The following is a 56,512-nucleotide window of genomic DNA, read 5'->3' as shown; positions in this document are numbered from 1 at the left end:
AGGGCGACAGCATCGACCCGTCTGGCCTCCCGGCAATTTCCCCGGCTTCGCCCGATAATTGCCCCGCATAGGGCGCAACATGCCGGAACAATTTTAAGGTTCGAGCAGTATCCAGCCCAGGGGTGCGGACAGGGACGACAAATGCGACGGGTGGTCTTGGCGTTGGCACTGCTCTTCGCGACTGGAGTCCGCGCGGAGGAAAAGGCGTTTTACGTCCTGGGCGCGGGCGCCGATTCCTGCGAGCGCTTCATCGCTGCTGCCGAGGAGCAGCCACCCGGCACCTACAAGGCGATCAGCAATGGCGACGAACCCTACGTCAACGCCATATCAAAATATCAGCAATGGATGATGGGCTACGTCTCAGCCATCAATGCGGACCGCGGCGACGAGGGCCGGCAGATCAAGCTCGATCTGACCGAGGTCGACAGCTGGATGCGCAACTGGTGCAGCCGCAACCCGCGGCGCACGGTCTTCCATGCGCTGCAGGCGTTCGTGAAGTCGCACTGACGCCGGAGCGAGCAAACGCTCGCTTACTTCGGCCTTACTTCGGCGCGCGCTTGGCGAGGATGCGCTGCAGGGTGCGGCGGTGCATGTTGAGGCGGCGCGCCGTTTCCGAGACGTTGCGATTGCACATCTCGTAGATGCGCTGGATGTGCTCCCAGCGCACGCGGTCGGCCGACATCGGATTCTGCGGCAGCTCGGACTTTTCGCTGGTGGTCGACAGCAGCGCGGCGACCACGTCGTCCGCATCCGCCGGCTTGGCGAGATAGTCGACCGCGCCCATCTTCACGGCCGTCACCGCGGTCGCGATGTTACCGTAGCCGGTCAGCACGATGGCGCGCGCCTCGGGGCGCTTGCGCTTCAGCGCCGACACCACGTCGAGGCCGTTGCCGTCGCCGAGCCGGAGGTCGACCACGGCAAAGGCCGGCGCCGCCTTGCCGATCTGTGAAATACCTTCGGCGACGCTTTCGCAGGAGGTGACGGTGAAGCCGCGAGTCTCCATGGCGCGCGACAGGCGCTCCAGGAACGGCTTGTCGTCCTCCACGATGAGGAGAGAGCGGTCCGGGTGGTTCGTCAGTTCGGCGATGGCGCCCACGGTCATATATCCTTGAGAAGATGGCTCGATGGTTGCGAGACGATCTGGTCCATCCTCATATGGTCTGCCGAGTCGCCGCTGCCAAGATCGCGGGTTGCCGCAGTCTGCGGCGTGACGCCGCGCGGGGCCGGTGTGCCGTATGCCAGGACCGCGCCAGCGGCGGCTGCCCCGCAGGTTTCATTCCGGCTCCGCCTCGCCATCGTCATCCTCGCTGGCCTCGAAGCGCCGCCGCGGCCAGACGATCTGGACCACGGCGCCATGGTCGGGGAAGGTGCGATTGCTGAACGAGACCTTGGCCCCGGTCCGCTCCAGCAGGGTGCGGGCGATGAACACGCCGAGCCCGAGTCCGCCGCCCTGGTTACCTCCCGGGCCGTCCTCGGCGCTGGGCCGTCGCGACAGATAGGGCTCGCCGATCCGCTTCAGGATATCAGGCGCGAAGCCGGGGCCGTCGTCGGACACCACGATCTCGACCGTCTCGTTGTTCCACCAGGCGTTCACCTCGACGGCGTTGCGCGCGAAATCGACGGCATTCTCCAGGATGTTGCCGACGCCATAGAGGATCGCAGGATTCCGTGAGCCGACCGGTTCCTTGGCTGCGGCCACCGCGACGCGCACCTTGATGTCGACGCCGAAGTCGCGATGCGGTGCGACCGTCTCCTCGATCAAGGTCGACAGTTTCATCCGGTCGTACATCGACCCGATCGAGGACAGCTGGGTGATCTTGCCGAGAATGTCGCGGCAGCGCTGCGCCTGCTCGCGCAGGGTCTTGATGTCGGACGTGACCTGGCTGTTGTCCTGCAGGGCGCGCTCCAACTCGCGCGAGATCAGCACGATGGTCGCGAGCGGGGTGCCGAGCTCGTGCGCGGCGGCCGCCGCGAGACCGTCGAGCTGGGTGAGGTGCTGCTCGCGCGCCAGCACCAGCTCGGTGGCCGCCAGCGCGTCCGACAGCTTCCGCGCCTCCTCGGTCACCTGGAACGCATAGAGGCTGGTGACGCCGATCGCGAGCGCGATCGAGAGCCAGACGCCGAACAGGTAGATCGGCGGGAAGATCAGCGGCTCCTCGCCTTCCCACGGCAGCGGCAGGTGCATGAAGAACAAGGCGGTGGCGCAGGCGACGGCGAGCAGGCCGAGCATGATCGTCAGGCGGACCGGCAGCGCGGTCGCCGAGATCAGCACCGGCGCGAGGAACATGTAGGAAAACGGATTCTCCAGCCCTCCCGTGAGATAGAGCAGCACCGTCAGCTCGATGATGTTGAGCGCGAGCAGGCCACCGGCGTGGGCCGGCTCCAGCAACTGCATCGGGTTGAAGGCGATCTGCAGGCCGAGATTGAGCAGCGCCGAGATGCTGATCACCGCCAGACAGGGCACCACCGGCAGGTCGAACTCCAGCCCCTGCACCACGATGAAGATCGCGCTCAACTGACCGAGCGCCGCCAGCCAGCGCAGTCGCAGGATGGTGTCGAGCCGGACGCGCTGGCGCGGATGGCGATAGTCGGTGTCGGGCGTGTCGATGATCAGGGCGTCGTCGGTCATGACGGGAACCTAATGCCGCGCAGGCGCGGCGACAAATCTGGGCGGCCGTTGGTGGCCTGTTGCGGTTTGCGGCACAATGCCTCAATGAACCCCTCCCATGACGCAAGATGACGCAGTGCCGACCCTCTCATCCGATTCCGGCTCGGTTTCGCCCGCGATTGCCGTGTCGCGGCTGACCAAGGTCTACAAGACGACGACGGCCGTCGACGGCATCTCCTTTGCGATCCGCCGGGGCAGCATCACCGGGCTGCTCGGCGGCAACGGCGCCGGCAAGACCACGACGATCGCGATGATCATGGGGCTGGTGCAGCCGACCTCGGGCGAGGTCGCCGTGCTCGGCCACAGCATGCCGGACGAGGCTGCGGCCGTGCTGGGGCGGATGAACTTCGAGAGCCCCTATGTCGACATGCCGATGCGTCTCACGGTGCGGCAGAACCTCACCATCTTCGGCCGGCTTTATGCGGTGGACCACCTCAAGGAGCGGATCGCCGAACTCGCCGCGCAGCTCGATTTGACCGACTTCATCGATCGCGCCAATGGCAAGCTCTCGGCCGGGCAGAAGACGCGCGTCGCGCTGGCGAAGGCGCTGATCAACGATCCCGAGCTGCTGCTGCTGGACGAGCCCACCGCCTCGCTCGATCCCGACACGGCCGACTGGGTGCGCGGCCACCTCGACCGCTATCGCAAGCGCCGCGGGGCCACGATCCTGCTCGCGTCGCACAACATGCTGGAAGTGGAGCGCCTGTGCGACCGCGTCATCATCATGAAGCGCGGGCGGATCGAGGACGATGACAGCCCCGCCCAGATCATGGCGCGCTACAACCGCACCACGCTCGAGGACGTCTTTCTCGACGTCGCCCGCGGCCGCGACCGGGAGGCCGCACAATGAACGATCTCTCCTTGACGATCGCCCCGCACCGCATCGGCGCGATGGTCCTGCGCTACTGGTATCTCCTGCTGTCGTCCTGGCCTCGGCTCCTGGAGCTGATGTATTGGCCGACCCTGCAGATCATCACCTGGGGCTTCCTGCAGACCTACATCGCTTCGAATGCCGGGTTCTTCGCCCGTGCCGGCGGCACGCTGATCGGCGCGGTCATCCTGTGGGACATCCTGTTCCGCGGGCAGCTCGGCTTCTCGATCTCCTTCCTGGAGGAGATGTGGGCGCGCAACATCGGCAACCTGATGATGAGCCCGCTGACGCCGATCGAATTCCTGCTGGCGCTGATGACGATGAGCCTGGTCCGGCTGGCCATCGGCATCATCCCGATGACCCTGATCGCGGTCTGGTTCTTCGACTTCAACTTCTACAGCCTCGGGCTGCCGCTGATCGCGTTCTTCTGCAACCTGATCTTCACCTCCTGGGCGGTCGGAATCTTCGTGTCGGGTCTGGTGCTGCGCAACGGGCTCGGCGCCGAGAGCATCGTCTGGACGCTGATGTTCGCGCTGATGCCGCTGGCCTGCGTGTACTATCCCGTCCAGGTGCTGCCGCATTGGCTGCAGCTCGTCGCCTGGTCGCTGCCGCCGACCTACGTGTTCGAAGGCATGCGCGCGCTGCTGGCCGATCACGTCTTCCGGTCCGACCTGATGCTGACCGCGCTCGGGCTCAATGCCGCCCTGCTGCTGGCGTCGTTTGCGGCATTCATTGCTCTTTTGCGCAGCGCGCGCCGCGCCGGCTCGCTGCTGGCGGCAGGGGAATAATTGCGCTTTTCCCGTGGATTTCCGGGCTCATTTCGTCGCTTTGCGGCGTTGACACGTACAACACCGCATTGACGCTTAATTACGCATTCGGCAGTATGCTGCGTTGCAGAGAGGTTGAACGAGAATGCCGATAGGTGAGTTTGGCGGTGCACCGCCCCTGGCGTCGGAAGGCAGTCCGGTCCTGACGACGCCGATGTACTGGATGTACGAAATGGCGCATGCCTCGCTCAATCCGGCGCGCGCTGTCACCGATGCCACCAAGATCCTGTTTCAGAACCCGCTTAATCCCTGGGCGCATACCGAGATGGGCAAGTCGGTCGCAGCGGCCTGCGAGCTGTTCGAGCGCACCACGCGCCGCTACGGCAAGCCCGAATGGGGTCTCGACGAGACCGAGGTCAACGGCATCCGGACCCCGGTCGAGGTCCGTGCGATCTGGGAAAAGCCGTTCTGCCGGCTGCTCTATTTCGACCGCAAGCTCACCCGCCCTCTGCGCGCGCCCCAGCCCCGGCTCTTGATCGTGGCGCCGATGTCCGGCCATTACGCGACGCTGTTGCGCGGTACCGTCGAGGCGTTCCTGCCGACCCACGAGGTCTACATCACCGACTGGTCCGACGCGCGGATGGTTCCGCTGGCCGAGGGCCGTTTCGACCTCGACGACTACATCGACTACGTCATCGAGATGCTGCGCTTCCTCGGCACCAACATGCACGTCATGGCGGTGTGCCAGCCGGCGGTGCCGGTGCTGGCCGCGGTGTCGGTCATGGAGGCCGAGCGCGATCCGTTCGCACCGATCTCGATGACCCTGATGGGCGGTCCGATCGACACCAGGCGCAATCCGACCGGCGTGAACAATCTCGCCCAGGAGCGCGGCATCGACTGGTTCCGCAACCACGTCATCACCAAGGTGCCGTTCCCGCATCCCGGCGTGATGCGCGACGTCTATCCGGGCTTCCTGCAGCTGAACGGCTTCATCAGCATGAACCTCGACCGCCATGTCGACGCCCACAAGGCGCTGTTCGCCAACCTCGTGAAGGGTGACGGCGACCAGGTCGACAAGCACCGCGACTTCTACGACGAGTATCTCGCCGTCATGGACCTGGCTGCGGAATATTATTTGCAGACGGTTGAGACGGTGTTCATCCGACACGCGCTGCCGAAGGGCGAGATGACCCACCGCGGCACGCTGGTCGACCCGTCGAAGGTCACGCGTGTGGCGTTGATGACCGTCGAAGGCGAGAAGGACGACATCTCCGGTCTCGGTCAGACCGAAGCGACGCATGGACTCTGCTCGTCGATCCCGGATCATCGCCGGGTTCACTACGTGCAACCAGGTGTCGGTCATTACGGCGTGTTCAACGGCTCGCGATTCAAGTCGGAGATCGTGCCGCGCATCAACGATTTCATGTTGTCGGCGGCCGATCCCAAGTCGCTGCTCGCCATTGCGGCTGAATGAGCGACAATCACATTCACCGCGCATCCGAATCCGGCTGCGCGGTAACTCTTTGAAGGGACGGTAGAAACCGGAATTCAGGAGTGACTCAAGCAGTGAATGTGGCGTCGCTCCTTGAGCGATGCTTTTGAATCTGAATTCATATCTTCGGGAGCCTGAGAGGCCCAACTGCTGGGGTGCGGAACCTTCGGAACCCCTGTATGTTGGGCAAATGATTTGTTTTTGCGCCGAGCGCTTTCCCTGGCGGTGGATATGGCAAAATCCGGGCGAGTTCTTACCCCCCGGACTGACAGAAATGGCCACTCGCGCGCTACTTTATCGGCGGCCCGCCGAACCCTCGCGTCTTCTCGTCAAGCACGGCTCGCAAATCTACTCGATTAGATTGCGGCGTCACCGTCGTGCGCGACGTTATACCCTGAGAATTCATCCGTCGGATCGCGAAGCGATCCTGACGATGCCTCCGCGCGGCACCATCATCGAAGCGAAAGACTTCGCGCAGCGTCACGGCGCGTGGATCGCGGCGCGTCTCGGCCGGCTGCCGAAGGCGGCGCCATTCCTGCCGGGCACGTTGGTGCCGCTGCGCGGCGTGCCGCACAAGATCGTGCATCGCGCCGGCGAGCGCGGCACGGTGTGGACCGAGACGCGCGACAGCGGCGAGAAGATCCTGTGCGTGGCCGGCGGGATCGAGCACACCGAACGCCGCGTGCTCGACTTCCTCAAGCGCGAGGCGCGCCGTGACCTGCAGAAGGCCGCCGACGGCTATGCCGAGCAGCTCGGCGTCAAGGTCAAGCGGCTGTCGATCCGCGACCAGTCGAGCCGCTGGGGCTCGTGCACCTCGGCCGGCTCGCTGTCGTTCTCGTGGCGTCTCATCCTGGCGCCGCCCTTCGTGCTCGACTATCTCGCCGCGCACGAGGTCGCGCATCTGATCGAGATGAACCACTCGCCGCGGTTCTGGAAGGTGTGCGGCAGAATCTGCGCCTCGGTCGAGCGCGCCAAGAAGTGGCTCGACACCTGCGGCAACGATCTGCATCGCTATGGCATCGACGACTGAGGTCTCGACGACAGACCTCTCGACGATGTGAGTCCCAATGGCCCGGCCTTCTGGTCCGGGGCCATTTCTTCGTCGGGTTCCAATCTGCATCGATGAACTCAGAACCCGCCTGCGGACTATCGAATTCTTAAGCCTTCTCGCCTGCAGTCGCAGGATATTGCCCAAATCGGCGGCGCCTTAACGTGGCTGTAACGCTGCGCTCGCCAGATTTACCGCAATCAACCCAAGGTGACGTCCCAGCGAGCTGCCGGGCCGTTCGCTGCAACCAAAGCGCCGATCGTTTCTCTCGAAACGTGCAGCGCGCCTCGAATCGAACGATGTTTGCAAGCGAGTTTCAACCGGCCGCATCCACACAATTGCTCTCTGCCGCGCTCGACGGTGCCTCCGAGGCGATTCTCTTTCTCGACGCGCAGGGCCACGTCCAGCACGCCAATCAGGCGGCGTCGGTGCTGCTGCGGCGTGAGCCGGCCGCTCTGGTCGGCGCCGACCTCGAAAGCCTGGGTCTCCCCGCGGATCTGATCGCGGCGACCCCGTGCGCCGAGGCGACCGACGCGCAGCAGGAGCCGGATCAGTCCGACGCCCGCGAAATGACGATGCGTCATGCCGACGGCGGGCGGACCCGCCTCCGCCTGTCGTTGTGCGCGCTCCCGCCGGGCCGGGAGGATGAGCCGGTCCGTTCGTTGCTGTTCATTCGTGACGTGACCACCGAAGTCGACATGCGCGAGCGCAATGCGCTGCTGACATCGGTCGCCGATCGGACCAACCGGGCCGTCATCGTCACCGATCGCCATCTCAACGTCCTGTACACCAACGCCGCCTTTGCCAGCCTGTTCGGCTACACGCCTGAACAGGCGATCGGGCGCCGCGCCGAGGAACTGCTGACCGGCCCCTGCACCGATCCCGCCATCGTCAACCGGCTGAGGCAATGCCTCGAGGACGACCGCGGCATCGAGGAGGACGTGCTGGTCTACGACAAGGACGGCCACGAGATCTGGACGACCGCCTATGTCAAGGCGCACCGGACCAGGCGGGGCAAGGTCAGATATCTGTTCGGGCTGCTCACGGACATCCGGGAGACCAAGCAGCTGCGCTCGCTGCAGCAGCTGATCATGGCGTCGCTGGCGTCCGACGTTTCGATCACGACCATCGCCGATCAACTGTGCCGCCGGGTCGAAGAGCTCGCCCCTGACGTCGTCTGCTCGATCCTGCACGTCGATTCCGATGGGCACGTGCATCCGCTCGGCGGCCCGAGCCTGCCGGCCGATTTTTCCGCCAGCCTCGACGGGATCCCGATCGGGCCGGACGTCGGCTCCTGCGGCACCGCCGCCTATCTCTGCGAGCCGGTGCTGTCGCGCGACATCGACAATGATCCGCGCTGGCAGCCCTACAAGGCCGGCCCGCTCGCCGCCGGCCTGCGCGCCTGCTGGTCGTCGCCCATCAAGGGCAAGGACGGCCGCGTCATCGGCACCTTTGCCTTCTACTTCCGTGAATGCCGCGGCCCCAGCCCCTGGCACGAGCAGATCGTCGCCGCCTGCGTCCAGCTCGGTGCGCTCGCCATCGAGCGCCAGGAGGTCCGCTCGACGATCTCGCAGGTCGCCTATCACGACATGCTGACGGGCCTGCCCAACCGTGCCCGCATCCCGTCGCTGATCGCCGAAGCCATCAAGGCCTGTCCGGAAGGCGGACACGTCGCCGTCGCCTTCCTCGACGCCGACAATTTCAAGGACGTCAACGACACGCTGGGCCATGCCGCCGGCGACGAGTTCCTGGTCGGCTTCGCCAACCGCCTGCGGGCGCAGATTCGCGCCGGCGACATGCTGGGCCGGCTCGGCGGCGACGAGTTCGTGATCGTGCTGCAGAACCGCGATCCGCTCGAGGCCTCGCTGGCGGCGGCGCGGATCACCGCGGCGCTCGCCATGCCGCTGACGATCGGCAAGCGGCAGGTGCCGATGTCGGCGAGCATGGGGCTCAGCCTCTATCCCGATAATGCCAAGGACATCGAGACCCTGATCAAGCAGGCCGATGCGGCGATGTACAAGGCCAAGCGCGGGGGGCGGGCGACCTACCGCTTCTTCAGCGCCGACATCGACAAGCTCGCCGAAGAGCGGCTGATGCATTCGACCGCGCTGCGCGAGGCGATCGCCAGCGAGGCCCTGACCCTGCACTATCAGCCGCAGATCCGCACCCGCGACGGCGCGATCCACGGCGTCGAAGCGCTGGCGCGCTGGCACGATCCGGTGCTCGGCGAGGTCTCGCCCGCCAAGTTCATTCCGCTTGCCGAGGAATGTGGTCTGATCGAGCAGATCGGTGTGTGGTCGATCAAGCTGGCCTGTCAGCAGATGGCGTCGTGGCGGCGTGCCGGTCTCGATATCCCCTGCATCTCGGTGAACCTGTCGCCGATCAACTTCCAGAACGTCAACCTGGCGGCGATGGTGGCGCAGATCCTGGCCGCCAACGACCTGCCGGCGAAGATGCTGATGCTGGAGATCACCGAAGGGGTGATCCTCAACGAGCGCGCCACCGTGATCGCGACCATGAACGAGCTGCGCAACATGGGCGTCGGCCTGTCGCTGGACGATTTCGGCACCGGCTATTCCAGCCTGAGCCGGCTGGCCCAGCTGCCGATCGACGAGCTGAAGATCGATCGCAGCTTCATGCGCGATTTCGAGAACGACAGCGGCACGCGGGCGATCGTGACCGCGGTCGTGCGCGTCGGCCAGAGCCTCGACGTGGCCGTGGTCGCCGAAGGGGTCGAGACCGAGCCGCAGCGCAAGCTGCTGGCCGAGCTCGGCTGCGATGCGATGCAGGGCTTCCTGTTCGCGCGGCCGATGGCCGCCAGTGCCTTCAGCCGCTGGCTGCTGGACTACAGCGCCCACCGCGCGAGCCTGATGCTGCGGCAGATCGGACGCGTTTTGGCGCAGACGGCTGGTTCTGGGGCGGTTGACCCGGCTCCGCTTCCGATCGCCAAGGCGGCCGGCTGAGCCAGCCGGGCTCCATCCATCCTCAGCCGAGCCATCGTCATTCCGGGGCAATCGTGAACGCGCGCATGCGCGTTGACGATTGAACCCGGAAGCCGAGCTTGTTGAACGAACGCCAGCCAAGCCACATCGAGATTCCGCGTTCAAGGCCTGCGGCCTTGCCCCGGAATGACGGTGGGCGTGGCGCAAGTCGTCACGCGATGAGCTCAGCTCAGCGCCGACCACCGAACAGCCGGTCGACCAGCCAGCCATCGAGGCCGGCGGCGGGCTCCGGCCGCACATTGTTGCGGCTTGGCGGCGGCGCCGAGCGCGCGGAGTAGGCGGCATTGGGGGCAGGGGCCGTCGGCGCCGTGATCTGTGAGGCGATCTGCGCCAGTGTCGGGACCACGCCGGGGCTCTGTGCATTCGGCAGCGCCGCCACCGGCACGCCCTGATGCGCTGATCGCATGAAGCGCGTCCAGACCTCGACCGGCAGGCCGCCGCCGGTCGCCTTCTTGGTCGGCGAGTTGTCGTCATTGCCGAGCCAGACGCCGGTGACGAGATGCGCGGTGTAGCCGATGAACCAGGCGTCGCGGAAATCCTGGCTGGTGCCGGTCTTGCCGGCAGCGGTCCAGCCCGGGATCTCGGCCTTCTTCGCGGTGCCGGAGATCAGCGTCTCCTGCATCATCTGATTCATCATCGCCGCGTTGCGCGGCTCGATCACCTGCACCGGCTGCTCGGTCTGGCGCATGTAGAGCAGCTTGCCGTCGAGCGTCCTGATCCGCGTCACCACATGCGGCGAGACGGCGAGGCCGCCATTCGAGAACGGCGCATAGGCGCCGACCAGCTCGATCATCGACACCTCGGAGGTGCCGAGCGCGATCGACGGGTTGGGATCGAGCCTGGAGGCGATGCCGAGCCGGTGCGCGGTCCGCACCACGTTCTTCGGCCCGACCTCGAGGCCGACGCGCACCGCGACCGTGTTGAGCGACATCGCCAGCGCCTGGGTCAAGGTCACCGGGCCGAAATATTCGCGGGTGTAGTTCTCCGGCTTCCAGCCCTTCAGATCGAGCGGCGCGTCCTGCCGGACCGTGTCCGGCGTCAGGCCCTGCTCGATTGCGGTGAGATAGACGAACGGCTTGAACGCCGAGCCGGGCTGGCGCTTGGCGGTGACGGCGCGGTTGAACTGGCTGTCGGAATAGTTGCGGCCGCCGACCATGGCGCGCACGGCGCCGTCCGGCGTCATCGCCACCAGCGCGCCCTGGCTGACGTTGAACCTGACGCTCTTCGCCGCGAGCTCGTCGATGATGGCCGCCTCGGCGACGCTCTGCAGCTTCGGATCGATCGTGGTCTCCACCACGATCGATTCCTCGACCTGGCCGACGAGATCGTCGAGCACCTCGCCGATCCAGTCGGCGACGTAGTTGATGGTGCCGGCGCCGGCCGGCTTCACCGCGACGGAAGGGTGCGCGATCTGGGCCTGCGCCTGGGCGTCGGTGATGAACTTGGCGTCGGCCATCGCCGCGAGCACGGTCTGCGCGCGCTTGGCGGCGCCCTCCGGGTTGCGGTTCGGCGCCAGCCGCGACGGAGACTTGACGAGACCTGCGAGCATCGCGGCCTCGCCGATCGTCACCTGCCGCGCCGACTTGCCGAAATAGCGCTGCGCCGCCGCCTCGACGCCATAGGCGCCGGAGCCGAAATAGACCCGGTTGAGATACAGCTCCAGGATCTCGCGCTTGGAATATTTGCGCTCCAGCCACAGCGCCAGCTCGGCCTCCTGCAGCTTGCGCGCCAGCGTACGCTCCTGGGTCAGGAACAGGTTCTTGGCGAGCTGCTGCGTCAGGGTCGAGCCGCCCTGCGACACGCCGCGATGCAGGACGTTGGCGACCACGGCGCGGGCGATGCCGATCGGATCGATGCCGAAATGCTGATAGAAGCGGCGGTCCTCGATGGCGATGAAGGCCTTCGGCAGATAGGGCGGCAGATCCTTCAGCGCGACATTGGCGCCCGCCATCTCGCCGCGCTGCGCCAGCATGCTGCCGTCATAGCCCACGATCTCGATCGTCGGCGGCCGCTTCGGGATCTCCAGCGACTGGATCGGCGGCAGATGCGCGCCGGCCCAAATCACGACGCCGACCAGCGCGATCACGCCCCACAGGCCGCAGACCAGTGCCCAGTAGAACATGCGGCCGACCGACATCCCCCAGCGTGACTTGGCTCGGGCAGGCTTCGGTTTCGGTGGGGTGGCTTTCGGCGCGCGCGCCGGCACATCGTCCTCGTCGTCCGGCTCGACCGGCTTTTTCTTTGCAGCGGACTTCTTGGGCGCGTTGTCGGAGGGAATGCGATCCTTGGGGTCGAGGCGCAGATCGGCCATCGCGGCCGCAAGACCGAATCGCGGCTCCTTGCGTCCGCCGCCCTGTTTCCGTCCCCGCGCCATACGCAACCCGAGCCCGCGATCCCGCCGTCCGACCACGGTAATGTCCGGAGTTTAAGGGGCAGTTAGGAAGAGCTTAACGCGCGATTAGGAGTTTCGCGCTCGTAACGCCGCGTTATGGTTAAGCCAAGGTCAACAACAACAGACGAGGGAGTTCATGGGCCATATCGATCCCACCAAGGAGGTGTTCGCGCAGTTCCGGGAGAACGACCGCCCGGGTCCGATCCACATGCTGAACCTGGTGCGACTGCGCAAGGAGGCGGCTTATCCGGACGGTCGCAAGGCGAGCGGCGCGGAGGCCTATGCCGCCTATGGCCGCGAGAGCGGACCGGTGTTCGAGCGCCTCGGCGGCCGCATCGTCTGGCAGGGCCGCTTCGAGCTGATGCTGATCGGCCCGCAGGAGGAGCGCTGGGATCACTGCTTCATCGCGGAATATCCGTCCGTGCAGGCGTTCGTCGAGATGATCCGGGATCCCGTCTACCGCGAAGCGGTGAAGCACAGGCAGGCGGCGGTGGAAGACTCGCGGCTCATCCGGCATGCGGTACTGCCGGTGGGGAAGAACTTTGGCGAGGTGCCGGCGTAGTTTTTTCTCAGCAGTGTTGGTCGAAGTCGACGCCCCATCGGCGGTAGGTTCCCTCCCCCCTTGTGGGGGAGGGTTAGGGAGGGGGGAGCTACGAGGACGGTCGCCCGGAGGCCCCCCTCCCCAACCCTCCCCCACGAGGGGGGAGGGAGCGCAGCGGGGGACTTTGCGAGAGTGTTTTCTACAGTGGAATGCAGTCCGCGAGCGTGGGATCGCTCGATAGGCTCGCCAATGCTTGGGCTGCGGGCTTGCACAACGCATAAGTTTATGCTTATGTGTCGTCATGATCGAGAGTGACATCTTCAAGGCGCTGGCCGATCCGACGCGCTACGCGATCTTCGAGAAGCTCGCGGCCGGCGGCATGAATGCCAGCGCCCTTCGCGAAGGTTTGACGATCAGCCAGCCGGCGATGTCGCAGCATCTCGCGGTGCTGCGGAACGCGGGGCTGGTGCGGGAAGAGCGGCAGGGCCGCTTCGTCAACTACGAGGTCGATCCGAATGGCCTGGCGCACATCGCGCGCTGGCTGGCGAAGTACCGCGCCTACTGGCCGTCACGGGTCGATGCATTGAAAACCCTGCTGAAGGACATGGACCAATGATCGATCTCGAGGCTGACGCGCAGGGCGATGAACTGGTGCTCGACTACGAGCTCGATGCGCCGCCGGAGAAAGTCTGGCGGGCCATCAGCAGTCCGGCGCTGCGCGACACCTGGCTGCCGCCCGGCGACCTCGCCGATGCCGCGCCGATCTCGTCGACGCCAGGCGAGGAAGTGCGCTACCGCATGCGCGACGACGAGCCGCCCTACCTCGAAAGCATCGTGACGTTCCAGGTCATGCCCAACGCCGATGGCGGCACGCGGCTCAGGATCATCCACGGGCTGGCCGCGGCGACGCTGATGCGGCGAACGCCGCCGGCGGCGAACGGCAACACGCGCAGTTTGATGCGCGCGGCCTGACGCTTCAACTCATCAGCAACTCACTGAACGGGAGCTCGCGCATGCGCGACACGATGCAACTCGTCCCCATGGTCATCGAGCAGTCGAGCCGGGGAGAGCGATCCTTCGACATCTATTCGCGGCTGCTGCGCGAGCGGATCGTCTTCCTCAACGGCGAGGTCAACGACACCGTCTCCGCCCTGGTCTGCGCGCAACTGCTGTTTCTCGAGGCGGAGAACCCGAAGCGGCCGATCCACCTCTACATCAATTCGCCCGGCGGCGTGATCACCAGCGGGCTCGCGATGTACGACACGATGCAATTCGTCAAGGCGCCGGTGCATACGCTGTGCATGGGAACGGCGCGCTCGATGGGGTCGTTCCTGCTGATGGCGGGGGAGCCTGGCGAGCGGACGGCGCTGCCCAATGCGAGCCTTCACGTCCATCAGCCGCTCGGCGGCTATCAGGGCCAGGCCTCCGATATCCTGATCCACGCCCGGGAGATGGAGCAGACCAAGCGCCGCGTGATCAGGCTCTATGCCGAGCATTGCGGGCGCAGCTATGAGGACGTCGAGCGTACGCTCGATCGCGATCATTTCATGACCGCGGATGAGGCGCAGCAATGGGGCTTGATCGACCGGGTCGCGAAGCAGAGGGCGATGGGCGAGTAGCGTGGACGGCACGTTCGACCGAGAGTGCACGACGTGCCGGATGCCCCGCCGGCGCGGGGCATGACAGTGGTGTCTGCGGCAGCAGGAGCGACGAAGGGGCGCAATCCGTGCCGCAACGCAAAAGGGCTGCGCCGTTGCGCAGCCCTTTACCGGTGATGTCGTCATTCCGGTCGCGCGCAGCGCGAGCCCGGAATCCATTTGGCGTGATATTCGGTTGTGAGATGGATCCCGGGTTCAGCCCTATCGGGCTGCCCCGGAATGACGAGGGGTGGCGCTAACCCGCCGCGCCCTTGTCCTCCAGGATCGGGCCGAACAGCTCCCAGCGCTCACCGTTGAACTTCATCATCTGCAACTGCTTGTTGACGCGGTAGTCGGTCGGCGAGGTGTTGATCTTCATGCCCGGCAGCGACAGGTCGCCGACGACATCCTTCAGCGACGTCGCCTGCTTCATGACATTCTCGCGGGTGAGATTGTCGCCGCACATGCGCAGGATGGTCACCAGCAGCTCGGCATTGCCGTAGCCATAGGTGTTGAAGTTCGAGTTCTTGTCGCCTTCAGGATAATACTTGGCCATGAACTCGAAATAGCGCTTCATGCCCGGGTCGTCCTTCCACTGCGGATCGAGCGGGTCCTTGCCGTAATTGACCGAGATCACGCCCTTGGACGCCTCGAGACCCGCCGGCTGAAGCACCGCGCCGACCGACGTCGCATTGATGTCGACGATGTGCACCGGGTGCCAGTCGAGCTCGTGCAGTTTCTTGATCGCCTGCGCCGCCTGCTTCGGCGTCGCGGCCGAGAACAAGAGGTCGGCGCCGGCCGCCTTGAGCTTGAGGAGCTGGGAGTCGATGGTGGGATCGGAGACCTCGTAGGAGGCCTCGGACACGATCATCGTCGCCGCCTTGTCGCCGAGGCCGGCCTTGATGCCGTTGAGGTAGTCCTTGCCGAGATCGTCGTTCTGATAGAGCACGCCGACCTTGGCATTGGGGTGCTCCTTCAGAATGTACTGGCCGTAGATGCGGCCCTCGGTGAAGTAGTTGGGATTGTATCCCATGGTCCAGGGGAAGTTCTTCGGATCGGTGAACTTGGTGGCGCCGGTGGCCGCGAACAGCTGCGGCACCTTCTTGGCGTTCAGGTATTTCTGGACCGCGGCGTTGGACGGCGTGCCGATGATCTGGAACGTCAGCAGCACCTCGTCGTCCTCGACCAGCTTGCGCACCTGCTCCACGGCCTTCGGCGGCGAGTAGGCGTCGTCATACTGGATCAGCTTGATCTTGCGACCGTTGATGCCGCCCTGCTCGTTGATCATGTTGAAATAGGCGGCCTGGGTCTTGCCGATCGAGGCATAGGCCGAGGCGGGACCCGAGAACGGCACGGTCTGGCCGATCTTGATCTCGGTGTCGGACGCGCCGGGATCGTACTTCTTCTGGGCCTGGGCTGAGGTGACGGAGAGGGTGATGGCCAAGGCGGCCGCACCGGCAAAACGGAAAATTCCCTGTCGCATGGGGTCTATCGTTCCTCCTGATTTGTTATGCGGCTGGTCTGCCCCGTGGGGTGCCATCGCTGGGCGGCAGTGTGGAGGAAGGGGTTGGCGGACGCAAGGCGAGGGCTGCGCGGCTATGGCGGTTTCGCCGCGATGCGTTATGGCTGGCCCGGCCCGTTCATAAATCTCGTGTCGTCCCGGCCAAGCCCTGACGTCGCGGAGCGACGACAGGGCTCAGAGCCGGGATCCATAACCACGGGCGGTCGTGTGGCGAGGACTCGGAGTGGCGATCCTGCCTCAAGCTTGGCCCGGGACTATGGGGCCCGGGTCGGCGCATGCCGGCGCGTTGCGCCGCATGCCTGCCCGGGACGACGCCTGTTTTGGTTGGTGCAGTCCGCCTCAGCCCGCGAGCCAGACCAGGATCAGACCGATGGTGGCCGGCACGCTCTGGATGAACAGGATCTTGCGGCTCGCAGTGGCCGCACCGTAGAGGCCGGCGACCAGCACGCAGAGCAGGAAGAAGATCTTGATCTGGAACGCGAACGCCGGCGCCGGGTGCGCCAGGCCCCAGAACAGGCCGGCGGCGAGGAAGCCGTTGTAGAGGCCCTGATTGGCGCCGAGCACCTTGGTCGCCTCGGCGCGCTCCGGCGTGTTGTTGAAGGCCCGCAAGCCGGCCGGCTTGGTCCAGAGAAACATCTCGAGCACGAGAATGTAGACGTGCAGCAGGCCGATCAGCCCGACGACGATGTTTGCAGTAAAAACCATGAGTATCCGGCCGATTTGTCAGTAACATGTATGATCAGCATCCAATTGTCTGCCGATTTTCGCTAGTATCTGAAAATAGCTATTCGCGCGACTATCTCATCTTGTGGAATAAACCGAAAGCGTCGGGTCCCAGGCGCGCGAGGCAGACCGGTGCCGAGCACCTCTGCCTGATGGGCGGTGCGTAGTGAGCTTTGAGACTCGCGGTTTGATTAAGTGCCAATAAACTTACTACCTCCGGCCGTCAACCTTCAGGGGCCTTGCAACTGCTGAGTTACGCAAAGAAGCTGACTGGGGTGTCGAGCAAGTGCAAAATTGCGCTTGGCTGAAGACCAGAGTCAATCACGAGCAAGGCAATAGAAGCGTAAAGAGCCGCTACCACGAGGTCGCGGGCGGCAGTTCGGAATTCTCGACGTTTGATGGCGATAGCCGCTGCATCGATGTAGGCAAACGCGAGACCAAAATAAATGATGGTGTGCATGTACCGGTCCCCTTGTTGGTGTACTCACCTCTAAGGCCGCGGCGGCGCGAAATTTGCGCCATTGTAAAAAAATAATTTCAAAGTGCAGCATCTCGCGGGGATTGAAGCCCGATACATGCAGGGGCGGTGGGCGAGTCTGTCACGGTTCGGTTTGGGGAAATTGGTGACGCTTGGTCTTTCTGTCGTGTCTGGTGTGTGAGTAGTTCGGGGGGGTGGTGATTCGTGTTATCCGAAGCATTTTGGCTCAATAGAAGAGGACTGAGCCGCCAACTATTTTCAAGGTTGATATTGGAAGCGTGGAGATTTTTTGGGGTCGGGAATGTGTACTCGGAAATATCAACTTTGAGGATAGCCTCATGTCGAAGGATGAACTGCGGAAAAGGCTAGACGCTCCTTACGCTAAGCGCCTGAAATGGTACTCCATCCAACTTTTATTAGCTCGATCATTGGGTAGGGCCGTCCTTCGGAAGGCGAAAGCCGGAAAGAATCAGGCTCCGGCCGTTGTGCCGGAACCGGAAGAAATTCTCAGCGAGACCGTCGTTCGCGTGCTCGATGGGCGAGATAGGTACGTTTGGGATGGTCAGTCGCCGTCCACTTTTGACGAATTCTTTGCAAAATGTATGTGCACTACGGTTAGCTACTTTCGAGCAAAGGCTCGTAGTCGCATAACAGGCGAGGTTTCGATGCAACGGGCGACCGTGCCGTTCACGGTTTCGGAGCTCTCTGAATCTTTGCATCGCAGGTTTGATCCGAAGGATAGCAATGTCACGCTTGCTGCCGCGATCGCAGAGACGCGCACGCGCGGCGTAATGCTCGATTATGTCAAGAACCTCGATTCTTACGTCCTGCGAGGAGCGACAACGAAGGATATCGCTTCAGATCTTGGCGTCGAGGTTGGGACGGTTTCGTCGATTAGATCGCGCTTGAAGCGCATCATCGATGATGCTGACCAAAGTTGATCAAGCTTCATCTCTATCTTTTTGTCATAAAATAGGACGCCACGCATGAGCGAGATCGAAAAATGCCAAGAGCTCATTTCTTTCCTGGATGGAAAGATGGATCCGTCTGATGGCGCGAGAATTGCGGAAGTGATCGCGGCTTTAAGTGATCTGTCACAAGGAGAGTTAGATCATCTTCTGATCTTGGCTGGAATGTCACCCAGCGCTGTTCGTCGCTTGGTGGATGCTCCGCGCCGGCCTGCTAACGGGAGGAGTACTAGTGTCGGGCGTAGGTATATGAACAAGGTCGCGGCTGATGGTGGTTGCGCCTGCGACGAAGAGATGGGGTTCTCGTTGGCCCGAGAAGTAGCACATGGGTTTCGCCGCTCTGAGAAGCGACTCGTGGGGTATCGAGGTCGAGCTTTGGCAAAAAGGGCAAAGCGGAAGAATTCCAGAAACGGGTGCGATTTAGAGATGCTCACGGATGCAGGCGCGACTGGCTTTGTTCAGAGGCAGTTGGCGCAAATCGTCGCTCATCGTGATAAAGATGAGCGTCTAGGCGGTGAATTAGACTTCGAATAGACTTTGTAGTATCTGAGCAAGGCTCTTCGGAGCCTTGCCAAGATAAGGCATTCAGATTTTTTTGCTTGAATTTCTTTTTGAATCTTCGAGGGTTCATTAGCCGGGCGTCAGGAATAAGACTTAAGATGCATGGTACTTACGCCGCCGGCTGCGCAGCGGCGTCCTCGCTGGCCAACAGATGCAGCAGCGCGCTCTTGATCGCGGCCTGCCGGGTCGGCGCGTTGATCTGCGCCCCAAGCAGGTCGGTGACGTAGAACACGTCGCGGGCGCGCTCGCCGAAGGTCGCGACATGGGCGGAGGCGATGTTGAGGTTCAGCTTCGAGATCGCCGTGGTCAGCTCGTAGAGCAGGCCGGGCCGGTCGAGGCCGGAGACCTCGATCACCGTGTAGAGCTCCGACCATTGATTGTTGATGGTCACTTCCGGCTCGACCGAGAACGCCTTGTGCTGCTTGCCGCGCGTGGTGCGCCGCGCCACCGCGTCGGGCAGCCGCAGCTTGCCTTCCAGCACCTGCTCGATGGTCTCGCCGATCCGGGTCGCGCGCCGGCCCTCGTCCTCGTCGCGCTCATACTCGCGGGAGATCGCGATGGTATCGAGCGCGCGCCCGTCGGTCGTGGTGTAGATCTGGGCGTCGACGATGTTGGCGCCGGCCGAGGCGCAGGCGCCTGCGATGATCGATAGCAGCCAGGGGTGGTCCATCGCGAAAATCGTCAGTTCGGTGACGGCGCGGGCCGGATCGAAGCCGACATTGATCGCGAGCTTGTGTCCCGCATCCTCGCTCGATCGCACGAAGCGGGCATGGCGGATCTTGCGCGGCAGCTCGACCTTGAGCCAGTAGGCCGGATAATGCCGGCCGATATAGGTGTTGAGCTCGTCGTCGGGCCAGTCGGTGAAGGCGTTGCGGAATTCGGCCTGCGCCGCGGTAATGCGCTTGGCGCGATTGACCTCGGAGAAGCCGCCGGTCAGCACCGGCTCGGTCTCGTAATACAGCGTGCGCAGGAGCTGCGCCTTCCAGCCGTTCCAGACGCCGGGGCCGACGCCGCGGATGTCTGCGGTGGTCAGGATGGTCAGCAGCTTCATCTGCTCCACCGACTGCACCACGGCGGCGAAATTCTCGATCGTCTTGCGGTCCGACAGGTCGCGCGACTGCGCCACCGTCGACATCGTCAGGTGCTCCTCGATCAGCCAGGCGACCAGCTCGGTGTCGGCATTGTTGAAGCCGAGCCGCGGGCACAGCCGGCGCGCGATCTTGGCGCCGGCGATGGAATGATCCTCGGGGCGGCCCTTGGCAACGTCGTGCAGCAGCACGGTGATGTAGATGACGGCGCGGTGCTCGGGCCGGATCTTGCGCATCAGGTCGGAGGCCAGGGTGAACTCGTCGATGCCGCCGCGCTCGATCTCCTGCAGGAAGCCGATGCAGCGGATCAGGTGCTCGTCGACCGTGTAGTGATGATACATGTTGAACTGCATCATTGAGACGATGCGGCCGAAGGCGCGAATGAAGTGGCCGAGCACGCCGGTCTCGTTCATCCGCCGCAGCACGACCTCGGCATCGTTGGAGGTCAGGATCTCCATGAACAGCCGGTTGGCCTCGGGATCGTCGCGCAGCTCGGTGTTGATCAGGTTCAACGAGCGCGTGACCGCGCGCATTGCGTCGGGATGGAAGGCGAGGTTGTTCTTCTGCGCCAGCCGGAAGATGCGGATCAGATTGACCGGATCGTGCTTGAAGACGTCGGGCGCGGCGAGGTTGATGCGGTTGTTGTCGACGATGAAGTCGTCGCTCTCCGGCACGCGCCGCCAGGTCGAGCCGGTGGTCAGGCGCGAGATCATCCGGCTCAGCACCGGCGCCGGCTTGGCCTGCTGGTCCTCGAGCTTGGCGCACAGGATCGCGGTGAGATTGCCGACCTCCTTGGCGACCAGGAAGTAGTGCTTCATGAAGCGCTCGACATCCTGCATGCCGGGATGGCTGGTGTAGCCCAGCCGCACCGCGATCTCGCGCTGCAGGTCGAACGACAGCCGTTCTTCCGGACGCCCGCTGACGAAATGCAGGTTGCAGCGCACCGACCACAGGAAGTCCGCGCAGCGCCGGAAGGTGCGGTATTCATGCGCGTCGAACACGCCGCGCTCGACCAGCTCGGCGGTCTCGCGCACGCGGTAGACGTATTTGGCGATCCAGAACAGCGTGTGCAGGTCGCGCAGGCCGCCCTTGCCGTCCTTGACGTTGGGCTCGACCAGGTAGCGCGACTGGCCGCCGCGGCGATGCCGCTCCTCGCGCTCGGCGAGCTTGGCGGCGACGAATTCGGCGGCGGTGCCCTGCACCACCTCGCTGTCGAACCGCGCGACCAGCTCGTCATAGAGCGGCCTGTCGCCGGCGAGATAACGCGTCTCCAGGATGGCGGTGCGGATGGTCATGTCGCCGCGCGCCTGGCGGATCGACTCGTCGACCGACCGGGTCGCGTGGCCGACCTTCAGCCCCATGTCCCACAGCGAATACAGGATGGCTTCGGCCACCTGCTCGCCCCAGGCGGTCTGCTTGTAGGGCAGGATGAACAGAAGATCGATGTCGGATTCCGGCGCCATCAGGCCGCGGCCATAGCCGCCGGTGGCGACCACCGCCATGCGCTCGGCGCCGCTCGGCACCTGCGAGCGATAAAGGTGCTGGGTGGCCGCGGCGTAGAGGATGCGAATGATCTCGTCCTGCACGAAGCAGAGTTGCTCGGCGCAGCGCCGGCCGTGGCGGTCCTTCAGCAGTTGCGCCTGGGCCGCCGCGCGCGCCTTGACCAGCTCGGCCTTGAGGAATTGCACCACGGCCGCGCGGAACATGTCCTCGCGTCCCGAATGCTGCGCGGCCAGCGCGTCGACCGCAGCCGCGATGCCGGCGCTGTCGAAATCGGAAATGCTATCAGGGTGGGAATGGGGGGCGACGCTGTCCATGGCTGCAACCGGATATCGAACAAGGCCTGTGCTGTCACGAAACTTCCAATGCAACAATCGATCCATGCTGTCATCGGTGGTCACGGGATGATGATCGTTCTGAACCGCGCCGTCGAAAGGAAAAGCAATTCTCGCGCGCTTCCGGAATAAACTATTGTAATAAAAGAGAGATTTCCGAGGCTCCAAAGGAGCTGAGACGGGGGATTGTCGGGGCGCGGATTTGCTGCGGTTGCGGCCGTGGTTCTACTGGGGGGCGACGCTTTACGCGCGGCCGAGCCGGTGAATGAGGTCTGCGGCGCGCGTGCGCTCTGCCGCGACGAGCCGTTCTCGGCGCTCGACGCCCTCACCCGCAAGGACCTGCAGGATCATCTTCTCGATCTCTGGACTCGTGCTGGCCGACCGCGTGCTGGTGATGCGGCCGCATCCCGGCCGGCTGTTCGAGGAGATCACCATCAATCTGTCGCGGCCGCGGGACCGCAACGCGCCCTTCGACCACTTCAAGCGCCACGTGCTGACCGCGCTGGACCGCTCGCTCGACCGGACGATGCCGGACGCGCAGGGCAGGGGTGAGCCCGGCGGCGGCCTGTGGTGGTGACAGCGGCAGCCGGTCCCGGTACATCTCGTCTGAAATAAATCCGGGAGAGAACGACAAATGGATGCTGCCGAGCTGCGCGCCATGCAGGCGCCGATCAAGGAACGCTACAAGGCCGACCCGTCCGCCGCCGTGATCACCTTGAAGGCCAAGGGTGAGGTCGGGCAGGAGGGGCTGACCTGCAAGCTCGAGACCGGGCGCGCGGCTGCCGTGGCTGGTCTGCATCCGGGAACCGGCGGCTCCGGGCTCGAGCTGTGCTCCGGCGACATGCTGCTGGAGGCGCTGGTCGCCTGCGCCGGCGTCACCTTGAAATCGGTCGCGACCGCGGTCGAGGTGCCGCTCAAGAGCGGCCATGTGCTGGCCGAAGGCGATCTCGATTTCCGCGGCACGCTCGGCGTCGACAAGGAGGCCCCGGTCGGCTTCCAGGAGATCCGCCTGCGCTTCGAGGTCGACACCGACGCCCCGCAGGACAAGCTCGACCTGCTGCTCAAGCTCACCGAGCGCTATTGCGTGGTCTATCAGACCATCAAGAACGGCCCGAAGGTGTCGGTCAGTCTGAAGCGGGTGGCGGCGTAGCCCTTCGTTCATTCTGTGTCCCGCCGTTGGTGAGCGCGAGCCGGCGAGGCGCGCTCGGTCTGCGCCTCCCCCGCGCGCGGGGGAGGTCGCATCGCAGATGCGAGGCGGGTGGGGGAATTCTCTCCACACGACGTGCACCACCCGAGCCGCGCCCCCACCCCACCCCAGCCCTCCCCCCAGGCGGGGGAGGGAGAGCACCGCCGCTGCGGCATGAGCTGATGTCCCTCGATCCCTCCTTTCTGCTGCTGCTGACCCTGCGCATGGCGATCGCGGCGTCGTTCGTGGTCTCGGCGTCGATGATCGCCGAGCGCACGGGTCCGGTGATCGGCGCGCTGGTCGCGACCCTGCCGATCTCGGCGGGGCCGACCTACGTTTTCCTGGCGCTCGACCACGACGCCGTCTTCATCGCGCAGGGCGCGCTGACCAGCCTGCCGATCAATGCCGCGACGATCTTCCTCAGTCTCGCCTATGCCGTGCTGGCGCAGCGCCACAGCGTGGGGGTGGCGAGCGCCACCGCCGTCGCGGTGTGGCTTGGTCTCGCCACGCTGATCAAGAGCGTGCAGTGGACGCTGGCGATGGGCATCGTCGCCAACGTTGTGACCTTTGCGATCTGCCTGCCGCAGCTCGCGCGCTACCGTCATGCCAAGATGCCGCTGATCACACGGCGCTGGTACGACGTTCCCTTACGCGCCTCGCTGGTCGCGACGCTGGTTGCGACCGTGACCTCGGTGTCGGGCTGGGCCGGCCCGAGCGTCTCCGGCATCCTGGCGCTGTTTCCGATCGTCTTCACCTCGATGATGCTGATCCTGCAGCCGCGCATCGGCGGACCCGCGACCGCGGCCGTGCTGGCCAACGGTGCCTGGGGCCTGATCGGCTTCTCGCTCGCGATCGTCGTGCTGCATCTCGGCAGCCTGCATCTCGGTGCGGCGTTCGGTCTGAGTGGCGCGCTGGCGACCTGTGTCGGATGGAATCTCGGCCTGTGGTGGCTGGGGCGGCGGAAGGCGGCGGGCGTCCGACCGTTACGATAGACGTGGACGCCGGCGCAGGAAGTCGGCGCGCGATCGCACCGATGGGTTCTTGTCCTGCTCGAAATGCGCGATCAGCCGGTCTTCGTCAGGGACGGCCGCACGACTGGCGATCAGCGCATCGGCTGCAGCACGCCGCACGATCACCGATGCGTCGCGCGCCGCCTGCCAGAACAGATCAGGCGGCAGTGCGATGTCCTGCAGGGGACGGTGATCGAGTTTCGGAACGCGCTTCCTGATGCCGTAGACCTTGTCGATCCATTGCCACTCATAGCCCGCGAACCAGGTGACGTTGCCTGTCAGCAGGCTGCGATAGGCAATGGCCCTCACCTGCGGCTGGATCGCCGATGCGGCCAGGGCCGGTAGATACTGATCGATCGCAGGATTGCGCGCGAGTAGACGCAGATACTTGGCCAGCGAGCCGTTCGCCGTCCGTTGCAGGAAGCCGGCAATGATCGGCAGCACGTCCGGCCTGCCGAAAACGTCATCGAGCAGGTCGGCTTCGCGGCTCCAGCGTCCCCAACTGTGTCGGCGATCGAGGAGATAGGGGGCACTGCTTGCTGCAACTTCCGGAACGATCTGACGTTGGACGCGCTGCACATAGCGCGTGGCGGCACGTCGGACCGGCTCGGCCCAATCATTCAACCGCCAAGCGACAGCGGCAAGAAAGAACGCAGACTCGGGCGGTCTTTGCAACGAATCGAGGGCTGCTTCGCGAACATGGCCGCTCGGATGAAATAGGAAAATCCAAGCATAGTTCGGAGCTCGTCGCATCAGGGCAAGATCACGGACATAGATCGGCTCGTCGGTGAATGCACCGATCAGGCGATCCATCAATAATGGCTCCCAGCCGAGACGCGCCGCCAGCGCGATCTCGCGGGAAGCCAGAACAACCAGATGATGTGGAACGGCAGAGAGGTCCGCCAGAATAGCCGGCAACTCGTCATCCCAGTTCTCGCGAGTGGACGCCAGCGCCGACAGCTTGGCAGTCAAGGCGGTAGACAGCACTGTACGAGAACGCGTGGTCATCTCGCCAGAATGACAGTCTCGCGCAAATTTTGAAAGGGGAGACGACGTTCCTCATTGCTTGCGAGTCTGCCTTTGGCCTGTCCCCATCCACCCGACAAACCGCCGCCGCCTCGACCGCTTTCTCCACCGTCATCGCGAGCGCAGCGCGCAATGACGGAGAGTGTGGACCGAGCTGCCTCCCCATCCCCGCTGTCATTCCGGGGCGCGCGTAGCGCGAACCCGGAATCCATTGGACCGCATGTGCCGACGAGAAATGGATTCCGGGCTCGCGCTGACGCGCGCCCCGGAATGACGGCCGACTATTTGGTCGGCAGCTTCGCCTTCAGCCGATACAGCGCATCCAGCGCCTCGCGCGGCGTCATCTCGTCGGGATGCAGCGCCGTCACCGCGGCGATCAGCTCCTCCGTCTCCTTCGACATCGCAGGCTCCACCGCCGCGCGCGACGGCACCGCGAACAGCGGCAGGTCGTCGACCAGGGCACGCGCGCTCTGGCCGCGGTCCTGGGCCTCCAGCTTCGCCAGCACCGATTTGGCGCGGCTGATCACCGCCGGGGGGAGACCGGCGAGCTTCGCCACCTGAATGCCGTAAGAGCGGTCGGCCGAGCCGGGCAGCACCTCGTGCAGGAACACCACGTCGCCCTGCCATTCCTTGACCCGCACCGTGGCATTGAACAGCCGCGGCAGCTTGGCGGCGAGGGCTGTCAGCTCATGGTAATGCGTCGCGAACAGCGTGCGGCAGCGGTTGCTCTCGTGCAGATGCTCGATCGCCGCCCAGGCAATGGAGAGACCGTCGAACGTCGCGGTGCCGCGTCCGATCTCGTCGAGGATCACCAGCGCGCGCTCGCCGGCCTGGTTGAGGATCGCGGCGGTCTCGACCATCTCGACCATGAAGGTCGAACGTCCGCGCGCGAGATCGTCTGCGGCGCCGACGCGCGAGAACAGCCGGTCGACGATGCCGATGCGGGCGCGGCTCGCCGGCACGAAGCTGCCGATCTGCGCCAGCAAGGCAATCAGCGCGTTCTGACGCAGGAAGGTCGATTTACCCGCCATGTTCGGACCGGTGAGCAGCCACAACTGGCCGCTCTTGTGTCCCGGCGTCGGCGACAGGTCGCAGGAATTGGCGATGAACGGCTGACCCTCGCGCTTCAGGGCCTGCTCGACCACCGGATGGCGGCCACCTTCGATGGCAAAGCCGAGCGAGCCATCGACCTCGGGCCTGACGTAGTTGTCGTCGACCGCGAGCTTGGCGAGGGCGGTGGCGACGTCGAGCATCGCGAAGCCATGCGCGGCAGCGCGCAGGTCGTCGCCGATCGCCAGTGCCTGGGCGCACAGCCGGTCGAAGATCTCGAGCTCGAGATTGAGCGCGCGCTCGCCGGCATTGGCAATCTTGGCCTCGATCTCGCCGAGCTCCGACGTGGTGAAACGCACCTGGCCGGCCAGCGTCTGGCGATGGATGAAGGTCGCGTTCAACGGTGCCGTCATCAGCTTGTCGCCGTGCTGCGCGGTGACCTCGACGAAATAGCCGAGCACGTTGTTGTGCCGGATCTTGAGTGCCTTCACCCCGGTCTGGTCGGCGTAGCGCGCCTGCATCGAGGCGACGACGAGCCGCGAGGCGTCGCGCAGATTGCGCGTCTCGTCCAAGGTCGCATCATAGCCTGATCGCACGAAGCCGCCGTCGCGCTTGATCAGCGGCAGCTGCTCGTCGAGCGCGCGGGCGAATTCGTCGGCGAGCGCGCGCGCCGGCCGCGCCAGCGCGGCCATCACCGAGGCGATCTCCTGCGGCGGCTGGTCGAGCGCCGACAGCCGCTCCAGCGCCTGGTCGGCGGCGAGGATGCCATCGCGCAGAGCGGCGAGATCGCGCGGGCCGCCGCGGCCGACCGAGAGCCGCGCCATCGCGCGGGTCATGTCGGGCGCGCCGCGCAGGATCGAGCGGATGTCCTCGCGCGCGGCGCTATCGGCAACGAAAACGTTGACCGCGTCGAGCCTTCGCCCGATCTGCGCGGGCTCGGTCAGCGGCGCAGCGAGGCGTTGCGCGAGGAGGCGCGAGCCGGCCGAGGTCACCGCGCAGTCGATGGCGTCGAGCAGCGAGCCGCGCCGCTCGCCGGCGAGAGTGCGCGTCAATTCGAGATTGGCGCGGGTCGCCGGATCGATCGCCATGGTGCTGCCGGTCGCCTCGCGCGTGGGCGGCGCCAGCGGCGGGCGCTGGCCCACTTGCGTGCGCTCGACATAGGTGACGCAGGCAGCGGCGGCGGTCGCCTCCAGCCGCGACAGCACCGCGAGCCCGTCCATGGTCGCGACCGCGAAATAGTCGCACAGCCGCCGCTCTGCGGTGGCGCCGTCGAACACGTCGCGGGTCAGCGGCGTCACGGCGGTGAGCTCGCGCAGCACAGGCTCGAACGCCGCGTCCGAATACAGCGCGTCGGAGACGATGACCTCGTTCGGGTTGATACGGGCCAGCGTCGCCGTGAGCTCGGCAAAGGCACATTCGGTGACGATGAAGTCCGAAGTCGAGATGTCGATCCAGGCGAGCCCGAGCCGGTCGCCGCCGGACGAGCCGCGGCTGCGCGCGATCGCCAGCAGATAGTTGTTGGCGCGCGCGTCGAGCAGATTGTCTTCCGTCAAGGTGCCCGGCGTCACCACGCGCACCACGCCGCGCTTGACCACGCTCTTGTTGCCGCGCGCCCGCGCCGCCGCCGGATCCTCCATCTGCTCGCACACGGCGACGCGGATGCCTTGCGCGATCAAGCGATGCAGATAGTCCTCGGAGCGCTCCACCGGCACGCCGCACATCGGGATATCCTGGCCCAGGTGCTTGCCGCGCTTGGTCAGCACGATGCCGAGCGCTTTCGAGGCGACCTCCGCATCCTCGAAGAACAGCTCGTAGAAGTCGCCCATCCGGTAGAACAGCATCAGCCCCGGATGCGCTGCCTTGATGTCGAGATACTGCTCCATCATCGGCGTGAGCTTGGCCGGCGCCTCGGCGGGCGCGGTGTCAGGCGGAACCGGGGCGGAGATGGGTTGCTGGATCGTCATGGCGCGGAAACTAGCCAATTTGCCCGGACGGTCCTACCGCTTTGCAGGCGATGTCCCGGTTTTCCACGATGGCGATTCTTGCCCTGATCGACCGCTTGTGAGGGGCGCCGCTCTCTCCTCTCGTCATTCCGGGCCGTGCGCAGCACGAACCCGGAATCCATCGTGCGGCATCACGCGCAGCCGGATGGATTCCGGGCTCGCCGCGCTGCGCGCGCCGCCCCGGAATGACGGCGAGTGTGGCGCGACGGTGTTCGCCAAACTTGCGGTTCGGGCAGTGAAAGTCGTTGCGCCTCCCCCGCGCTTGTCCGCCGTAGCTCGAGGAGCGAAGGCGGATGCGGGGGAGGTCGTATCGCATCGAAGATGCGATACGGGTGGGGGACGTCTCTCCACACGACGAGTGGCGCTTGGGGCGGCCCCCACCCCAACCCTCCCCCGCAAGCGGGGGAGGGGGCGCACCGTGTGCGGGGAGACGGTGTGCGCACGCCATTGTCGGCGCATAGCACCCCGCGTCCCCGTCATTTGACCTGCCTCCAGGGCACTCCTAAAACCGCCGTCAATTCTGACCAGAAACACGAAAGTTCGGGAGAGAGCGATGCGAGACGTGTTCATTTGTGATGCGGTGCGGACTCCGATCGGCCGCTTCGGCGGCGCGCTGGCCAAGGTGCGCACCGACGATCTCGCGGCCACCCCGCTCAAGGCGCTCAAGGCGAAGCATCCCAATCTCGACTGGGCTGCCGTCGACGAGGTGTTCTTCGGCTGCGCCAACCAGGCTGGCGAGGACAACCGCAACGTCGCGCGCATGGCGCTGCTGCTCGCGGGCCTGCCGGATTCCATTCCCGGCCAGACCTTGAACCGTCTCTGCGCCTCCGGTCTCGACGCGGTCGGCGCGGCGGGACGTGCGATCCGCGCCGGCGAGGTCGATCTGGCGATCGCCGGCGGCGTCGAATCCATGACGCGCGCGCCGTTCGTGCAGGGCAAGGCGACCGAGGCGTTCTCGCGCTCGGCCGAGATCTTCGACACCACGATCGGCTGGCGCTTCATCAATCCCTTGATGAAGCAGCAGTATGGCGTCGACTCCATGCCGGAGACCGGCGAGAACGTCGCCGAGGAATTCCAGGTCTCGCGCGCCGACCAGGACGCGTTCGCGATCCGCTCCCAGCAGCGCGCCGGAAAGGCGATCGCGTCGGGCTATTTCGCCGCCGAGATCACGCCGGTCATGGTGCCCGGCGGCAAGGCCGGCCCTGTGACGGTGGACAAGGATGAGCATCCGCGCCCCGAGACCACGCTCGAAGGCCTCGCCAAGCTGAAGCCGATCGTGCGCAATCCCGGCACGGTCACGGCCGGCAACGCCTCCGGCGTCAATGACGGCGCCGCCGCCATGATTCTCGCCTCGGAAGCGGCGGTGAAGAAGCACGGCCTCACGCCCCGCGCGCGCGTGCTCGGTCTCGCCTCCGCCGGCGTGCCGCCGCGCATCATGGGCATCGGCCCGGTGCCGGCGGTGCGCAAGCTGATGGAGCGGCTCGGCCTGAAGATCAGCGATTTCGACCTGATCGAGCTCAACGAGGCGTTCGCCTCCCAGGGCATCGCCTGCCTGCGCCAGCTCGGCGTCGCCGAGGACGCCGATTTCGTCAACCCGCATGGCGGCGCCATCGCGCTGGGACACCCGCTCGGCATGAGCGGCGCGCGCATCGCGATGACCGCGGTGCACGGCCTTGAGGTGCGCGGCGGCAAGCGTGCGCTGGCCACGATGTGCGTCGGCGTCGGTCAGGGCGTCGCGCTGGCGGTCGAGATGATCAACTGATCCCAAACCCTCATCCTGAGGAGCCCGCCTCTTGGCGGGCGTCTCGAAGGATGAGGCCCGGCACTGGCCTCATGGTTCGAGACGGCGCTTCGCGCCTCCTCACCATGAGGGGAAACAGCGGAGAGCGCCGCCATGACCATCTCCCGCGAACAGGACGTCACGCCGGCCGTATTGGCGGTGATGGAGCGCACCGAGAATCCGCGGCTGCGCGAGATCATGGTGTCGCTGATCAAGCACCTGCACGGCTTCGTCCGCGATGTCAGGCTGACCGAGGCGGAATTTCGCGAAGCCGCCGCCATCATTGCCGAGCTCGGACAGCGCACCGACGACACGCATAACGAAGTCGTGCTGATGGCCGGCTCGCTCGGCGTCTCGCCGCTGGTCTGCCTGCTCAACAATGGCGATGGCGGCAACACAGAGACGGCGCAGTCGCTGCTTGGCCCGTTCTGGCGGCTGAATTCGCCTGTTACCGAGAACGGCGGCTCGATCGTGCGTTCGGCGACGCCGGGTCCGGCGTTGTTCGTGCACGGGCGCGTGGTCGATCCGAAGGGCGCGCCGATTGCCGGCGCCGAGGTCGACGTCTGGCACGCCTCGCCGGTCGGCTATTACGAGAACCAGGATCCGGAGCAGGCCGACATGAACCTGCGCGGCAAGCTCGTGACCGACGCCGACGGCCGCTTCTGGTTTCGCTCGGTGATGATGGTCGGCTACCCCATCCCGACCGACGGCGTCGTCGGCCGTCTCCTGAAGGCGCAGGGCCGCCATCCCTATCGCCCGGCGCATCTGCATGCGCTGATCGTCAAGCCCGGCTTCAAGGTCCTGATCTCGCAGGTCTACGACCCCAACGACCCGCACATCGACAGCGACGTGCAGTTCGGCGTGACCAAGGCGCTGCTCGGCAACTTCATTCGCCACGATGCGCCGCACCCGACGGAGGTCGATATCACCGCGCCCTGGTACTCGCTCGATCACGTCTACCGGATGGAAGCCGGCGACACCGTACTGCCGCGGGCGCCGATCAAGTAGCGCTCAACGACTTCCATGCTAGTGTGGGCCAGGCTGCAACCCTGAAGGGATAGGGCCCGCATGGCCTCAACCGACTTGCCCTCCGCTGCCGAGCCTGCCGCGTTGACGGCCACGATGCGCGACGCGGGCGTGCTCGATTCTGGCACGGTGTCGGATGTCACCGTGATCAGCGACCGCCCGATGCTGGTGTCGCGCATCATCCGTCTTGGGCTGACCTATGATGGCGCCGCGCCGGATGCGCCGAAGACGCTGATCCTGAAGACCCCGCTGCCGGCCTTTGCCAAGACGCTGTGGCAGGGCGGCCGCCACGAGGTCACCTTCTATCGGGAGCTGGCACGGGTCATGCCGCCGCGCCTCGTGCCGGGCGGCTTCGGCGGTGCCTGGGACGAAGGCGCCATGACCTGGCACCTGCTGCTGGAGGATCTCACCGACACCCATCGGATGGCGACACAATGGCCGCTGCCGCCGACCGTGCCGGACGCCGAGCGAATCGTGCGCGCGCTGGCGCGGCTGCATGCGGCGTGGTGGGACGATCCGCGGCTCGGCGTGAGCGTCGGTAGCTTCGCGACACCAGAGCAGACGGCGGCGAATGTCAGCGAGTTTGCCGGCCACTACGCGCGCTTCGCCGATCAGCTGGGTGACCGGCTGAGCGCAGAGCGTCGCGCCATCTACGAGCGTTTCCTCGCGGCCACGCCACAGCTTCTGGAGCGCTATCATTCGCGGCGAAATCTCAGCATCGCCCATGGCGATGCGCATGTCTGGAATTTCCTCGTGCCCAAGGCCGCAGGCAGCGATGACGTCCGTGTGTTCGACTTCGACCATTGGCGGATCAACGTGCCGGCGCAGGATCTCGCCTACATGATCGCGCTGCATCTCTTTCCCGAGCGCCGCTCCGTCGTCGAGCGGCCATTGCTCGACTGCTATCACGAGACGTTGGTTGCGCATGGTGTCACCGGCTATGACCGCGCGGCGCTCGATCGGGACTATCGTTACGCCGTGCTGTGGCACATCACCAAGCCGGTCTGGCAATGGGCGATCGAGATCCCGCCGCTGATCTGGTGGGCTCATCTGGAGCGCATCTTCCTCGCCATCGACGACCTCGGCTGCCGCGATCTGCTGGACTGATCGTCCCGACATCCACTGAGGTCGCTCACGTCAGGCGTGTTCATCGCGACGATGCACGTCAATGCCGTGCTTTTGGCGCTGCCGTTATCAGCCGTCTTAACGATCACCAGAGATTGTTCATCGGCCTTAAACCGCCGGATGGGGGCGGCGCGACATATCTGCATGTGCACGGCGTTCGGCGTGGTCACGGAAAGGTGCGGCTCCCCAGGGGTAGAGGGTGGCTTGCGAAAGCACGAAAATAGTGCTTTGATGTTCCTCATGGCCGGAATTTACGATCAGGCTGTTCGCTACCGTCTCGTCCCCAACTCCGAGGCGCGGGCGGCGATCGAGGCGACCTTCGCCGATTATGCCCGGATGATGGACATGCTCGACGAGATCGCTGCCGCCAAAGGCATCGGCGCCAATCTGGTCGCGCTGCACGGCCATGCCTATGGGCCGGTCCGCAAGGCCACCCGGCTGCCCTCGCGCCTGGTCACGCTCGGCCTGCGCGACCGCGCCGCCTATCGCGCCGCATCGACCCCGCGACTGCCGCTCGACGACCGCCTGGTGAATGTTCGGGACGCCGGCACGCTGTCGCTCGGCACCGCGCTCGGCCGCTTCACCATCCCGTTCGAGGTCACCGGCTATGCCGCGGGCTGGACGCACGCGACGCCGGCGCAACTCGTCCGCACCGATAATGGCGACGTCGAAGTCCGTTTCGGCGTCACCGCCAGCTCACATCCGACCATCAGCCCAGGAAAGGACCACGTCATGCTCGCCGAACACGCGCCGGCTCCCGACACGCTCCTGTCACGCGCCGGGCGCCTCATCGCCGGCATCGCCTATGGAGCGATCGAAAAGGCCGAGGACAAGAACCGGGTCGCGCTGGTCAGCCAGGCGATCCGCGAGATCGAGCAGGCCGAGCGCGAATCGCGCGAGAGCCTGTCGCATGCGCGCGCCGAGGAATATCGGCTCAACGCCCGCCGCGCCGAGATCGAGCGCGAGACGACCGTGCTGGCTGAGCAGATCCGCGTCGCCATCGCCGAGCACCGCGACGATCTCGCCCGCGCCGGCATCGCCCGGCAGATGGATCTCGAAGCCCAGTTCGAGGTGCTGTCGAAGGCGATCGACGAGAATGCCGAGCGCGTCGATGCGGTGCTCACGACGCTGCGTGCGATCCTGTCGAGCCTGCAGGACGCGCAGGCGCGTCTCGTCGAGCTCGAGCGCAGCGAGGCGCTCGCCGAGCAGCCGAAGGCCACATCGCGCAAGTCGGGCGATACCGGCCTCGCCAGGGCCGCGCGCGCCTCCCGCGTCATCGCCCGCGCGACCGGCGTGCCGGAAGGCATCGCGCCGTCGCCCGACATCGACGAATTGTCGAAGCTGAAGCGCGACAAGGACATTGCCGAGCGGCTGGCACGGCTGAAATCGCAGAATTGAACGGGCAGGGGCGCGTCGTCCCATGACCATCGTCGACCATTTCATGCAACCCGAGGTGCGGCCGTTCGCGATCGCCGCCGTGATGATCGTGCTGGTCGGCGGCGTCGAGATCGGCTCGATGCTGATCGGCCTGTCGATTAGCGAGCTGCTCGGCCAGACCGTCGATCTCGGTCACGACGGCGACAGCACCAGCGTCGGTCACGTGCTGTCCTGGATCAATGTCGGCGGTGTGCCGCTGATGATCTGCGTCCTGCTCGCGCTCGGCATCTTCTCGATCACGGGCTTTCTCATCCAGGATGCCGCGCGGCTGCTGGCGGTGGCGTTGCCGCCAACGGCCGCGGGCGTGCTCGCCGCCGTTATTACCGTGCCGCTGCTGCGCAGCTCGACGCGCTACGCGGCGCGGCTGGTGCCGCAGGATGAAAGCTATGCGGTCGGCCTGTCCGATCTCGTCGGCCGCACCGGCGAGGTCGCCGTCGGCCCGCTCGATGGCGGCTTGCCGGGCCGTGTCCGCGTTAAGGACGTCCACGGCAATTGGCACATGGTGACGGCCTCGGCCGCGCCGGACTCGCCTTCCTTGCCGGTGGGCGCATCGGTTCTCCTCGTCGACCGCAAGGACGGCCGCTTCATCGCGATCGCCGCAGCCGACGAGCTCACGAGCTCCAAGACACTTTAGCCCAAGACACTTTCCTCAACCCGAAAGTAAATCCCATGTTTGATCTGGTTCTGCCTGCGTCGATCGGCGTTGTGCTGCTGGTCGTTCTCGGCACTGTCTTTGCCGTTCTCTACCATCGTTCCACCCGCGACGAGGCGTTCGTGCGCACCGGCCTCGGCGGCAAGAAGGTGGTGCTCGACGGCGGCGCCGTGGTGCTGCCGATCTTCCACTCCATCGCGCGCGTGAATCTGAAGACGCTGCGGCTGCGCGTCGAGCGCTCGAAGAAGGATTCGCTGATCACCAAGGACCGCATGCGCGTGGACATCGACGCCGAATTCTACGTGCGCGTGAAACCCGACGTCGATTCGATCGCGCTGGCCGCGCAGACGCTCGGCGCCGTCACCAACAATGCCGAATTGCTGCGCGACCAGGTCGAGGCCAAGTTCGTCGACGGACTGCGCTCGGTCGCGGCGACGATGGAGCTGTTGGACCTGCAGGAGAAGCGCTCGGATTTCGTCAAGCACGTCCAGGCCGCGGTCGAGGCCGACGTGCAGTCCAACGGCCTGGAGCTGGAATCGGTGTCGCTGACCAAGCTCGACCAGACCGACATCTCGTTCTTCAACGCCGAGAACTTCTTCGACGCCGAAGGCCTCACTCTCTTGAAAACGGTCACCGAGACCCGCCGCCGCGACCGCAACGCGATCGTGCGCGACAACGAGGTCGCGATTGCGCAGAAGGACCTCGAGGCGCGCCAGCTCACCCTGACGATCGAGCGCACCAAGAAGGAGGCCGAGCTCAGCCAGGAGCGCGACATCGCCAACAAGACCGCGAGCACCCGCGCCGAGGTTGCGAGCGCCACCCAGACCGCGTGGCAGACCGAGGAGAATGCCCGCATCGAGGCGCAGCAGAAGATCGCCCAGCGCGAAGCCGAGGCATTGAAGGTGCGCGAGACCGCGGCGATCGAAAGCAATCTCGCGATCAACCGCCGCAAGACCGACGCCGACCGCGAGATCCAGATCGCCACCCAGGACAACGACATCCAGATCGCGACCAAGAGCAAGGAAACCTCGGAGGCCCGCGCGGTCGCCAAGGCGGCCGAGGCGCTCGCGGTCTCCGCGGAGGAAAAGGTGACGACGGCGCGCGCCATCGAGATCGCCGATCGCGAGCGTCAGACCGCGGTCATGGCGGCGCGGAAAGAGGCCGAGCAGCGCTCGACCGGCATCACCGTTGCAGCCGAGGCCGAGAAGCGCGCCGCGGTCGATCGCGGCGCGGCGGCGAAGACCCTGGCCGAAGCGGAGGCCGAGGCCAACAAGATCAAGGCCGTCGGCGTGCGCCAGATCGGCGAGGCGGAAGCCGCGGTGATCCTGATGAAGAACGAGGCGCAGAACAAGCTCGGCAGCAACGTGATCGATTTCGAGCTCGCCAAGCAGCGCATCGCCACCATGCCCGCCGCGCTCGGCGAGATGGTCAAGCCGATCGCCAACCTGAAGGACGTCCGCATCCTGCACACCGGTGGCGCCTTCGGCGGCAACGGCAATGTCGGCGCTGGCGGCAATGTCGGCTTCGGCGAAGGCCTCGCCGGCGAGCTGCTGCGCGTGCACGCGCTGAAGCCCTTGATCGACGAGATACTGGTGCAGTCCGGATTCAAGCCCGGCGACGATCCGGTGCAGGCGCTGGCGGGTGTGATCGTGCCGGCCACGGAGACGAATACCGCTGCCGGGCCGAAGATCGAGCCACTGCAGAAGCCGTAAGCAAGACACATGAAAAGGGAAGCCCCGGGGCTGGGGGCGGCGCTGGAGGAGCCACCGCCCCCGCCCGGCACATCACGAGTGGGGCGCTCATGAGGTGCAGTCTCTGCGCGCAACTCATACGCAGAGAACCGAGTGGGGTGAACAGAAGATAGCCGGAAACGCGCCGGATTGAAGTTACAAATCCATCACGTCGTGGTCACCTTTTTGCTATCCCGGTCTCGCTGCGTCTCAACAGCACGCGAATTTTCCGTCGCGGGGAAGCGTCACTCCATCACGGCGTGGTCGGCCGGGGCAGACTGGGCGCGCAGCGCGCTGCGCGTCGAGCCGATCATGACCGCGAGCGGGATCGACACCAGGATGAACGTCATGACCAGCTGGTAGTCGTGCGAGAAGGCCAGGATCTGCGCCTGCACCATGACCATCGCGTCGGCCATTGCGCGCCCGGCATCGGTGGACAGGTTCAACAGGCCGGCGACATTGGGCATCTGCAGGGCGTGATTGAACGGATTGATGTGCTCGACCAGGATCGCGTGGTTGCGCCGCGTTCCCTCGGTGAGCTGCGCGATCGCAATGGAGATGCCGATCGAGCTTGCGACATTTCGCACCAGGGTCAGCATCGAGGTTCCATCCGTGCGCAACTCGCCCGGCAAGGTCAGGAACGCCACGGTCGACAGCGGCACGAAGACGAGGCCGAAGCCGAAGCCCTGCATGATGCTGATGGTGATGATCTCGGGCACGCCGGTCTGGTCGGTCCACGCCGTCATCTGGAACAATGACAGCGCCGTCAGCGCCAGCCCGACCACGATCAAGGTCCGCGCCTCGATGTAGCGCAGCAGGCGGCCGACCAGCATCATCGCGACGAAGGTGCCGCAGCCGCGGGTCGCGAGCAGGACGCCGGCGGTGATGATGGGATAGCCGATGACGTTCTGCAGATAGGGCGAGGACAGCGCCATGGTCGAGAACAGCACCAAGCCCATCACCGTCATGAACACGCAGCCGCCGACGAAGTTGCGGTCCTTGAACAGCGCGAACTGGATGAACGGCCGCTTCGTCGTCAGCGAATGCGCCAGGAAATAATAGAAGCCGACGCCGGCGACGATGAACTCGATGATGATCTCGTTGCTCTCCAGCCAGCCCTGATCCTCGCCGCGGTCGAGCGCGATCTGCAGCGAGCCGATGCCGATGGCGAGCGCGGCGAAGCCGAACCAGTCGAAGGTCAGCTCCACGTTCGGCTTGGTTTCCTCCATGAACGCCATCAGGCCGAGCACGGTCACGGCGCCGAACGGCAGGTTGACGAAGAACACCCAGTGCCAGGAATAGGTCTCGGTCAGCCAGGCGCCGAGCGACGGCCCCATGATCGGGCCGAGCATCACGCCCATGCCCCAGATGGCCATCGCCTTGGCGCGCTCATGCAGCGCGTAGGAGTCGAGCATCACCGCCTGCGACAGCGGCACCAGCGAGGCACCGAACACGCCCTGCAGCAGGCGGAACAGCACCATCTGCGTGATGTCCTGGGCCAGCCCGCACATCACGGACGCGATGGTGAAGCCGGCCGAGCAGACGATGAAGGTGCGCTTGCGGCCGAAGCGGTTGGCGATCCATCCCACCGGCGCGGTCATGATCGCGGCGGCGACGATGTAGGACGTCAGCACCCAGTTGATCTGGTCCTGCGACGCCGACAGGGTGCCCTGCATGTAGGGCAGCGCGACGTTGGCGATGGTGGTGTCGAGCGCCTGCATGATCGTCGCCGTCATGGCGCAGATCGTCACCATGTTCCGGCGCAGGCCCGGAACTGCTGATGAGGCTGCTGGCGCGGTCATGACGCTACTCGTCCTTGTCCGCCGCGTGCGCCGATCCGAACAGCCCGGCCAGCGAACGCTCGTGCCCGGTGTCGATCGAGACGTTGACGCTCATGCCGGCCTTCAGCTTCGCGACGAACTTGTCGGACTTGTCGAAATGGATTCTGACGGGCACGCGCTGCACGACCTTGACGAAATTGCCGGTCGCGTTCTGCGGCGGCAGGATTGCGAACTGCGCGCCGGTGCCCGGCGACAGCGAGCCGACCGTGCCCTTGAAGCGGTGGTTCGGGAAGGCGTCGACGTCGAGCTCGACCGGCTGGCCGACCGCGACATAGGTGAAGTCGCTCTCCTTCGGATTGGCGTCGACCCAGGGATTGGCGATGTCGATCACCGAGAAGACCGGCGTGCCCGCGGTGACGAAGCGGCCAAGCTGGATCTGGTCGACCTGCGTGGCGATGCCCGGCATCGGCGCGCGCAAGGTGGTGTGGTCGAGGTCGCGCTGGGCATCGTCGAGCTTGGCCTTGGCCTGGACATAGGGCGGAAACTGCTCCAGCGGCAGCTCGGGATTGCCGAGCAGTTGCGTCCTGGCGTTCGACAGCTGCTGCTTGATGAACTGCGCCTGCGCGCTCGCCGTCACCAGCGCGTTCGCGGCGTTGTCGAGGTCGAGCTGCGAGCCGAAATTGTTCTTGGCGAGCGTCTGCTTGCGCTCGACGTCCTTCTGCTTGAGCTCGATGCCCTGCTGGGCGAGGTCGAGCATCTGACCGTAGATCTTGATGTTGGCGGTGAGATTCTCATAGCTCGTCCGCGCCTGCTCCAGCGCCGCCTTGGCCTGGTCGACCGCCAGGCGATAGGGCACGGGGTCGATCTCGAACAGCTCGTCGCCCTTCTGCACCTGCTGGCCTTCCTTGACGACGACCTTGACGATCTTGCCGGAGATATCGGGCGTGATGAGCACCTTCTGGGCGCCGACATAGGCGTCGTCGGTCGTCACGTAGCGTCCGCCATTGAGATACAGCACGAGGCCGCCGATGGCGGCGACGAGCGGCAGCACGACCAGCAGCAAGGTGCGACGGTAGCGGCGCACGAATCCGGGGCGCGCCGGCTTCGAGGCCGCGGCCGCATCGGGGCTGGCCTTCTGTTCAGGGGCGAGTTTCAGGGCGGGCTCAGCCATAGCGCTGTTCCTTTCGCTGCTCGTCGCACAGCGACTGCAGGGCGTTTCTCACGTTTTCCTTGATGGCTTCGAGATGGGTCATCAGCCGCTCGGCATCACCGGCGCTGATGCCCTGAAGGGCGGTGTCGGTCAGCTCGGCCTTGAGCACGCCGAGCTTGGCGAGCAGCGGGCGGGCGGCCTTCTTCAGATAGAGCCTGTTGACGCGGCGGTCGGTGTCGTCGCCGCGGCGCTCGATCAGCCCGGCTTCGGCGAGCTTGTCGATCAGCCGGGTCAGCGTGATCGGCTGCATCTCCAGCTGCTCGGCCAGCTCCGACTGCTTCATCCCCTCATTGCGCTCGACCTTGGCCAGCACGGCCCATTGCGCGCGGGTCATGCCGAAGCGCGCGGCCTCCTTGTCGGCATAGGCGCGCATCAGGCGCTGCAGCTCGCCGAGCGTAAACAGGAAGTTGGCGTCCGCGGAGGTGCGGCTCATGGCGGTCTCGATTCGGGATCGGAGGGAACTAAGCTTTGGCTGTAATGAGCCACGGATATAATAAGCAAGCTTATGAATATTTCATGGCCCCGCCGAGCGCACCCGCTCCGCTCAGGATGCATGGCTCGGCCGCGGCCTTTGGCGAGAGCGGCCCGAGATGCTAGAATGTCGCCAATGACCCTCGCAAAACCCACCTTCCCGGCGCCGGACCACGATCATGGCCGCTGCGCGGCCGATGCCTTGGACCATGCCGAGCGCATCTGCGCCCAGCGTGGCCAGAAGTTCACGCCGCAGCGCCGCCAGGTGCTGGAGGCGCTGCTGTCGAGCCACCGGCCGCTCGGCGCCTACGAGATCATCGAGGAACTCGCCAAGGTGGCCGCGCGGCCGGCGCCGATCACGGTCTACCGCGCACTCGAGTTCCTGATGGCCAACGGCCTAGTGCACCGCATCGAGAGCCGCAACGCCTTCCTTGCCTGCGCCCACGACCATGAGCAGACCGCGCTGGTGGCGTTCCTGATCTGCGAGAGCTGCGGCGCCGTCGGCGAGGTTCCGGCAGCGCCGATCGCGGAAAGCCTGAAGCTGGCCGCCGCGGCATCGGGCTTCACGCCGAAACTGTCGGTGGTCGAGATCACGGGGCTTTGTGCGCATTGCCAGAAGGCGGCGTGAGCTCCGCCACCGGAGCCCACGTCGCATAGCTGTACACATGTGACCGACCGTCGTATGCGATGATCCTGCCGCGAGGCTGGTGCGCCCCTCTCCCCGCCAGCGGGGCGAGGTGACCAGTGCCGTTGCAGCAGCCACATCAGCCTCGTCTCGGGCGGATCGCGGCCACGCCGACCGCAGGTTCAATCGCGGTCCAACAAGGAAACGCTTTCGGGAGTCCACGTCCTCGTGTCCGCAACGCCCACCTCGTCCGCCGTGACCCGTCCCCTTGGCCCCGGCGCCATCGCCGTCATTTTCGTGCTCTGCATCTCCTGGGCCTTCAACCAGATCGCGGTCAAGCTGGCGCTGCCGGAGATTCCGCCGATGCTGCAGGCGACCTTGCGCTCGGCCGGCGCGCTGCCCGTCCTCCTGCTCATCGCCCGGGTGCGCGGCGTGAAGATGTTCGAGCGCGACGGCACGCTCGGCCCGGGCCTGATCGCCGGGACGATGTTCGGCGTCGAGTTCGTGCTGATCTATGGCGGATTGCTGCTGACGTCCGCCTCGCGCGCGGTCGTGTTCCTCTACACCGCGCCCTTCTTCGTCGCGCTTGGCTCCTACCGCTTCCTGGGCGAGCGGCTCGGCGCCATGCAATGGTCGGGCTTGGCGCTCAGCTTCGCGGGCGTGGCGCTCGCGATCGGCGTTCCCCAGGCCAATGTCGATCGAACCGTGCTGCTGGGCGACCTCATGGTGGTCGGGGGCGGGTTGCTGTGGGGCGCGACCACGGTCGTCGCGAAAGGCACCCGGCTCCGCTTCGCACCCCCGGAGAAGGCCCTTGCGTACCAGGTTGCCATGTCGATTCCGATTCTGGGGGCGGCCGCCCTGCTGGCCGGGGAACGGCTCCATCAGGTTCCCAGCCCGTTCGTGACCGGCCTGATGGCCTACCAGTCGATCTGGGTGGTCGGGGCCACGTTCACGATCTGGTTCGCGCTGATCAAGGCCTACTCGGCCAGCAAATTGTCGGCATTTACCTTCATCACCCCTTTATTCGGGGTGGTGGCGAGCTATTTCATCCTGCATGACGCCCTGACGCTGGCCTTTGGCTTGGCCGCCGTGCTTGTGATCGTTGGGCTTTTTCTCGTAAACCGCCCGAACCGCGTGGTCCTGGCCGCGACTGATCCATTGCTGAATGTCACCAAAACCTGATATCCGAGCGCCCATGAACAAGCCCGAGACACTGACCCAGACCGATGTCGCCGGACCCGCTCCCCGGCATCAGACCACCAAAGTCATGGTCGGCAACGTCGCCGTGGGCGGCGGGGCGCCGATCGTGGTCCAGTCCATGACCAACACCGACACCGCCGATGTCGAGCAGACGGTGGCCCAGGTCGCAGCGCTGGCGCGCGCCGGGTCGGAGATGGTCCGCATCACCGTGGATCGCGACGAGGCCGCCGCGGCGGTCCCGCACATCCGCGAGCAGCTCGACAAGCGCGGCGTCACCACGCCCCTGATCGGCGACTTCCACTACATCGGCCACAAGCTGCTGACCGACTATCCCGCCTGCGCCGAGGCGCTGGCGAAATACCGCATCAATCCCGGCAATGTCGGCTTCAAGGACAAGCGCGACACCCAGTTCTCGACCATCATCGAGCTCGCCAACAAATACGGCAAGCCGGTGCGCATCGGCGCCAATTGGGGGTCGCTCGACCAGGAGCTGTTGTCCAAGCTGATGGACGAGAACGCGGCCTCCGCGAACCCGCGCGATGCGCGCGCGGTGATGCGCGAGGCGATGGTGCAGTCGGCGCTGCACTCGGCGGAGCGCGCGCAGGAGCTCGGCATGCCGAAGGACCGCATCATCCTCTCGGCCAAGGTCTCGGCCGTGCAGGACCTGATCGCGGTGTATCAGGACCTCGCCGCGCGCTCCGACTACGCCATCCACCTCGGCCTCACCGAAGCCGGCATGGGCTCGAAGGGCATCGTCGCCTCCTCGGCCGCGCTCGGCATCCTGCTGCAGCAGGGCATCGGCGACACCATCCGCATCTCGCTGACGCCGGAGCCCGGCGGCGACCGCACGCTCGAGGTCCAGGTCGCGCAGGAGCTGCTGCAGACCATGGGCTTCCGCACCTTCGTGCCGCTGGTCGCGGCCTGCCCGGGCTGCGGCCGCACCACATCGACCACGTTCCAGGAGCTGGCGCGCTCGATCCAGGACTTCATCCGCGAGGAGATGCCGGCCTGGAAGACGCAATATCCGGGCGTGGAAGCGCTCAACGTCGCCGTCATGGGCTGCATCGTCAACGGCCCCGGCGAATCCAAGCACGCCAATATCGGCATCTCGCTGCCCGGCACCGGCGAGGCCCCGGCCGCGCCCGTGTTCGTCGACGGCAAGAAGTTCCGCACCCTGCGCGGTCCGACCATCGCCGCCGACTTCAAGGCGCTGGTGATCGACTACATCGACCAGCGCTACGGCAGCGGCGCCAAGGCTGCGGAAAGCGTGACCGCGGCGGAGTAGGGGCGCCCGGATCTGAATCGGCGGCGCCTCCTGCGTCTCTGGGATGATTGCGCTGTGCTTCATATCGCTGCCCGAGCATCTGCTTATTAGTTTCTCCGTCATGCCCGGGCTTGTCCCGGGCATCCACGTCTTTCCCAGGATGCCGAACGAGGTGGATGGCCGGGACAAGCCCGGCCATGACGATGGGGAAGCAAGCGTGCGCATCATTCAGGTCGCGGCATACGCGTTCGCCGTGGCGCAGGGCGCCGAAAGCACGAGGAAGAGCCGGCAAAGCGACCTCCTCTTCAAAGTGCAACCTTGAGAGCGGCCAGCCCTGCAACCGTCAGCTGCTTGTGCCGCGCGCCTCAGTCTGGAATTTTCATCCGTGGATCAGCCGCTACGCGCCGCTGCCGTGACCGGCACGATCCGCCGGCCACGCCCCACTGCTGCCCGCATGATCAGCACCTTGAGGCCTGCTGAAAAAGGGACGCCTCGATGACTCTCGATATCCGTGAAATGGAGCTCGCCGAGACCTCGCTGGTCATCGACTACTTCTATGCGTCGAGCATCGAGCAGCTCGACCTGATGGGCATCGATCCGACGCGGATGCCGACCAGGGCGGTCTGGAGCAGCCTGTTCAAGACGCTCTACGCGACGCCGCTCGCCGAGCGCGCGGCGCTGCTGGTGATCTGGCGGCTCGACGGCCGGCCGATCGGCTTCTCCAGCTGCGACCGCATCGTCTACGGCAATCGCGCCCACATGCATCTGCACGTCACCGAGCCGGAGCTGCGCGGCCGCGGCCTCGGCGCCGCATGCGTTAGCCGCAGCGTCGACCTGTATTTCGAGAAGCTGCAGCTCAAGCAGTTGTTCTGCGAGCCGCACGCCTACAACACCGCCCCCAACCGCGCGCTGCAGAAGGCGGGTTTCCGCTACTTGAAGACCTACAAGACCGTGCCCGGCCCGATGAACTACCACCAGGCGGTGACGCGCTGGATGATCGAGCGGTGAGAGAGGCTGCCACGTTGAGCGCGGTGAGAACCGGCGATGGGCGGCGGATCGGACCACGTGAGACAAGAGCAAGTTTGTTGGCGAGATCTTACCGCGCCAACAGTGTCGTCCCAGCCTTGAGCCGAGACCTATACCACCGACCTCAGTTGTCGAGCAGGCTGCCGCTGCTTTCTTCGCTATCACCCTGCCCTGTGATTATGGGTCCCGGCTCAAGGCCGGGACGACAGCGGAGGATGTGGTCGGCTATCGGTCATATCGGCCGTTCTTCGCGCGGCAAGCCGCCAGCACTTACGAATCTAAAATTTTGCCCGTCGCGTTACCATGTCGCAGCTGTCAGGCCTTGTGCCGTCGGGCAAATCAGATCGATGTTTCCGCCCGTCCCGCCTCGCTCACGAGGGGCGCTTCGCGGTCGTCACGAACGTGGAGGCGGGATGCGGTGGACGCGACGTGGCGCAGTGAGCTCGGTGCTTGCGGACGAACGTCATGGCGCGGACGGTCAAGTCGCATGGTCCTGACATCCCGATGCTGATGCCAAGCTGGCGGTGATGATCCGCTGGTGACGGGGGCAAGAAAGCCCGGTCCCCGGGGAGAGTGCGAAGCAGCCGTTAAAACCATTGCGCAGGGAGGGCCGGGTCTTGTCCGGCTGAACCTGTGGTTCCTGCCGCCTGCATTTTTTTCGCAGGCGGGCCACGGGCCTCAGTCGGGGCCCGGCCTTCCCTGCGCCCTCTGATTGGAGAGGGCGGCATGAGGATCAACACTCGGACGCGAGAGCGGGCGCGAGGATGAGATGCTGTGTCTACAAGCTCAGTCGCCGTATTTGTACCCCCGCTCCGTCCACGTCATTGCGAGCGCAGCGAAGCAATCCAGAGTCCCGCCCGCCACCCTGGATTGCTTCGCTGCGCTCGCAATGACGAACGGAGAGAGCTATGCGCGACAACTCACGCCCTACAACGGAACGTGCCCATATTCCCGGTTGGCGAGGCTCGCCTCTTCCAGATCCAAATCGCGCTCGATGCGGCGGCGGGTTTCGTCGGTGATCTGGCCGTCGCGGAGCATGGCGTGAATGCTCTTGCGCTCGACGCCGATCAGCTCGCGGGTCAGCTCGATGCCGAGCGCGGAGGCGTCGTAGTCGTCGGGGTTGAGCGCCTCCGGCAGCTGGTTGACGCGGACCTCGTGTCGAGCGCGCAGCAGCCGCATGACCTCGTCGGACACCTCGCGGTCGCTGGTCATCATCTCCAGCGACTTCAGCGCCCGGTCGAGCCCCTCGCGCCGTGCCGCAATCTCCTGCTCGTGCTCTCGCACATGCTCGGCGCGTCCGGTGTTGGAGACGCCGAGCAGGCGCACGACGATCGGCAGGGTCAGGCCGAGGCCGATCAAGGTGAAGAAGATCACGCCGAAGGCGATGAACAGGATCTCGTCGCGATAGGGAAAGGCTTCACCGGTCGAGAGCGTGAGCGGCAGCGCCAGCGCGGTGGCGAGCGAGACCGTGCCGCGGACCCCGGTGAAGCCGATGATGAAGGTCTGCTGCCACGGCGGCAGCGGATCCCTGGCGCGCAGCGAGGGGCTCAGCACGCGTGGCAGGATGGTCGCCGGAAAGGTCCAGGCGAAGCGCGCGATCACGACGATCGCGACCACGAGCGCGGTGGCGATCATGATTTCGTCGAGCGGGAACGCCTTCGACTTCTCGTAGATCAGCCGCATCTGGAAGCCGGTCAAGAGGAACAGCATGCCCTCGATCAGGTAGACGACGAGGTCCCAGAAGAACACGCCCTGCAGGCGGGTCGCGGAGGAGATCCAGAGCGGTCCGTTCCAGCTCATATAGAGGCCGCAGGCGACCGTCGCGATCACGCCGGAGCCGCCGACATGCTCGGGGATCCAGTAGGCGAGATAGGGTGTCAGCAGCGACAGCGTGATCTCGACCTGCGGATCCCTGGCGTAGTGGCGGGCGCGCAGCATCAGCCAGCCGACGCCGATGCCGAACGCGATCTCGCCGACCACGATCGCGGCGAACTCGCCGGCCGCGACCGGAAGCGAGAACGCGCCGGTGGTGATGGCGGCCACGGCGAAGCGATAGAGAATCAGCGCCGTCGCATCATTGGCGAGGCCCTCGCCTTCGAGGATGACCATCACCCGGCGCGGCAGGTGCAGCCGGCGGGCGATGGCGAGCGGCGCCACGACGTCGGGCGGCGCCACGATGGCGCCGAGCAGGAAGCCGAGGCTCCAGGGCAGACCGAGAAGATAGTGGGTCGCGATCGCAACCATGGAGGCGGTGAAGATCACGCAGCCGACGGCGAGCAGCACGATCGGCCGCAGGTTGCGCTTGAACTCGCGCCAGCTCATCGCGACGCTCGACGAATAGATCAGCGGCGGCAACACCACCAGCAGCACCAGCTCCGGCGGCAGCGCGAAGGCGGGCATGCCCGGCACGAAGGCCAGCGCGATGCCGGCGAGCATCAGCAGGATCGCCGGCGCCAGGTTGGCCCGCCGTGCAAGAAGGGCGGTTCCCGCCAGCACGGCCAGCAGGATCAGGAATATCTGAAAGTGAGCTTCCATGGCGGGGGGCCTGGCGTCCTTGCGCCGGCCTCAATCCCGGAGGTCGTAGCGGTAGGACTTCGACACGATCTGCCAGCCGTCCTTCAGCTTCATCGCCACCAGGTAATCGGTGAAATAGCGCGGCGGCAGCTGGCAGCGCACCTTGATGAAGGCGGTCTTGTCGTCCGAACGGTCGATGGTGACGATGAAGTCCTCGCGCGGCTTGCCTTCCCCCTTGGCGGAGGGGCGCTTGCGCACCCAGGCCAGCCAGTCCGGCACAGTGAGGATCTTGAGCTCGCCGTTGTCGACCCAGCGCAGGTCCGCGGTGGGGTGGAACACGGCGCCGAGCTTGTCGGCGTCGCCCTCGTAGAGCGCGTCGAAATAGCCCTGCACGACGGCCTCGACGGTGGAACGGTCTGCGCTCATGGCCAACTCCCTGGGGAACCGCGGACAAACAAGGATCGCATTTTCGATGCAAAACGGGGCTTGGCAAGCCATGAACTGCGGATGATGCTCCGTCGACAGAAATATCGTGGCCCAGGCGGGATGTCCCCGGACCGAACCTTGCGTGATCCCGGTCACAAGCCGAACGGCCGCAATCTGCTAGCAGACCGAGCATGTTTCCCAGGGCTATGGGGTAGATACGATGTCGTGGTCAGTTCGATTGGGCGGTTTTCTCGTGGCGGCAGCGCTGCTGCTGGCCGGCCACCCGGCGCTCGCGGAGAAGCGGGTGGCGCTCGTCATCGGCAACTCCGCCTATCAGAACGTGCCGCAACTGACGAACCCGGTCAATGACGGCGCGGTCATGACGGCGACCTTCAAGAGCGCGGGCTTCGATGTCGTCGATTATCGGCGCGATCTCACCGCGCGGGAGACGCGCCGGGCACTGCGCGATTTCGCCGATGCCGCCCGCGATGCCGATATCGCGGTGGTCTACTACGCCGGCCACGGCATGGAGGTCGAAGGGTCGAACTATCTGATCCCGATCGACGCCCGGCTCGAGCGCGACACCGATGTCTACGACGAGACGCTGTCGCTCGACCGCATTCTGGTTGCCGTCGAGCCGGCGAAGAAGCTGCGCCTCGTCATTCTCGATGCCTGCCGTGACAACCCGTTCACCCGCAACATGCAGCGGACGGTGGCGACCCGCAGCCTCGGCCGCGGCCTCGCCAAGGTCGAGCCGACCAGCCCGAACACGCTGATCGCCTATTCCGCCAAGGCCGGTTCGACCGCGCAGGACGGCGACGGCAAGAACTCACCGTTCACCTTGGCGCTGTCGCGGCACATCGCGACGCCCGGACTCGATGTCCGCAAGGCGTTCGGCTTCGTCCGCGACGAGGTGTTGAAGGCGACCGCCAACCGCCAGGAACCGTTCGTGTACGGCTCGCTCGGCGGCGAGGACGTGCCGCTGGTTCCCGGCGTGCCGCGCGTCGTGACGCAGATGCCGGTGACGCCGCCGCCGAACCCTCAGGCCGACATCCGGCGCGATTACGAGCTCGCGATGCAGGTCGGCAACAAGGGCGCGCTGAACGCCTTCCTGGCGCAGTACCCCGACGGTTTCTATGCGAGCCTCGCCAAGCTGCAGCTCGAAAAGCTGACCGCCGAGGAGAACCGCGTGGTCGCCGCCGAGAAAGCCCGCGCGACCGAGGCCGAGCGGGCGCGGCTCGCCGCCGAGGGCGCGCGCAAGGAGACGCTCGCCAAGGCGGAGGCCGAGGCCAAGGCCGCGGAGCAGGCGCGGATCGCAGCCGAGAAGGCCACGCAGCTCGCGCAGCAGCAGGCGGCCGAAGCCGAGAAGAAGCGCGGGGACCAGCAGCTCGCGGCGGTCGACAATCCGCGCGCGGCGACCTCGTCCGGCACGCCGACGGCCGCAGCGCCGCAGCAGGGGCCGCAGGTGGCCGCGCTGACCCCGGCCGCGCAGCCCGCCGATCTCACCAAGTCGGTGCAGCTCGAGCTGCGCCGGGTCGGCTGCCTCACCGAGGATGCCGATGGCGACTGGGGCTCGGCCTCGCGCCGCTCGCTGTCGCAGTTCAACCGCTATGCCGGCACCAAGCTCGACACCCAGGCGGCATCGGCCGATGCGCTCCAGGCGATCAAGCTCAAGCAGGCGCGGGTGTGCCCCCTGGTCTGCCAGCATGGCAGCAAGCCGGACGGCGACCGCTGCACCCGCATCGTCTGTGCCGAAGGCTCGTTCGTCAACGACGACAATGAATGCGAGAAGCGGCACGACCGGAAGCCGGTCGCCAAGCGCGACAGCAGCGACGAAGATGTGCCGTCGCGCCGCCGCGGCCGTGCGGCACCGGACGCCGGCCTGCCGATGCCGGCTCCCGGTACGGGCGTCGGGGTGGGGATCGGAGGTGGTGGCGGTCTCGGCATCGGGGCGGCCCCGGGCTACACCAGGCCGCAGACGCAGGCGGCCCGGCCCGCGAAGTCGGGCGGGCAGATCTATTGCGACGCCTATCTGTGCCGCACCGTCCGGCCCGGCTGCCGGCTCGAATATCGCGGCGGCGGCGGGCCGGCCAACAATGCCAGCGTCGAGGTATGCAACTGATCAGGAGGAGATCGCGCTGGCGGCGATGTTGACCATCAGGGCGACCAGCGCGGTGTTGTAGACGAACGAGATGATGCCGTGGACGGTCGCGGTGCGGCGAATGATCTTGTCGGTGATGCCGACGTCGGAGACCTGGGCGGTCATGCCGATGATGAAGGAGAAGTAGACGAAGTCCCAGTAGTCGGCGTGCTCGTCTTTGTCGCCGCTGGGGAATTGCAGGCCCCCAGGCTTGGCGCCGCGGTAATAATCATGGGCGTAGTGCAGGGCGAAGGTCGCATGCACCGCGGCCCAGGACAGCGAGACGGTGAGCAGCGCCAGCGTCAGCGCCGGAGCGTCGCGCTTGGAAGCGCCGAGCTCGAGCACGATCGCGGCGATGCTGGCGAAGGCGCCCAGCGCCGTCACCATCAGGATCACGAAGCGGCCGTCGTCCTGCATGACCGCCTTGCGGCGGATGTGATGATGCTCGCTGCGCAGCATCATCACCGCGACCAGCACGAGGTAGATCGCGGTGAAGATGTCCCAGCCGATCAGCAGCCGCGTGATCAGGCGGAGCGCCGGCGGCAGCAGGAAGAACGCGACGATCGCGAGCCCCAGCGATATGAAGGTCCGCGGCCGCGCATAGATGACGCGCAGCGCAGCTGGCAGCCTTGCAAAGCGGGCGAGGTCCGGATCGTCAGGATGGACTCCGGCCAACGCCTCGCCTCAGCTCTTGCGTTCGGCAACGAAGTGGGCGGCGGCGCGCAGCACGTCGCCCTTGGCGCCGAAGACCGACAGCGCGGCATCGCCGCGGGCGAGCAGGTCGCGGACGCGCTGCCTGGCGCCCTCGATGCCGAGCTGGGTGACGAAGGTGGTCTTGCCGAGCTCGGCGTCGGCGCCGGCCGGCTTGCCGAGCGTCGCCGCATCGCCCTCGACGTCGAGCAGGTCGTCGGCGATCTGGAAGGCCTCTCCGAGCGCGCGGCCGTAATCGTCGAGCGCCTGGTACTCGGCCGCCGAGGCCTGACCGAGCAGGGCGCCGGCGATGCAGCCGAAGCGGAGCAGGGCGCCGGTCTTCATCTGCTGAACGCGGGCGACGTCGACCGGGCCGCTGTCGCCGAACCGGCCCTCGCCGGCGAGGTCGAGGATCTGGCCGCCGGCCATGCCGCCGACACCGGCGCAGCGGGCCAGCGCCCGGGTCAAAGCGAGGCGGACGCCGGCATCGGGATGAATCTCGTCGCGGGTGATGATGTCGAAGGCGATGGTCAGCAGGGCGTCACCGGCCAGGATCGCGGTGGCGTCGTCATAGGCCTTGTGCAGCGTGGGGCGGCCGCGGCGCAGATCGGAATTGTCCATCGCCGGCAGGTCGTCATGGATGAGGGAGTAGCAGTGGATGCATTCGAGTGCGGCGCCGGCCATCAGCGCGCCCCGGCGCGGGACGCCGAACACGGCGGCGCTCTCGACCACCAGGAACGGGCGCAGCCGCTTGCCGCCGTTCAGGCTGGAATAGCGCATCGATTCGATCAGCCGCTTCGGCCTGATGATCTCGTCGGCCATCGGCGCATCGGACAGGAGCTCCCCGAGCAGCGCTTCGGTCTCCTCCGCGGTCTTGTCCAGGCGTTGGGTGAAGTCGGTGGCCGTCGCAGTCATTTAAGAAGAGCTCCAGGGGGGCGAAATTCGCCGGACAATCGTTGATGGCGGCGACTTCGTCAATTGCCGGGGCGGTGGCGGCTTTCGGCCGCAACGGCGGAAAAAAGCAGGAAACCACATCGAGATGTCGGATAATCCCGGCCAACTGGCCGCACCCGCGGCGGTCCCAACCGAGCGGCGCCTGCCCTTGCGTACCGTCAGAACCCTCCTCGTGATCGCCGTGCTGGTGCTGCTCGTGCCCTACGCGCTGACGCCGTTCTATGCCGTGGGCCACCCGGTCTCGACCCTGATGCTGTGGCGGTCGGTGACGGGGCAGCCGGTGACGCGGCACTGGATCGACCTCTCGGCGATGTCGCCGTATCTGCCGCGCTCGGTGGTGGCGGCGGAGGATGCCAAATTCTGCAGCCATCACGGCATCGACTGGGGCGCGCTGCGCGAGGTCATGGACGATGCCGAGGACGGCGAGGTCAGCCGCGGCGGCTCGACCATCACCCAGCAGGTCGCCAAGAACCTGTTCCTGTGGCAGGGCCGCAGCTATGTCCGCAAGGCGCTGGAACTGCCGCTGGCGCTGTGGATCGACCTCGTCCTCGGCAAGCGGCGCATCCTCGAAATCTACCTCAACATCGCCGAGCTCGGCCCGTCCGGCCAGTTCGGCGCCGAAGCCGGCGCGAATTACGCCTTCAACCGCTCGGCCGCGGGGCTCGGCCCGCGCGAGGCGGCGCTGATGGCCTCGATCCTGCCGAACCCGGTCCGGCGCAGTGCCCGCACGCCCGGCCCCGGCGTGAGACGGCTGTCCGCAACCTATATGATGCGGGCGCAGTCCTCCGGCCTGCAGACCTGCTGGGGGGAGCGGCGGTAAGGTCCGAGCGGCGCAATTTTGGCCAAAAATGCCTCGGAGAGCCCTAGCCATGCCGCACCCCTTCCTCTATAAGCGCGGCCTTGATCGGCATCCGGGCTCGCCAGCTTCATGGCTGCAGCCGTCCTTTGCGGACGATGCCTTGCAAAAATACCCTAGAGGATACCGATATGGCCGTCCCCAGAAGAAAAACTTCGCCGTCGCGCCGCGGCATGCGCCGCTCGGCTGACGCGATCAAGAAGCCGACCTATGTCGAGGACAAGGATTCCGGCGAGCTGCGTCGTCCGCACCACTTGGACCTGAAGACCGGCATGTACAAGGGCCGCCAGGTCCTGAAGAAGAAAGACGCCTGATTGTCCGCGCGGGCCGCTTTCCAAGCCGCCCGAATTCGGCCATCGATGGGGTTGAAAGCGGTCCCGTGCGACGTGATTCGCCGGGACCGTTGCGTATCTGTGCCGCGTGATCCCGTCTCGCTGTCATCTTCTTCGCACCGATTGATTTTGCGCCGGGCCGCCGCCCGCGCCATCCAAGGCTTCAACCGATGTCCATGGTCGGTTTCCCGCTGCTGCTGATCCCGCTGGCGATCTACAACATGATCGTCTTCCTGATGCCGGGGGTCGCCTTCAGCGAGACGCTGCTGCGCCTTCAGCTTCCGTCCGGCGAGCTCTGGACGATCTCGCTCGGCGACATGCTGCTGGCCCTGGGCGTGCTGCTGCTGCTGCTTGAGATCATCAAGGCGGCGAAGCCGAACGGCAAATATCTCACCGACCACCTGCTGTCGTTGCTGGTCTTCGGCGGCGCCGCCGCCGAATTCGCGATGTGGCAGAAGTTCGGGAACTCGACCTTCCTGCTGCTGACCCTGCTGGCGATGGTCGATTTCTTCAGCGGAGTCTCGCTGCGCACCAAGCGCGCCGCCCGCGCCGTCGTCGCAGCCCCCGCACCCATGCCGGCTCCCGTCGAAGCGCCCGTGGCGGATCCAGAACCTGAGCCTGTCGAAGAGCCTGCCCGGGAAGCGGTCAAAGAACCGACCAAGACGGAAATTCAGGAGCCGGAGGTCCAGCACGCGGACGCTGCTGCACCCGTCGTTCAAGAGCCGACCGATGCGGTGCCGGCGGCTGCTTCGGTCGCCGAATCCGTCCTGCTCGACCGCTCGGTCCCTCGGCCGGCTCCCGCGCCGACGACCGGCTGGGTCGCGGAGCCGAAGGAGGCCGAGGCCGCTGCTCCGACCGCTTCTGAGCCGCCCAAGCCCGAGACGCTGAAGCCCTGAGACGCAGGAGCGCGCGCTTAGATCATTTCTCGGGTCCGGCCGCCGGCACGCGTGACCGGCTGAAGCCTCGCCGCATAGGCACTGTGGACGTCGGCAGCGGCCGCGCGCCTGAGCGTGCGGGTCTGCGGCAGCTGCTCGGCGGTCGCGATCAGATGGGTCACGAAGCCGGCATCGGGGCGGGCTGCGCGAATGATCCGCGCGCGACGGTCATGGCTCGCATCGCTCGGCAGCAGCGTCACCGAGCGGGAGGTCTCCTCCAACCCGTCCAGGCGACCGCCGTCCTGATCAATCGTTAACATTGTCCAACCATCGCCGGCGCGATTGTCACGTTCTGGGACGCCGGTACCTTTCGCCCCTCGATCTCGCAAAAGCAATGCCGTCCCAAGCGTCGCTGGGCGCTGCATGTTCCAAACATGGTTGACGCGTCTCGGACACGCGCTCGTCGCCTCGGCATGCTCTCCGTTAACCAGAGATGCGTAGTCTGATTCGCGAAGTCGGCCGCCGCCGCTCGCGCGGGTACGCGTCGGCCGTTCCCAAATCAGCGCCGGTCCTGCCGGCCTGTGCCGAAACGAGGCGACCTTGACATCCGAATTGCCACAGACCGCGATGATCCTGGCGTCCCTGGGCCAAGCCGCCTTCGTCTGGGACCTGGCAAGCGACGTGATCGTCTGGAGCGATCACGTCGGGGCGGTGTTTGCCGATGTTCCGTTGCCGCAGCTCTGCAATGGGGCCGAGTTCAGCAAGCTGATCGAGCCGGACCGCGGCATCCGCACTGAGATCATGCTCCAGACGGCACCGCTATACGGCGCCAGCGGCACGCCGTACCGGATCGAATATGGCGTGCGCACCCACGCCGGGGCGCCGCTGATCTGGGTCGAGGAAACCGGCTGCTGGTTCGCAGGCTCCGACGGGCGGCCGGCCCGCGCCCAGGGCATCGTCCGGATCAACAACGAGCGCCACGCCCGCGAGGAGCAACTGCTCAAGCTGTCACGGCACGATCCGCTGACCGGCGAGCTGAACCGGACGCATCTGCTGGCGACGCTTGCCGAGGTGATCGAGGAGGCGCAGCGGTTCCGCTTCTCCTGCGCCTTCATGCTGGTCGGCATCGATCATCTCGCGCGCATCAACGACGCCTTCGGCTTCGACGTCGCCGACGGCGTCGTGCTGGAGATCGCGCAGCGCATCCGGGGCCGGCTCCGTGGTGGCGACACGCTCGGGCGGTTCTCGGGCAACAAGTTCGGGTTGATCCTGAAGAACTGTACGATGGACGACATGACCACCGCCGCCGAGCGCTTTCTCGCGACCGTGCGCGACGAGGTGGTGCCGACCAAGTCAGGTCCGGTCGCCGTCACCGCGACGATCGGCGCAGTGAGCGTTCCCCGTCACGCCCGCTCGGTCGAGGAAGCGGTCAACCGCGCCCATGAGACGCTCGACGCCGCCAAGCGCCGCCGCATCGGATCGTTCTCGACCTGGCGGCCGAACGTGGAGCGCGACGCGCAGCGCAAGGTCAACATCCGCGTCACCGACGAGATCGTGACGGCGCTCAATGAGCGGCGCATCGTTACGGCGTTCGAGCCGGTGGTGAATGCCAACACGCTTGCGCCCGCCTTCTATGAATGCCTGGTGCGGATGCGCCAGGATGACGGCCGGGCCTTGCTGGCGCCGGACGTCGTCCCTGTCGCCGAACGGCTCGGATTGATCCGTCTGGTCGATCACCGCATTCTGGAGCTGGTGGTGGCTGAGCTCGCGAGCACGCCCGACGTCACCCTGAGCCTCAACATCTCGCCTGAGACCACCATGGATCCGGACTGGTGGGCCTCGATCGAATCCATGATGCGCGCCCATCCTGGGGTCGCCGAACGGCTGATCGTCGAGATCACCGAGACGGTCGAGATCCAGGACGTCGACGATCTCCGCGGCTTCGTGACGCGGCTGAAGGATCTCGGCAGCCGAATCGCCATCGATGATTTCGGCGCCGGGCACACCTCGTTCCGCAATCTGCGCAAGCTCGGCGTCGACATCGTCAAGATCGACGGCGCCTTCGTGCAGAATCTCGTGCGCTCGGCTGACGACCGCGCCTTCGTCCAGACGCTGGTCGAGCTGGCGCGACGGCTGCAGATCAAGACGGTCGCGGAATGGGTGCAGGACGAGGCGTCGGTCGCGCTGCTGCGCGACTGGGGCTGCGATTACATCCAGGGCCGGGTGATCGGCCTCGCCTCGGTCGATCGGCCGTGGATCGAGCACGGCAGGGCAGAATTGCCGGCGGCGAGCTGATCAGCCGCCGGCTTCCAATCGCGGATCAAGCGGCAAGCGTCAGCCTTGCTGCTCGTCCTTCTTCGGCTCCGACATGCGGTCGAGCCGGTCCTGCATTTCCTTCATCTGGCGGCGCAGCTCGTCAATGTTGTCGTCGGCGGCGGCAGCAGCGGGCTCGGCGGCCTTCTCCTCGGCGCGGACCGCACCAGGCGCGAACGGCTTGAACATCGAGAAGGTCTGCTGGAACAGCTCCATGTTGCGGCGCACCTGCTCCTCGAGCGGCGCGAAAGGCGTCCCGCTGAAGGTGTCGGCGATCTGCTTGCGGAACTTCTCCTGCTCCTTGGTCAGTGTGTCGATCGACTGCTCCAGGTATTTGGGTACCACCATCTGCATGCTGTCGCCGTAGAAGCGGATCAACTGGCGCAGGAATGTGGTGGGCAGCAGGTTCTGTCCCGCCTTGTTCTCCTGCTCGAAGATGATCTGGGCGAGCACGGACCGGGTGATGTCGTCGCCGGTCTTGGCGTCGTAGACCAGGAAATCCTCCCCGTTCTTAACCATCGAGGCCAGATCTTCGAGGGTCACGTAGGTACTCGTCCCGGTATTGTAGAGCCGCCGGTTCGCGTATTTCTTGATCGTGGTGGGTTGGTCAGATTTCGCCATGAGCTCACACATGCAAACCGAGAACAGGGAACCCGGCGGCGTCGCCGCAGGGCGAAGAGCTACGCAATGCAATAACGTAATCACTTTCGGGCGAGTTCGGCTACGGTTTTGTGCGGAACGGTTAATCCCGCAGCAGAATTCCTGCTCACGAAACCGCCAAGCGTGCCAATTTGAATGCGCTGCAACAGGAATCGCTGATGCCGCCAATTGACATGTCGCAACGACGTTAACAGGATGAAGTGCGAAGGTTGCGCATCTGCCAATCCGAGGCTTGCGGACGGCCGGCGCGACCGTGAACGAAGAAATTCGGTTTGATTTCAAATACGCCCGATCTCTCAAGCCCTCGTTTCCACGTCCAAGATCAAGAACCCCAGGAGATGCTCATGTCAGACGATGTCGTCATCGTCAGCGCCGCCCGCACCGCGGTTGGAAGTTTCAACGGTGCCTTCGCCAGTGTCCCGGCCCATGAGCTGGGTGCGGTGGCCATCAAGGCCGCGCTGGAGCGCGCCGGTGTCGAGCCCGGCCGCGTCTCGGAGGTCATCATGGGCCAGATCCTGACTGCGGCGCAGGGCCAGAACCCGGCGCGCCAGGCCTCGATCGCCGCCGGCATTCCAGTCGAGAGCCCGGCCTGGGGCATCAACCAGCTGTGCGGCTCCGGCCTGCGCTCCGTTGCGCTCGGCTATCAGGCGCTCGTCAATGGCGACTCCGACATCGTGGTCGCCGGCGGCCAGGAGTCGATGAGCATGGCGGCGCATGCGCAATATCTGCGCGCCGGCGTGAAGATGGGCTCGCTCGATCTGGTCGACACGATGATCAAGGACGGCCTGTGGGACGCCTTCAATGGCTATCACATGGGCAACACCGCCGAGAACGTTGCGAAGCAATATCAGATCACGCGTGCGCAGCAGGACGAGTTCGCCGTTGCATCGCAGAACAAGGCCGAGGCGGCTCAGAAGGCCGGCAGGTTCAAGGACGAGATCGCGCCCGTGACGGTGAAGAGCCGCAAGGGCGACACTGTGGTCGACACCGACGAATATCCGCGTCATGGCGCGACGATCGAGGCCATGGCCAAGTTGCGCGCGGCCTTCGAGAAGGACGGCACGGTCACAGCCGGCAACGCGTCGGGCATCAATGACGGCGCAGCGGCCGTGGTGCTGATGACCGCCAAGCAGGCGGCCAAGGAAGGCAAGACCCCGCTCGCGCGGATCGTGTCCTGGGGCCAGGCCGGCGTCGATCCGAAGGTCATGGGCACCGGCCCGATCCCGGCGTCGCGCACGGCGCTGAAGAAGGCCGGTTGGACCATCGCCGACCTCGACCTGATCGAAGCCAACGAGGCGTTCGCCGCGCAGGCCTGTGCCGTGAACAAGGACCTCGGCTGGGATCCGGCCAAGGTCAACGTCAACGGCGGCGCGATCGCGATCGGCCATCCGATCGGCGCATCCGGCGCGCGCGTGCTCGTCACACTGCTGCATGAGATGCAGAAGCGCGACGCCAAGAAGGGCCTCGCGACGCTGTGCATCGGTGGCGGCATGGGCATCGCGCTGTGCGTCGCACGCGACTAAAAAGCCGGCAGTGACTGCGAACCGTTCAGTCTTC

At 65.8% G+C, this 56,512-nt stretch carries 49 protein-coding genes and 1 pseudogene; 32 read left to right on the top strand and 18 right to left on the bottom strand.

Features of this window, described 5'->3' with window-relative positions; all coding sequences use genetic code 11:
- Positions 1 to 141: 141 nt before the first annotated feature.
- Positions 142 to 507 carry a hypothetical protein gene (locus tag ACQR1X_RS12015; RefSeq protein WP_316179158.1) on the top strand — a complete coding sequence of 122 codons (366 nt, stop codon included), beginning with the start codon at positions 142 to 144 and terminating at the stop codon, positions 505 to 507.
- Positions 508 to 541: 34 nt separating this feature from the next.
- Here the strand turns inward: ACQR1X_RS12015 and ACQR1X_RS12010 are convergent, their stop codons facing one another.
- Positions 542 to 1,096 (bottom strand): ActR/PrrA/RegA family redox response regulator transcription factor, encoded by a 555-nt coding sequence (locus ACQR1X_RS12010; RefSeq protein ID WP_315715137.1) that lies wholly within the window; start codon positions 1,094 to 1,096, stop codon positions 542 to 544.
- A gap of 177 nt (positions 1,097 to 1,273) precedes the next feature.
- A complete protein-coding gene (locus ACQR1X_RS12005) occupies positions 1,274 to 2,629 on the bottom strand; it encodes an ActS/PrrB/RegB family redox-sensitive histidine kinase (RefSeq protein WP_316215308.1) in 1,356 nt (451 codons plus the stop codon).
- Positions 2,630 to 2,726: 97 nt separating this feature from the next.
- On the opposite strand from ACQR1X_RS12005, the gene ACQR1X_RS12000 reads away from it, so the two are divergent.
- The 5 genes from ACQR1X_RS12000 (at position 2,727) to ACQR1X_RS11980 (ending at position 9,809) form a co-directional block, all read left to right on the top strand.
- Positions 2,727 to 3,518 carry an ABC transporter ATP-binding protein gene (locus tag ACQR1X_RS12000; RefSeq protein WP_434898904.1) on the top strand — a complete coding sequence of 264 codons (792 nt, stop codon included), beginning with the start codon at positions 2,727 to 2,729 and terminating at the stop codon, positions 3,516 to 3,518.
- Positions 3,515 to 4,327, top strand: a complete 813-nt coding sequence (locus tag ACQR1X_RS11995; RefSeq protein WP_315803831.1) for an ABC transporter permease — start codon at positions 3,515 to 3,517, stop codon at positions 4,325 to 4,327. The genes ACQR1X_RS12000 and ACQR1X_RS11995 overlap by 4 nt, the downstream gene beginning before the upstream one ends.
- A 124-nt stretch (positions 4,328 to 4,451) precedes the next feature.
- Positions 4,452 to 5,780 carry a polyhydroxyalkanoate depolymerase gene (locus ACQR1X_RS11990; protein WP_315803830.1) on the top strand — a complete coding sequence of 443 codons (1,329 nt, stop codon included), beginning with the start codon at positions 4,452 to 4,454 and terminating at the stop codon, positions 5,778 to 5,780.
- 208 nt (positions 5,781 to 5,988) lie between these two features.
- Entirely contained in the window at positions 5,989 to 6,828 is an 840-nt protein-coding gene (locus tag ACQR1X_RS11985) for a M48 family metallopeptidase (protein WP_315803829.1), read from the top strand.
- Positions 6,829 to 7,145: 317 nt separating this feature from the next.
- Positions 7,146 to 9,809 (top strand): EAL domain-containing protein, encoded by a 2,664-nt coding sequence (locus tag ACQR1X_RS11980; protein ID WP_434898903.1) that lies wholly within the window; start codon positions 7,146 to 7,148, stop codon positions 9,807 to 9,809.
- Positions 9,810 to 10,017: 208 nt separating this feature from the next.
- Here ACQR1X_RS11980 and ACQR1X_RS11975 read toward each other — a convergent pair whose 3' ends face one another.
- Complete coding sequence (locus tag ACQR1X_RS11975) at positions 10,018 to 12,222, bottom strand: transglycosylase domain-containing protein (RefSeq protein WP_434898902.1); 2,205 nt, start codon at positions 12,220 to 12,222, stop codon at positions 10,018 to 10,020.
- A 154-nt stretch (positions 12,223 to 12,376) separates the two neighbouring features.
- Between ACQR1X_RS11975 and ACQR1X_RS11970 the strand changes: the two genes are divergently transcribed.
- The 4 genes from ACQR1X_RS11970 to ACQR1X_RS11955 all read left to right on the top strand — a co-directional run bounded on the left by ACQR1X_RS11970 (position 12,377) and on the right by ACQR1X_RS11955 (position 14,400).
- Positions 12,377 to 12,802 carry a DUF1330 domain-containing protein gene (locus ACQR1X_RS11970; protein ID WP_434898901.1) on the top strand — a complete coding sequence of 142 codons (426 nt, stop codon included), beginning with the start codon at positions 12,377 to 12,379 and terminating at the stop codon, positions 12,800 to 12,802.
- A 280-nt stretch (positions 12,803 to 13,082) separates the two neighbouring features.
- Complete coding sequence (locus tag ACQR1X_RS11965) at positions 13,083 to 13,397, top strand: ArsR/SmtB family transcription factor (RefSeq protein ID WP_315803827.1); 315 nt, start codon at positions 13,083 to 13,085, stop codon at positions 13,395 to 13,397.
- Complete coding sequence (locus ACQR1X_RS11960; RefSeq protein WP_434898900.1) at positions 13,394 to 13,753, top strand: SRPBCC family protein; 360 nt, start codon at positions 13,394 to 13,396, stop codon at positions 13,751 to 13,753. Before ACQR1X_RS11965 ends, ACQR1X_RS11960 begins: the two co-directional genes overlap by 4 nt.
- Before the next feature lie 41 nt (positions 13,754 to 13,794).
- Positions 13,795 to 14,400, top strand: a complete 606-nt coding sequence (locus tag ACQR1X_RS11955) for an ATP-dependent Clp protease proteolytic subunit (RefSeq protein ID WP_434898899.1) — start codon at positions 13,795 to 13,797, stop codon at positions 14,398 to 14,400.
- A gap of 274 nt (positions 14,401 to 14,674) precedes the next feature.
- Here ACQR1X_RS11955 and ACQR1X_RS11950 read toward each other — a convergent pair whose 3' ends face one another.
- From ACQR1X_RS11950 to ACQR1X_RS11940, 3 genes are all read right to left on the bottom strand, one after another.
- On the bottom strand, positions 14,675 to 15,901 hold the full coding sequence (locus ACQR1X_RS11950) for an ABC transporter substrate-binding protein (RefSeq protein ID WP_434898898.1): 1,227 nt from the start codon (positions 15,899 to 15,901) through the stop codon (positions 14,675 to 14,677).
- A 378-nt stretch (positions 15,902 to 16,279) separates the two neighbouring features.
- Complete coding sequence (locus ACQR1X_RS11945; protein WP_434898897.1) at positions 16,280 to 16,645, bottom strand: DUF1304 domain-containing protein; 366 nt, start codon at positions 16,643 to 16,645, stop codon at positions 16,280 to 16,282.
- A 271-nt stretch (positions 16,646 to 16,916) separates the two neighbouring features.
- Positions 16,917 to 17,123: a hypothetical protein gene (locus ACQR1X_RS11940; protein ID WP_434898896.1), complete on the bottom strand. Its 207-nt coding sequence runs from the start codon at positions 17,121 to 17,123 to the stop codon at positions 16,917 to 16,919.
- Positions 17,124 to 17,479: 356 nt separating this feature from the next.
- On the opposite strand from ACQR1X_RS11940, the gene ACQR1X_RS11935 reads away from it, so the two are divergent.
- Both ACQR1X_RS11935 and ACQR1X_RS11930 read left to right on the top strand, forming a co-directional pair.
- Entirely contained in the window at positions 17,480 to 18,082 is a 603-nt protein-coding gene (locus tag ACQR1X_RS11935; protein WP_434898895.1) for a hypothetical protein, read from the top strand.
- A 45-nt stretch (positions 18,083 to 18,127) separates the two neighbouring features.
- The gene (locus ACQR1X_RS11930; RefSeq protein ID WP_434898894.1) at positions 18,128 to 18,643 is read left to right on the top strand and encodes a hypothetical protein; all 516 of its coding nucleotides are present in this window, start codon (positions 18,128 to 18,130) and stop codon (positions 18,641 to 18,643) included.
- 136 nt (positions 18,644 to 18,779) lie between these two features.
- On the opposite strand, the gene ACQR1X_RS11925 is transcribed toward ACQR1X_RS11930, so the two are convergent.
- Entirely contained in the window at positions 18,780 to 21,575 is a 2,796-nt protein-coding gene (locus ACQR1X_RS11925; protein WP_434898893.1) for a [protein-PII] uridylyltransferase, read from the bottom strand.
- Between the two features lie 243 nt (positions 21,576 to 21,818).
- Here ACQR1X_RS11925 and ACQR1X_RS11920 point away from each other — a divergent pair.
- The 3 genes and pseudogenes from ACQR1X_RS11920 to ACQR1X_RS11910 form a co-directional block, all read left to right on the top strand.
- A pseudogene (locus ACQR1X_RS11920) lies at positions 21,819 to 22,170 on the top strand (ABC transporter ATP-binding protein); the annotation flags it as partial.
- A gap of 57 nt (positions 22,171 to 22,227) precedes the next feature.
- A complete protein-coding gene (locus tag ACQR1X_RS11915; RefSeq protein ID WP_316215301.1) occupies positions 22,228 to 22,743 on the top strand; it encodes an OsmC family protein in 516 nt (171 codons plus the stop codon).
- 218 nt (positions 22,744 to 22,961) lie between these two features.
- The gene (locus ACQR1X_RS11910) at positions 22,962 to 23,771 is read left to right on the top strand and encodes a hypothetical protein (RefSeq protein ID WP_434898892.1); all 810 of its coding nucleotides are present in this window, start codon (positions 22,962 to 22,964) and stop codon (positions 23,769 to 23,771) included.
- On the opposite strand, the gene ACQR1X_RS11905 is transcribed toward ACQR1X_RS11910, so the two are convergent.
- Positions 23,763 to 24,797 carry a hypothetical protein gene (locus ACQR1X_RS11905; RefSeq protein WP_434898891.1) on the bottom strand — a complete coding sequence of 345 codons (1,035 nt, stop codon included), beginning with the start codon at positions 24,795 to 24,797 and terminating at the stop codon, positions 23,763 to 23,765. The two genes, ACQR1X_RS11910 and ACQR1X_RS11905, sit on opposite strands and share 9 nt — an antisense overlap.
- Before the next feature lie 299 nt (positions 24,798 to 25,096).
- Positions 25,097 to 27,829: a DNA mismatch repair protein MutS gene (mutS, locus tag ACQR1X_RS11900; protein WP_434898890.1), complete on the bottom strand. Its 2,733-nt coding sequence runs from the start codon at positions 27,827 to 27,829 to the stop codon at positions 25,097 to 25,099.
- 592 nt (positions 27,830 to 28,421) lie between these two features.
- Between mutS and pcaF the strand changes: the two genes are divergently transcribed.
- The 6 genes from pcaF (at position 28,422) to ACQR1X_RS11870 (ending at position 35,600) form a co-directional block, all read left to right on the top strand.
- Positions 28,422 to 29,630 (top strand): 3-oxoadipyl-CoA thiolase, encoded by a 1,209-nt coding sequence (pcaF, locus tag ACQR1X_RS11895; RefSeq protein WP_315803817.1) that lies wholly within the window; start codon positions 28,422 to 28,424, stop codon positions 29,628 to 29,630.
- Positions 29,631 to 29,762: 132 nt separating this feature from the next.
- Entirely contained in the window at positions 29,763 to 30,656 is an 894-nt protein-coding gene (locus tag ACQR1X_RS11890) for a dioxygenase (protein WP_434898889.1), read from the top strand.
- A 60-nt stretch (positions 30,657 to 30,716) separates the two neighbouring features.
- Complete coding sequence (locus tag ACQR1X_RS11885) at positions 30,717 to 31,781, top strand: phosphotransferase (RefSeq protein ID WP_434839907.1); 1,065 nt, start codon at positions 30,717 to 30,719, stop codon at positions 31,779 to 31,781.
- 249 nt (positions 31,782 to 32,030) lie between these two features.
- Positions 32,031 to 33,197, top strand: a complete 1,167-nt coding sequence (locus tag ACQR1X_RS11880) for a PspA/IM30 family protein (protein ID WP_434889676.1) — start codon at positions 32,031 to 32,033, stop codon at positions 33,195 to 33,197.
- Between the two features lie 22 nt (positions 33,198 to 33,219).
- Entirely contained in the window at positions 33,220 to 33,870 is a 651-nt protein-coding gene (locus ACQR1X_RS11875) for an OB-fold-containig protein (protein WP_434898888.1), read from the top strand.
- 35 nt (positions 33,871 to 33,905) lie between these two features.
- Complete coding sequence (locus tag ACQR1X_RS11870) at positions 33,906 to 35,600, top strand: flotillin family protein (RefSeq protein ID WP_315803813.1); 1,695 nt, start codon at positions 33,906 to 33,908, stop codon at positions 35,598 to 35,600.
- 263 nt (positions 35,601 to 35,863) lie between these two features.
- Here ACQR1X_RS11870 and ACQR1X_RS11865 read toward each other — a convergent pair whose 3' ends face one another.
- Genes ACQR1X_RS11865 through ACQR1X_RS11855 form a run of 3 tightly spaced genes read right to left on the bottom strand, consistent with a single transcriptional unit; the run spans position 35,864 to position 39,042 of the window.
- Positions 35,864 to 37,420 (bottom strand): DHA2 family efflux MFS transporter permease subunit, encoded by a 1,557-nt coding sequence (locus tag ACQR1X_RS11865; RefSeq protein WP_434898887.1) that lies wholly within the window; start codon positions 37,418 to 37,420, stop codon positions 35,864 to 35,866.
- Between the two features lie 4 nt (positions 37,421 to 37,424).
- Positions 37,425 to 38,570 (bottom strand): HlyD family secretion protein, encoded by a 1,146-nt coding sequence (locus ACQR1X_RS11860; protein WP_434898886.1) that lies wholly within the window; start codon positions 38,568 to 38,570, stop codon positions 37,425 to 37,427.
- A complete protein-coding gene (locus ACQR1X_RS11855; protein WP_315803810.1) occupies positions 38,563 to 39,042 on the bottom strand; it encodes a MarR family winged helix-turn-helix transcriptional regulator in 480 nt (159 codons plus the stop codon). The genes ACQR1X_RS11860 and ACQR1X_RS11855 overlap by 8 nt, the downstream gene beginning before the upstream one ends.
- A 174-nt stretch (positions 39,043 to 39,216) precedes the next feature.
- On the opposite strand from ACQR1X_RS11855, the gene ACQR1X_RS11850 reads away from it, so the two are divergent.
- The 5 genes from ACQR1X_RS11850 (at position 39,217) to ACQR1X_RS11830 (ending at position 43,177) form a co-directional block, all read left to right on the top strand.
- Entirely contained in the window at positions 39,217 to 39,708 is a 492-nt protein-coding gene (locus ACQR1X_RS11850) for a Fur family transcriptional regulator (RefSeq protein WP_315751916.1), read from the top strand.
- A gap of 225 nt (positions 39,709 to 39,933) precedes the next feature.
- Positions 39,934 to 40,887: a DMT family transporter gene (locus ACQR1X_RS11845; protein ID WP_434847482.1), complete on the top strand. Its 954-nt coding sequence runs from the start codon at positions 39,934 to 39,936 to the stop codon at positions 40,885 to 40,887.
- Positions 40,888 to 40,900: 13 nt separating this feature from the next.
- Complete coding sequence (gene ispG, locus ACQR1X_RS11840) at positions 40,901 to 42,190, top strand: flavodoxin-dependent (E)-4-hydroxy-3-methylbut-2-enyl-diphosphate synthase (protein ID WP_316215289.1); 1,290 nt, start codon at positions 40,901 to 40,903, stop codon at positions 42,188 to 42,190.
- A 43-nt stretch (positions 42,191 to 42,233) separates the two neighbouring features.
- Positions 42,234 to 42,491 carry a hypothetical protein gene (locus ACQR1X_RS11835; protein WP_316179199.1) on the top strand — a complete coding sequence of 86 codons (258 nt, stop codon included), beginning with the start codon at positions 42,234 to 42,236 and terminating at the stop codon, positions 42,489 to 42,491.
- A gap of 173 nt (positions 42,492 to 42,664) precedes the next feature.
- Complete coding sequence (locus ACQR1X_RS11830; RefSeq protein WP_315803806.1) at positions 42,665 to 43,177, top strand: GNAT family N-acetyltransferase; 513 nt, start codon at positions 42,665 to 42,667, stop codon at positions 43,175 to 43,177.
- A 945-nt stretch (positions 43,178 to 44,122) separates the two neighbouring features.
- On the opposite strand, the gene ACQR1X_RS11825 is transcribed toward ACQR1X_RS11830, so the two are convergent.
- On the bottom strand, positions 44,123 to 45,730 hold the full coding sequence (locus tag ACQR1X_RS11825; RefSeq protein ID WP_434898885.1) for a Na+/H+ antiporter: 1,608 nt from the start codon (positions 45,728 to 45,730) through the stop codon (positions 44,123 to 44,125).
- A gap of 30 nt (positions 45,731 to 45,760) precedes the next feature.
- Positions 45,761 to 46,135: a nuclear transport factor 2 family protein gene (locus tag ACQR1X_RS11820; RefSeq protein ID WP_315801752.1), complete on the bottom strand. Its 375-nt coding sequence runs from the start codon at positions 46,133 to 46,135 to the stop codon at positions 45,761 to 45,763.
- Positions 46,136 to 46,355: 220 nt separating this feature from the next.
- On the opposite strand from ACQR1X_RS11820, the gene ACQR1X_RS11815 reads away from it, so the two are divergent.
- Positions 46,356 to 48,257: a caspase family protein gene (locus ACQR1X_RS11815; RefSeq protein WP_434898884.1), complete on the top strand. Its 1,902-nt coding sequence runs from the start codon at positions 46,356 to 46,358 to the stop codon at positions 48,255 to 48,257.
- Here ACQR1X_RS11815 and ACQR1X_RS11810 read toward each other — a convergent pair whose 3' ends face one another.
- Positions 48,258 to 48,950, bottom strand: coding sequence for a DUF1345 domain-containing protein (locus tag ACQR1X_RS11810; protein WP_315801750.1), 693 nt, complete (start codon positions 48,948 to 48,950; stop codon positions 48,258 to 48,260).
- Between the two features lie 9 nt (positions 48,951 to 48,959).
- Complete coding sequence (locus tag ACQR1X_RS11805) at positions 48,960 to 49,880, bottom strand: polyprenyl synthetase family protein (RefSeq protein WP_316179209.1); 921 nt, start codon at positions 49,878 to 49,880, stop codon at positions 48,960 to 48,962.
- Positions 49,881 to 50,067: 187 nt separating this feature from the next.
- On the opposite strand from ACQR1X_RS11805, the gene mtgA reads away from it, so the two are divergent.
- The 3 genes from mtgA (at position 50,068) to ACQR1X_RS11790 (ending at position 52,003) form a co-directional block, all read left to right on the top strand.
- Positions 50,068 to 50,739, top strand: a complete 672-nt coding sequence (gene mtgA / locus ACQR1X_RS11800) for a monofunctional biosynthetic peptidoglycan transglycosylase (protein WP_316179423.1) — start codon at positions 50,068 to 50,070, stop codon at positions 50,737 to 50,739.
- Positions 50,740 to 50,906: 167 nt separating this feature from the next.
- Complete coding sequence (rpmF, locus tag ACQR1X_RS11795) at positions 50,907 to 51,089, top strand: 50S ribosomal protein L32 (protein WP_006610266.1); 183 nt, start codon at positions 50,907 to 50,909, stop codon at positions 51,087 to 51,089.
- A gap of 188 nt (positions 51,090 to 51,277) precedes the next feature.
- On the top strand, positions 51,278 to 52,003 hold the full coding sequence (locus tag ACQR1X_RS11790) for a hypothetical protein (protein ID WP_316179210.1): 726 nt from the start codon (positions 51,278 to 51,280) through the stop codon (positions 52,001 to 52,003).
- Positions 52,004 to 52,020: 17 nt separating this feature from the next.
- On the opposite strand, the gene ACQR1X_RS11785 is transcribed toward ACQR1X_RS11790, so the two are convergent.
- Positions 52,021 to 52,242 (bottom strand): hypothetical protein, encoded by a 222-nt coding sequence (locus tag ACQR1X_RS11785; RefSeq protein ID WP_315801747.1) that lies wholly within the window; start codon positions 52,240 to 52,242, stop codon positions 52,021 to 52,023.
- Between the two features lie 367 nt (positions 52,243 to 52,609).
- On the opposite strand from ACQR1X_RS11785, the gene ACQR1X_RS11780 reads away from it, so the two are divergent.
- Positions 52,610 to 54,277 carry a bifunctional diguanylate cyclase/phosphodiesterase gene (locus ACQR1X_RS11780; RefSeq protein ID WP_316179424.1) on the top strand — a complete coding sequence of 556 codons (1,668 nt, stop codon included), beginning with the start codon at positions 52,610 to 52,612 and terminating at the stop codon, positions 54,275 to 54,277.
- A gap of 39 nt (positions 54,278 to 54,316) precedes the next feature.
- Here the strand turns inward: ACQR1X_RS11780 and phaR are convergent, their stop codons facing one another.
- Positions 54,317 to 54,916, bottom strand: coding sequence for a polyhydroxyalkanoate synthesis repressor PhaR (gene phaR, locus ACQR1X_RS11775; RefSeq protein WP_257167926.1), 600 nt, complete (start codon positions 54,914 to 54,916; stop codon positions 54,317 to 54,319).
- A gap of 383 nt (positions 54,917 to 55,299) precedes the next feature.
- Between phaR and ACQR1X_RS11770 the strand changes: the two genes are divergently transcribed.
- On the top strand, positions 55,300 to 56,478 hold the full coding sequence (locus ACQR1X_RS11770; protein ID WP_434887834.1) for an acetyl-CoA C-acetyltransferase: 1,179 nt from the start codon (positions 55,300 to 55,302) through the stop codon (positions 56,476 to 56,478).
- Positions 56,479 to 56,512 lie beyond the last annotated feature (34 nt).

It is taken from the genome of Bradyrhizobium sp. HKCCYLRH3073, assembly GCF_051167995.1.
GTDB lineage: Bacteria > Pseudomonadota > Alphaproteobacteria > Rhizobiales > Xanthobacteraceae > Bradyrhizobium.
The sequence above is the reverse complement of the archived record's forward strand: the minus strand, read 5'-3'. Positions and strand labels throughout refer to the sequence as shown.

Bases quoted from the DNA above. Each gene is read 5' to 3' on its own strand.
- ACQR1X_RS12015 (WP_316179158.1), top strand. From the start codon at position 142: ATGCGACGGGTGGTCTTGGCGTTGGCACTGCTCTTCGCGACTGGAGTC.
- ACQR1X_RS12005 (WP_316215308.1), bottom strand. From the start codon at position 2,629: ATGACCGACGACGCCCTGATCATCGACACGCCCGACACCGACTATCGC.
- ACQR1X_RS12000 (WP_434898904.1), top strand. From the start codon at position 2,727: ATGACGCAAGATGACGCAGTGCCGACCCTCTCATCCGATTCCGGCTCG.
- ACQR1X_RS11995 (WP_315803831.1), top strand. From the start codon at position 3,515: ATGAACGATCTCTCCTTGACGATCGCCCCGCACCGCATCGGCGCGATG.
- ACQR1X_RS11990 (WP_315803830.1), top strand. From the start codon at position 4,452: ATGCCGATAGGTGAGTTTGGCGGTGCACCGCCCCTGGCGTCGGAAGGC.
- ACQR1X_RS11985 (WP_315803829.1), top strand. From the start codon at position 5,989: ATGATTTGTTTTTGCGCCGAGCGCTTTCCCTGGCGGTGGATATGGCAA.
- ACQR1X_RS11980 (WP_434898903.1), top strand. From the start codon at position 7,146: ATGTTTGCAAGCGAGTTTCAACCGGCCGCATCCACACAATTGCTCTCT.
- ACQR1X_RS11975 (WP_434898902.1), bottom strand. From the start codon at position 12,222: ATGGCGCGGGGACGGAAACAGGGCGGCGGACGCAAGGAGCCGCGATTC.
- ACQR1X_RS11970 (WP_434898901.1), top strand. From the start codon at position 12,377: ATGGGCCATATCGATCCCACCAAGGAGGTGTTCGCGCAGTTCCGGGAG.
- ACQR1X_RS11965 (WP_315803827.1), top strand. From the start codon at position 13,083: ATGATCGAGAGTGACATCTTCAAGGCGCTGGCCGATCCGACGCGCTAC.
- ACQR1X_RS11960 (WP_434898900.1), top strand. From the start codon at position 13,394: ATGATCGATCTCGAGGCTGACGCGCAGGGCGATGAACTGGTGCTCGAC.
- ACQR1X_RS11955 (WP_434898899.1), top strand. From the start codon at position 13,795: ATGCGCGACACGATGCAACTCGTCCCCATGGTCATCGAGCAGTCGAGC.
- ACQR1X_RS11950 (WP_434898898.1), bottom strand. From the start codon at position 15,901: ATGCGACAGGGAATTTTCCGTTTTGCCGGTGCGGCCGCCTTGGCCATC.
- ACQR1X_RS11945 (WP_434898897.1), bottom strand. From the start codon at position 16,645: ATGGTTTTTACTGCAAACATCGTCGTCGGGCTGATCGGCCTGCTGCAC.
- ACQR1X_RS11940 (WP_434898896.1), bottom strand. From the start codon at position 17,123: ATGCACACCATCATTTATTTTGGTCTCGCGTTTGCCTACATCGATGCA.
- ACQR1X_RS11935 (WP_434898895.1), top strand. From the start codon at position 17,480: ATGTCGAAGGATGAACTGCGGAAAAGGCTAGACGCTCCTTACGCTAAG.
- ACQR1X_RS11930 (WP_434898894.1), top strand. From the start codon at position 18,128: ATGAGCGAGATCGAAAAATGCCAAGAGCTCATTTCTTTCCTGGATGGA.
- ACQR1X_RS11925 (WP_434898893.1), bottom strand. From the start codon at position 21,575: ATGGACAGCGTCGCCCCCCATTCCCACCCTGATAGCATTTCCGATTTC.
- ACQR1X_RS11915 (WP_316215301.1), top strand. From the start codon at position 22,228: ATGGATGCTGCCGAGCTGCGCGCCATGCAGGCGCCGATCAAGGAACGC.
- ACQR1X_RS11910 (WP_434898892.1), top strand. From the start codon at position 22,962: ATGTCCCTCGATCCCTCCTTTCTGCTGCTGCTGACCCTGCGCATGGCG.
- ACQR1X_RS11905 (WP_434898891.1), bottom strand. From the start codon at position 24,797: ATGACCACGCGTTCTCGTACAGTGCTGTCTACCGCCTTGACTGCCAAG.
- mutS (WP_434898890.1), bottom strand. From the start codon at position 27,829: ATGACGATCCAGCAACCCATCTCCGCCCCGGTTCCGCCTGACACCGCG.
- pcaF (WP_315803817.1), top strand. From the start codon at position 28,422: ATGCGAGACGTGTTCATTTGTGATGCGGTGCGGACTCCGATCGGCCGC.
- ACQR1X_RS11890 (WP_434898889.1), top strand. From the start codon at position 29,763: ATGACCATCTCCCGCGAACAGGACGTCACGCCGGCCGTATTGGCGGTG.
- ACQR1X_RS11885 (WP_434839907.1), top strand. From the start codon at position 30,717: ATGGCCTCAACCGACTTGCCCTCCGCTGCCGAGCCTGCCGCGTTGACG.
- ACQR1X_RS11880 (WP_434889676.1), top strand. From the start codon at position 32,031: ATGTTCCTCATGGCCGGAATTTACGATCAGGCTGTTCGCTACCGTCTC.
- ACQR1X_RS11875 (WP_434898888.1), top strand. From the start codon at position 33,220: ATGACCATCGTCGACCATTTCATGCAACCCGAGGTGCGGCCGTTCGCG.
- ACQR1X_RS11870 (WP_315803813.1), top strand. From the start codon at position 33,906: ATGTTTGATCTGGTTCTGCCTGCGTCGATCGGCGTTGTGCTGCTGGTC.
- ACQR1X_RS11865 (WP_434898887.1), bottom strand. From the start codon at position 37,420: ATGACCGCGCCAGCAGCCTCATCAGCAGTTCCGGGCCTGCGCCGGAAC.
- ACQR1X_RS11860 (WP_434898886.1), bottom strand. From the start codon at position 38,570: ATGGCTGAGCCCGCCCTGAAACTCGCCCCTGAACAGAAGGCCAGCCCC.
- ACQR1X_RS11855 (WP_315803810.1), bottom strand. From the start codon at position 39,042: ATGAGCCGCACCTCCGCGGACGCCAACTTCCTGTTTACGCTCGGCGAG.
- ACQR1X_RS11850 (WP_315751916.1), top strand. From the start codon at position 39,217: ATGACCCTCGCAAAACCCACCTTCCCGGCGCCGGACCACGATCATGGC.
- ispG (WP_316215289.1), top strand. From the start codon at position 40,901: ATGAACAAGCCCGAGACACTGACCCAGACCGATGTCGCCGGACCCGCT.
- ACQR1X_RS11835 (WP_316179199.1), top strand. From the start codon at position 42,234: ATGATTGCGCTGTGCTTCATATCGCTGCCCGAGCATCTGCTTATTAGT.
- ACQR1X_RS11830 (WP_315803806.1), top strand. From the start codon at position 42,665: ATGACTCTCGATATCCGTGAAATGGAGCTCGCCGAGACCTCGCTGGTC.
- ACQR1X_RS11825 (WP_434898885.1), bottom strand. From the start codon at position 45,730: ATGGAAGCTCACTTTCAGATATTCCTGATCCTGCTGGCCGTGCTGGCG.
- ACQR1X_RS11820 (WP_315801752.1), bottom strand. From the start codon at position 46,135: ATGAGCGCAGACCGTTCCACCGTCGAGGCCGTCGTGCAGGGCTATTTC.
- ACQR1X_RS11815 (WP_434898884.1), top strand. From the start codon at position 46,356: ATGTCGTGGTCAGTTCGATTGGGCGGTTTTCTCGTGGCGGCAGCGCTG.
- ACQR1X_RS11805 (WP_316179209.1), bottom strand. From the start codon at position 49,880: ATGACTGCGACGGCCACCGACTTCACCCAACGCCTGGACAAGACCGCG.
- rpmF (WP_006610266.1), top strand. From the start codon at position 50,907: ATGGCCGTCCCCAGAAGAAAAACTTCGCCGTCGCGCCGCGGCATGCGC.
- ACQR1X_RS11790 (WP_316179210.1), top strand. From the start codon at position 51,278: ATGTCCATGGTCGGTTTCCCGCTGCTGCTGATCCCGCTGGCGATCTAC.
- ACQR1X_RS11780 (WP_316179424.1), top strand. From the start codon at position 52,610: ATGATCCTGGCGTCCCTGGGCCAAGCCGCCTTCGTCTGGGACCTGGCA.
- phaR (WP_257167926.1), bottom strand. From the start codon at position 54,916: ATGGCGAAATCTGACCAACCCACCACGATCAAGAAATACGCGAACCGG.
- ACQR1X_RS11770 (WP_434887834.1), top strand. From the start codon at position 55,300: ATGTCAGACGATGTCGTCATCGTCAGCGCCGCCCGCACCGCGGTTGGA.